The organism is Streptomyces sp. NPDC001351 (genome assembly GCF_042896045.1).
Classification (GTDB): Bacteria; Actinomycetota; Actinomycetes; order Streptomycetales; family Streptomycetaceae; genus Streptomyces.
In genome coordinates, this window is the sequence record NZ_JBIAWS010000007.1 from 559,420 (window position 1) to 602,289 (window position 42,870).

Below are 42,870 nucleotides of genomic sequence, written 5' to 3' on the forward strand. Positions count from 1 at the left end.
GCGAGATCGCCGCCCGGCACGCCGAGACCGGCGACGCACGGGTCGTCGAACAGCTTCGCCGGCTCGCCGCCGACCCGGCCGAGGAAGCCGAAGTGCAGACCGCCGTACGAAGTCGGATCGCACCCGACGGACCCACTGTCTGAGCCGGCCGCGCACGCGTACGCCGGGCCGCATCAGGGCTCCAGGGTGAACAACGGGTGACCCGCGGGTCAGGCGGTCATGGACAGGGCCTGACCTGCACGGGTGTGCGAAGGAACGCTCACGGGACGTTCATCGTTCGCAAAGATCCACGTTGACGCGACCACGTCCGGTACGGCGAGAACACCGGTATGCGTGTCGTCATCGTGACCGAATCCTTTCCCCCCGACGTGAACGGCGTGGCCCACTGCGCGCTCCAGACCGCCCGGCACCTCGTAGATCGCGGTCACTCCCCGCTCGTCATCGCCCCGGCCAGCACCGCCCTCGTCGGGCGGGCCGGGATCGGGCCCGACGCCCAGGCGCCGTGCCCCGTCGTCCGTGTCCCTTCCCTTCCGCTCCCGGGCTATCCCCAGGTCCGTGTCGCCCTGCCCAGCCGCCGTCTGGCCGCGGCCGTCATGGAGCACCGGGCCGATATCGTCCACCTGGCCAGCCCCTTCGTCCTCGGCGTCCGCGGCATGGCGGTCGCCGCCCGGCTCGGCGTCCCGGCCGTGGCCGTCTACCAGACGGATCTGGCCGGATATGCCCGTACCTACATGGGCGCCGGGGAGGCCGCGGCCTGGCGGCGCATCCGCTCCGTCCACTCCGCCGCCGACCTCACCCTCGCCCCCTCCAGCGCCTCGATGCACGACCTGAAGACCCACGACGTGCCCAGGGTCAAGCTCTGGCAGCGCGGCGTGGACACCGTCCGTTTCCGCCCCCACCTGCGCGACGAGGCCCTGCGCCGCGAACTCGCCCCGAACGGCGAGCTGATCGTCGGCTACGTCGGCCGGCTCGCCCCCGAGAAGCACATCGAGCTCCTGGCCGGTGTCTGCGGCCTCGACGGAGTGAAGGTCGTGGTCGTCGGTGACGGCCCGAGCCAGCCGAGCCTCGCCGAGGCGCTGCCGGGCGCGGTCTTCCTCGGCCGACGCACCGGCGACGAACTCGCGCGGATCTACGCCTCGCTGGACGTCTTCGCGCACACTGGTCCCTTCGAGACCTTCTGCCAGACCGTGCAGGAGGCCATGGCGAGCGGCGTACCCGTCGTCGCTCCCGCCGCCGGAGGCCCCCTCGACCTGGTCGCCCACGGGCGCACCGGCCTGCTGGTGCCGCCCCATGACGCGGACGCCGTACGGGACGCCGTGCAGTCCCTGGCCGGGGACCCGGAGCAGCGGATCAGCTTCGGCGCCACCGCGCGCGCCACCGTGGAGGGGCGCACCTGGGCCGCCGTCGGCGATCAGCTGATCGGACACTACGCGGACGTGCTCGCCGCCCGGCAGAAGACGGCGGTGGCGGCATGACCTCGTTGCGGATCGTGCGACTCGCGAACTTCGTCGCCCCCTCCTCCGGAGGTCTGCGCACCGCCCTGCGCGAACTGGGCAAGGGCTTCAAGGCCGCAGGACACGAGCCCGTGCTCATCGTCCCCGGCGAACGCGCCGACGACCGCGACACCGAGCAGGGACGCGTCATCACGCTGCCCGGGCCGCTGCTGCCCGGCACGGGCGGATACCGCGTGCTCACCGACAAGCGGCGGGTGGCCCGGGTCCTGGAGGAGCTGGCGCCCGACCGTCTGGAGGTATCCGACCGTACGACCCTGCGCTGGACCGGCAAGTGGGCGCGGCGCGCCCGCATCCCCGCCGTGATGGTCTCCCACGAGACCGCCGACGGCGTCCTGCGCACCTGGGGGCTGCCGGAGGGCGCGGCCCGTCGCGCCGCCGACGCCCTCAACGTGCGTACGGCGCACACGTACGCGCGCGTGGTGTGCACCACCGAGTTCGCCGAGCGGGAGTTCGTGCGGATCGGCGCCCGCAATGTCGTACGGGCCCCGCTGGGCGTCGACCTGGTCGAGCGGCATCCTGCGCTGCGTGACCCGGGGCTGCGGGCACGCTACGCGCGCGCGGACGAGTCGCTGCTCGTGACATGCACCCGGCTGTCCGTGGAGAAGCGGCCCGGCACCGCGCTGGACGCCCTCGAGGCGCTCCTGCGGCGGGGCCGGCGGGCAGTGCTGGTGGTGGCCGGGGACGGGCCGCTGCGGCCGCGGCTCGAACAGCGGGCGCGGGAGCGCGGGCTGCCGGTCACCTTCCTCGGGCACGTCTCCGACCGCGGCGCGCTCGGCGCCCTCCAGGCCTCCGCCGATGTATGCCTGGCACCCGGGCCCGCCGAGACCTTCGGGCTCGCCGCGCTGGAGGCGATGGCCTGCGCGACACCCGTGGTGGTGAGCACGTCGTCCGCGCTGCCCGAGGTGATCGGATCCGCCGGAGCCGTCGCCGCGGACCGCGGCGAGGCCTTCGCGGACGCCGTCGACATGCTGCTCGAACTCCCCGAGCGGGAGCGGCGCGAGACCGCACGCGCGCGTGCGGAGTGCTTCGGGTGGGACACGGCCGTCGACGCGTTCCTCGCCGCCCACGACGCGACGGTACCGGTGCGTCCCGTCGTGCCCGGAGGCGTGGCATGAGACCGGTGCGTTTCGTCGCCCTCGGCGACTCGCTGACCGAAGGGGTGGGCGATCCCGTCGCCGACGGGTGGCGCGGCTGGGCCGCGCTGCTCGCCGGCGGGCTGGCCGAGGAGCCCGTGGAGTTCACCAACCTCGCCGTCAGCGGCGCCCAGACCCGGGAGGTGCTGGAGCAGCAGACACCGGCCGGGCTCGCCCTGCGGCCGGACGTGGTGTCCGTGGTCATCGGCGTCAACGACACCCTGCGCTGCACCTTCGACATCCACGCCGTGGCCGAACGGCTCGACAAGGTGTACGCCGCCTTCACCGAGCAGGGGGCGACCCTGCTCACGGCCTGTCTGCCCGACCCCGGCTCGATGCTCGGCCTGCCCGGCTCCCTGGCCCGTCCGCTGGCCCGGCGGCAACGGGCGGTCAACCGGGTGGTCCACGCGCTCTCCGACCGCTACGGGGCCGTCCATCTGCACGCGGCCGAGGAAGCCTGGATCACCGACCGCGCGATGTGGAGCGCGGACCGGCTGCACCCGGGCGAACAGGGGCACCGGCAGCTGGCCGTCCGCTTCCACGCGCTGCTGGCGGAAGCGGACCGTGCGTCGGGTGTCGCGCCTTCGCCCGAGCCGGAGTTCCCGGTGCCCACGAGGTCGGCGAGCCTGCTGTGGCTGGCCACGGCCGGTACGGCGTGGGTGGCACGGCGGTGCACCGACCTGCTGCCGCAGCTGTTGACGCTCGCCGCCGACGAGATGCGGCACCGGGTGCGGGGGACCAGTGCGCGGCTGGATCTGCGGGCCGCTGCGGCGGTCTCGGCAGCTTTGGCCGCGGTTTCTGTTGTGGAGCAGCCGGATGCGGCGTAGCTCCGCAGGGTGGGCGGTGAAAGGTCGGTGGGTCGTGCGGCCCGGCGTGCGGTGCGGGTCAGTGGTGGCTGGTCGCGCAGTTCCGCGCGCCCCTTTCGGGGCGCTAGCGGCGTCGGGTCCTCATGAAGCGGACCGGTGTGCCCGGTGCCGACTGGGCTGCGGCCGGGAGGTCCTGTGGGCGGACGACCGCGATCACCGGATAGCCCCCGGTGGTCGGGTGGTCGGCCAGGAAGACGACCGGTCTGCCGTCCGGCGGGACCTGGATCGCGCCCAGCACCATGCCCTCGCTGGGGAGTTCACCCGGTAGGGCCCGTTCCAGGGCGGGGCCTTCCGTACGCAGGCCGATGCGGTTGCTCGCGGGGGACACGCGGTACGTGCGGGACATGAACGTGCGCAAGGCCTCCGGGGTGAACCAGTCGTCCCGCGGTCCCAGTGTCACCCGTAGGACGAGTTCGGCCGGAGGAGCGGGCTGGGGGGCGACGTCCACGCGTGCGTGGAGGCGTGTCGGCGTCCCCAGGGGCAACACCATGCCGTCCGCGAGAGGGGCGGGGCCCAGGCCGGACAGCAGGTCCGTCGAGCGGCTGCCCAGTACCGGCTCGACCGTGATGCCACCGGAGACGGCCACATAGCTGCGTACTCCGGAGACGACGGTGCCGACCTCCAGGAGCGCACCCGCGGGCACGCGCACCGGCGCCCCCCAGGCGACCGGCCGGCCGTCCACCGTGACCGGGCAGGGGGCGCCGCCGACCGCGACCGTGACCGCCGAACGCGGCCGTAGGGCGCACCCGTTGACCGTGGTCTCCAGGACAGCTGCCTGCGGCGGGTTGCCGACCAGCCGGTTGACGAGCGCCGCCGCGGTGCCGTCGAGCGCACCGGAGCGGGGCACGCCGAGGTGGGCATGCCCGGGGCGTCCCCGGTCCTGGACGGTGGTCAGCGCTCCGGCTCGTACGACGACGAGTGCGCGGTCCGTCACGGGCACCCCACCGGGACGAAGCGCACGCGCGTGCCGGGCGACAGCAGCGCGGCCGGCACGCGCGCGTGGTCCCACAGCACGGTGTCCGTGCGCCCGATCAGCTGCCAGCCGCCCGGCGACGAGCGCGGGTACACGCCCGTGTACGGGCCCGCCAGCGCCACCGAACCCGCAGGGACGGCCGTGCGCGGAGTGGCCCGGCGCGGGACGTCGTACAGCGGCGGCAGACCGGTGAGGTAGCCGAAGCCCGGGGCGAACCCGCAGAAGGCGACGCTGAACTCGGTGGCCGCATGGATACGGGCCACTTCCCGCTCGCCGACGCCCCAGTGCGCGGCGACGTCGGCCAGGTCGGGACCGTCGTAGCGCACCGGGATGTCCACGACCGCCTGTTCGCGAGGAGGGGCCGGGGGCACCTCGGAGGCGGTCAGCTCGGAAGCCAGACGGACCGGGTCGTCGAGGCCGTCGAGCAGGACGGTGCGGGCCGCCGGGACGATCTCGCGCGCCGTGAGCAGGCCTTCCGCGCGCCGCCGCAGCAACTCCGCGTGCAGGGCCTGCGCCTCGTCCCCGGAGGACACCTCGACGAGCAGGGCGTCGTCCCCGACGGGCAGCGCCCTCATGCGAAGGCCTCCACCCGGACCCCCGATTCCTGCAGGCGCTCCCGGACGCGCCGGGCCAGTTCGACGGCGCCCGGCGTGTCCCCGTGCAGACACAGGGAACGCGCGCGTACGTCGACGCGTGCCCCGGAGTGCGAGGTGACCGTGCCGAAGCGGGCCAGGCCCACCGAGCGCTCCACCACGGCCTCCGGGTCGGTGAGCACGGCGCCTTCATGGCCGCGCGGCACGAGCGTTCCCTCCGGGGTGTACGCACGGTCCGCGAAGGCCTCCGTCACGGTCGGCAGACCCGCCTTGCCGGCGAGCTCCAGCAGGCGCGAGCCGGGCAGGCCCAGCACGGGCAGCGAGGCGTCGGCGAGCCGTACCCCGTCCACGACCGCGCCGGCCTGCCCCTCGTCGTGCACGACGCGGTTGTAGAGCGCGCCGTGCGGCTTGACGTACGACACACGCGTGCCGGCCGCGCGCGCGAAAACCTCCAGCGCGCCGATCTGGTAGGCCACCTCGGCCGCGAGCTCCGCGGGCGGCACGTCCATCGCGCGCCGCCCGAAACCCGCCAGATCCCGGTAGGAGACCTGGGCGCCGATCCGGACTCCGCGCTCGGCCGCCAGCTCGCACACCCGCCGCATGGTGGCCGCGTCCCCGGCATGGAAGCCGCAGGCCACGTTGGCGCTGGTGACGACGGACAGCAGCTGCTCGTCGTCGGTCAGCTGCCAGCGGCCGAAGCCCTCGCCGAGGTCGGCGTTCAGATCGATCGAGGTCATGGGTCCTTCGTGTTTCTCTCAGGCCACGCGGTACTGCTCGTCGCGGGCGTCGGTCAGGAACATCTGGCCGGGTGCGTGTGTGATGGCGAAGGGCGGGAGCGAGGCCATCACGGCCGCCTGCGGAGTCACTCCGCAGGCCCAGAACACCGGGATGTCGTCCGGTTCGAGGTCCACCGGGTCGCCGAAGTCGGGGCGGCCGAGATCCTCGATGCCCAGCGCCGAAGGAGTGCCGCAGTGTACGGGGCTGCCGTGCACCGCCGGGAGCAGACTGCTCTCCCGGATCGCCGCCGCCAGGTGCTGCGGCGGCACCGGCCGCATGGACACCACCAGCGGGCCGCGCAGCCGCCCCGCCGGACGGCACTGACGGCTCGTCACATACATGGGGACGTTGCGGCCCTGCTCGACATGGCGGATCGGCACGCCCGCCTCGGCCAGCGCCCACTCGAAGGTGAAACTGCAGCCGATCAGGAACGACACCAGGTCCTCGCGCCAGTGCGCGCGGACGTCCGTCGGCTCGTCCACCAGCGCGCCGTCCTGCCACACCCGGTAGCGCGGCAGATCGGTGCGCAGGTCCGCACCGTCCGCGAGGATCGTGGTGACGGAGCCGGCGTCCGTGACGTCGAGCACCGGGCAGGGCTTGGGGTTGCGCTGGCAGAACAGCAGCATGTCGTACGCCCAGTCGGCGGGCACCGAGATCAGGTTGACCTGGGTGTGACCGGCCGCGACCCCGGCGGTGGGTCCGCTGAGCCCTTCCCGGAAGCGGGCCCGGGCGGTTTTCGGGCTCCACGCGTGCGCGTGCTCGTCGACTACGGTCAGCGGGCGGTCTTCCGTGCGGTTCACGCGAGCTCCTTCCCACGGGTCTCCGGCAGCCCCAGCAGCGCCAGCGCCGCGAGGCCGTAGCCGATCGCACCGAACACCAGCGCGCCGCCCACACCCCAGCTGTCGGCCAGGAAGCCGACGGTGGTGGGGAAGACGGCGCCCACGGCGCGCCCGGTGTTGTACGTGAAGCCCTGTCCCGTGCCCCGTACCGCGGTCGGGTACAGCTCGCTCAGATAGGAGCCGAAGCCGCTGAAGATGGCCGACATGCAGAACCCGAGCGGGAAACCGAGCACCAGGAGCAGGGTGTTGGCGCCGTGCGGGATGTTCGCGTACGCCAGGATGCAGACGGCCGACAGCAGGGCGAACAGCCAGATGTTGCGCCTGCGGCCCAGCCGGTCGGTGAGGTAGCCGCCGGTCAGATAGCCGAGGAAGGCACCGGAGATCAGGAACGTCAGATAGCCGCCGGTGCCGACGACCGACAGGCCGCGGTCGGTCTTCAGATACGTCGGTACCCAGGTGGCGAGCGTGTAGTAGCCGCCCTGGACACCCGTGGACAGAAGTCCGGCGAAGACCGTCGTACGCAGCAGGCCGGGTTTGAAGATCGCCGTGAACGAGCCCTTCTGCGTGCTCTGTTCGCGTACGGCCGCGGCTTCCGGGGCGTCGTGCACCCGGCGGCGCATCCAGATCACCAGCAGTGCGGGCAGCGCGCCGGTCCAGAACATGATGCGCCAGGCCAGATCGGCGCCGGCGAACGAGAACACCAGGGTGTACACGAGAGCAGCCAGTGCCCAGCCCACGGCCCACGAACTCTGGACGGCGCCGAGGGTACGGCCCCGGTGCCTGGCGCTCGCGTACTCGGCGACGAGGATCGCGCCAACCGCCCACTCACCGCCGAAACCGAGGCCCTGCAGAGCGCGGAAGACGAGCAGCGTCTCGTAGTTGGGCGCGAAGCCGCAGGCCACGGTGAAGACCGCGTAGGTGATTACGGTGATCATCAGTGCCCTGACCCGGCCGACCCGGTCCGCCACCACGCCCGCGACGGCGCCGCCCACCGCGGAGACCACGAGGGTGACCGTCGTGAACAGGCCCGTCTGGCCGCTGTCCAGGCCGAAGTACGCGGCCAGCGCGACCATGCTCAGGGGCAGCGTGAAGTAGTCGTACGAGTCCAGGGCATAGCCGCCGAACGCGCCTGCGAAGGCGCGGCGGCCGCGCGGGCCGAGGGCGCGCAGCCAGCCCAACGCGCCGTCGTCGAGGGCGTTTTCGTCGGTTCCGGGCTGTTTGGTCAGGGCCTGGGGTGGTGGGGTCGTACTCATGGGCACCTCGCAGTGGGAGGACGGAGGGTGCTTCAGAAATGAGCCGTGCCGTGCGGGAGGAGCGGTCGGCGCCCGGGGCGGAAGCGGCGCCGTGCGTAGCAAGGTAGAGGATCGTTGAACGATCCTTCAATACCCACGTTGTTTCGTTCTTGTATCTGCGATTGAATTCCGGGCATGGCAGAGCAGCTGACAGGACTGGCCGACGACCGGGCTCTCCTGGGGCGCACCAGCACCGCCGAGCGCGTCTCGGACATCCTCAGGGGCCGTATCGCCGAGGGGTTCTTCCCGCCAGGCACCCGGCTGTCGGAGGACAGCATCGGGGGCGCGCTCGGAGTCTCCCGCAACACACTGCGTGAGGCGTTCCGGCTGCTCACCCACGAGCGTCTGCTCGTGCACGAGCTGAACCGGGGCGTCTTCGTCCGGGTCCTGACCGTCGAGGACGTCGAGGACATCTACCGCACCCGGCGCCTCGTCGAGTGCGCCGTCGTCCGCGGGCTCGGCGAGCCGCCGTACGGCCTGGACGCACTCGCCGAGGTCGTCGGGGAGGGGCAGCGAGCAGCGCGTGAAGGTGACTGGAAAGGCGTGGGTACCGCCAACATCCACTTCCACCGTGAGCTGGTCGCCCTCGCCGGCAGCGCCCGCACCGACGAGCTGATGCGCAGTGTCTTCGCCGAACTGCGCCTGGCCTTCCACATCGTGGACGACCCCAGAGCCCTGCACGAGCCGTACCTGGCCCGCAACCGGCAGATTCTGCAGGCCCTGCAGGCGGGGGACCGCCCGGCGGCCGGGAAGCTGCTGGAGGTCTACCTCGACGATTCGCTCGAGCGGGTCGTCGAGGTGTACCGGCGGCGGGTCGGGGAGGACGGTTAGCGGGACGCAGGAATGCGGGGCCCACCGGTGTGGCGACCGTGACGCCTGGTCGCATCTGAGTCGTTTGGGTCGATGTCAGACCGAGGACCTAGTCTGTGCACCGTGACTTCGCCTGCATCGACGGACAGCGTTCCGCCCCAGCTCAGCGCGGGGCCGCGTCCCGCACCGGGCCCGGCCGCCGACGAGGGCCTGGCGCGGCGCCTGCGCGCGCTCGCCTGCACCGCTCCGCTGCACGACCTCGACGCACGCAAGGCCAACCTCGCCGGCGAGTACTCGGTGTACGGCATGGCGGAGGTGGCGCTGGCCGCCATCGACCTGGTCACCCTGAACATGGACTTCGACACGGGCGCCGACCACGACCAGATAGTCGCCCGGCTCATCCCCCGTATCGCCGCCCAGGCCCCGCAGCGGCCCGTCGCCGAGCACGAGCGCGTGGCCCGCTGGGTCCTGGAGAACCTGATCAACGTCGGCAGCGTCGACCGCGGCTTCCGCGCCGTCTACGGCACGTTCACGACCGACGGCAGCTACGTCCGCCGCGACTACGACTTCAAACTGATCGAGGAGGTGCCGGGCCCCGGCGGCACCGTCTACCTCCGTACCACGGACGAGGCGGTCAACGTCCTGGTCGGCGCCCTGGACACGGACGTCACCAGCGCGCAGATCGCCGCCGAGGTCAAACTCGAGGTCCTGATCAACCGGGGCCGCCTCGCCGACGCCCAGCTCGCCGCCGAACAGGCCCGCTACCGGACGGTGCAGTACTCGGAAACCCTGCGCAGAGCCCTGGACGCGACCCGGCGCAACGTCCGGGCGGTGGACTGGCTCAACTCCGTGCCCGACATGATCGCCGAGGCGCTGGACCACGTCGCCGACCGCTACCGGCACGAGAACGCGATCCTCACCAACATCCGCAAGGCGCGGGACGAGACCGAGGACCCCGAGCACAAGCGGCGCGCGGCGGAGCTCGTGGACATCGTCAAGGACTGCATCCGCAGGCACACCCAGCTGCAGTCCCGCCTCCTGGAGGCCGGGCCGCTGTTCCGGGCCGAGCAGGACCGGCAGGCGTTCGCGACCCCCATGACCTCGTCCGGGATCGACCTGTACGGGCACCTGGTCGCCCCCGTGCTGCCCTTGCCGCTGGAACAGGCGGTCCGCGTCACGGATGCCTTCTTCGCGCGGGGCACCGGATTGCGCACGCCGGTGTCCGTGCGGGTGGGCGACCTGGTGGACATACTGCTGACGCCGCCGGTGGAGCGGGAGCACCTGGGCGCGGAGATGCCCGAGCCGGATCTGATCGCGACGCCGGACGACAGCCGGTTCAGCGAGGAGCAGCTGGCCGCCGCGACGGAGCTGCTGGACCTGCCCGCAGATGCGCCGCGCCGGTTGTCGGGGTTGTTGGCCGAGGCCCGCAGACAGGACCCCGACCTGCCGTATCTGGTGGCCTTGTTGGCGGTGCACGCAGCCAGTCCGGCGGTCGGTACGGCATACCGCCAGGGCGAGGAGAAGCTGCTGTTCGCGGTGGACGACGGGACGGAGCTGGACGATCCGGAGTTCGGCGGCGCCGATCTCATCGTCGGCACGGCCCTGCTGGACGCGGCGGGCATGGCGGCGGACCGGACGGAAGCAGCATGAGTGAGCAGGAACGCGACAAGGAGCCCGAGCAGTGAGTGAGCACGTCGAGTGGAGTGAAACGGAGGCCCCGGCCCCGTCGGCGACCGCCGCCGTCACGCCCGCCGACGCCGCCGACGCGGCGCGGCTCGTCGCGTTCGGGCTGCAGCCCAAGCTGCAGCCCGCCCGGGACCAGGAGTACGCCGAGCTGCTGCGCCGCTACCGCGAGGACCCGCCGTTCGCGCGGCTGGCGGACGCGGTGGCCGCCGGGCTCGGTCTTGTGGTGCTGGAGGTGTCCCCGCGCGCGGGGATGGCCGTGACGGCCGCCGAGGACTCCGTGTTCGCCGTCCGCATGGGCGACTACGCGCGTCGTACGTCCGCCGACGGCGGCGACCGCTTCCTGCACGGTCTGGCCCATCTCGCCGTCGCCGCCATGGCGTTCCCGCGCCCCGAGGACCTCGCCGACGACGGATACATCGGACGCGTGACGGTCAACGGTGTCGACGCGTTCGTACGGCAGGCCTGCCGCCGTCTGGAGGAGCGTGCCGAGGAACACGGCGACAACACCGACCCGGCCACCGACGCACCCGGCCTCGAGGCCGCGTGGCGGATCTGGGCGAGACGCAGCGCGGCCGGTGCCACCAAGGACGCGCGCAGGCTCGCCGGTTCGACCACCGGCATCGTCGGCAAGGCCGCCGCGTTCCTCACCGACTCCGGATTCCTGCAGCGCACCGGCGACGACAACGGCGGTACGTACCGGACGACTTCCCGCTACCAGCTCCAGGTGCGCGACATGGCCGGCAGCGCCGCGATGGCCGAACTGCTGGAGCTGGGCGTGGTCCCGGTGACCGACGGCACGCCCACCCTGCTGCCGCCCGAGAACACCGACGACCTGGAGCTGGCGGCCGACGCCGGGCTGCCGTTCCACGCGCCGTCGCACTCCTGAACTCCCCCGACCTGCCGAAGACTTACGAGAGTCCGCCATGTACGAGCTGTCCCGGGTCCGCCTCTACTCCATCGGTCCAGCCGGTGCGCGCTACGCCGACACCGTGCTCGACCTGCGGGGCGTGGGCGAGCCCGTGCCCGACCCCGCGCCCACCCAGGCGGAGTTCTTCGAGGAGGAGCCCGTCGGCCCGCCGCGTCGCCCCGCGCCCGCCGGCGTGCTCTTCCTGGAGAACGGCGGCGGCAAGTCGGTCCTGCTGAAGCTGATCTTCTCGGTGATGCTGCCGGGTCACCGCAACACCCTCGGCGGCGCCAGCTCCGGCGTGCTGCGCAAGTTCCTGCTCGCCGACGACTGCGGGCACGTCGCCCTGGAGTGGCAGCACACGCTGACCGGCGAATGCGTCGTCGTCGGCAAGGTCAGCGAGTGGCGCGGACGGCAAGTGTCCAACGACCCGCGGAAGTTCGCCGAGGCCTGGTACTCCTTCCGGCCCGGACCGGGACTGTCCCTGGACAACCTGCCGGTCGCCGAGGCCACCGCCGTACGGCCGGCCGTCGAGGGCCAGTCGGGCGCGCAGGGCCGCCGGCGCACCATGAAGGGCTTCCGGGACGCCCTCACCGAGGCGGGCAAGGCGTATCCGCATCTGGAGGTGCACTGGGAGGAGATCCACGACCGGTGGATCGAACACCTCGGCGACCTCGGCCTCGACCCCGAACTCTTCCGCTACCAGCGCGAGATGAACGCCGACGAGGGCGAGGCGGCCGGCCTCTTCGCGGTCAAGAAGGACTCCGACTTCACCGACCTGCTGCTGCGCGCCGTGACCGACACTCGGGACACCGACGGGCTCGCCGACCTGGTCAGCGGCTTCGGCAACAAGCTGGGCCGCCGGTCCGAGCTGATCGCCGAACGGGATTTCACCGCCGGGTCGGTGGATCTGCTCGGACGGATCGTCGAGGCCGCCGAGGCCCGGGCACGCGCGCGTGACATCCACGCCGGTGCCGAGCGCCGTACCCGCACGCTGGCGCGTCGGCTGTCGGCGCGGGGCCTGCAGGAGCGGATCCGGGCCGCCGACCTCGCCCAGCGTGTCACCGCCGCCGCGTACGCGGTCACGCACTCCGAGGCGGCCCGCGAGCGCAGCGCACTGATCGCCGCCGAACTCGCCTACCGGAACGCCTCCCTGGCGCTCGCCGCCGCCGAGAAGTCCGCCGCCGGGCAGAAGCGCGAACTCGCCGACGCGCGCACCCTGCACTCCGCCTGGCAGGCCGCCGAGGCCGTGCTGCGCCACCGCGCCGCCGCCGACCGCGTCGCGCGCGTGGCCGCCGCCATCCAGGAGGCCGAACGGGACGCGGCACCCGCGCTCGCCGCCCGGGCCAAGGCCGCCGTGGAGCTCGTACGGGCCCTGCACGCGGCCGCGGAGAGCGCCGAGAGCCTCGCCAACGAGGAGGAGGAGCGGTCCGCCGCGCTGCAGGAGGTCAGTCAGGCCGCCTACCGGGACTCGACCGCCGCCGCCACCGAGGCGCAGCGGGCCCGCAGCGAGATCGGGCATCTGCGCCAGCGCCTCACCGAGGTCGAGCAGGAGACCGCCGAGGCCGTCCGCGCGGGATGGCTCGACGACAGCGCGCCCGACGCCGACCCGGCCCGCGCCGCCCTCGCGGCCAGCGACGCCGAGAAAACGGCGGTCGCCGCCTGGGACACCGCACGCGAGGCCTCGCACAAGGCCACGGAGCACGCGCGCGAGGCGGCCTCCGCCGAGTCCCGCGCCGAGCTGACCGCGGCCCGCGCGGCGGACGCGGCGACGGCGACGCGCCGGTCGTACGAGGCCGAGCGCCGACTCGCGGAGTCACTGGCGGCCGAGGAGCGTCTGGCGGAGCTGCTGAACCTGTCAGGCAAGGACGCCCGGCCATCGGTCCCGGACGCACGCCCGTCGGTCCCGCACCCCCGCCACGAAACGGACAGCGACGAAGCCGCCCTCACCCCCGAGGAACTCGACCGCTTCGCCGACGAACTGCGCGAGCTGCTCGACGACTCCGTGTCCTCCGCCGAGCGGCAGCTCTTCGAGCTGCGGACCGCCGCGGCCGACGATGCGCGGATCCTCGGCGCACTCGGTGACGGCGGGCTGCTGCCGCCCGGACCGGACGTGCTGGCCACCGTGGAGTTCCTGGGCGAGCACGGCATCCCGGCCCTGCCCGGCTGGCGCTATCTCGCCCAGGCCGTGGACCCCGCCGACCACGCGCGCGTGCTGGCGGCGCGGCCGGAGCTGGTCGACGGCGTGATCATCACCGACCCCGACACCCACGCCCGCGCCCGCGAGGCCCTCAGCGAGGCGGCGCTGCTGCCGCGGTCCGCCGTGGCCGTCGGCACGGCGGCCGCCCTGCTCGCCCCCACCCCGGCCGCCGACTCGGGCGACAGCAACGTGTTCCTTGTACCGCCGAACCCCGCCATGCACGACGAGCATGCCGCGGACGAGGAGCGGCAGGCGCTGCGGGCGCGGGCGACCGAGCGGGACGAGGAGATCAGGGCGCTCGCCGCACGCCTCGGCAAGGACCGTGAGCTCGCGGCGCGGCTCGCCTCCTGGCGCACCGGCTGCCCGGAGGGCCGGCTCGTCGAGCTCGCCCGGGCCGCGCACGACGCGCGGGTGTTCGCCGAGGAGGCCGAGGCCGAGCTGACCGAGGCGCGTTCGGCGCGCGCCGAGGCCGACGAGGTCGCCGCCGAGGCCGCACAGCTGCGGGACGAGCGGCAGGAGGCCGCGCAGAGGGCCCGGCGCGCGGCCGACGCCCTCGCCGGGCTCGCCTTCCGGCTGCGCGAGCGGGCCGGCTGGCAGGTCAAGCTGCGCGAACTGGCCGACGACGGCGTCGAGGCGGAGGCCCGCGCCCAGGCCTGCCTGGAGCGCGCCCGCGCCGCCGACGAGGACCGCCGCGGCGCCCAGCGCGCCGCCGACGACGCCCGCCGCACCGCACGGGCACTGCGCGCCGAACGCGCGGAGATCGCGGGCGCCCCCGACGACGTACCCGAGGACGACGCAGCGGCCCCGAAGTCGTCGCTGCCCGCACTCCGCGAGGCCTACCGCACCGCCTCCCAGGTCTACGAGAAGGTCGGCGTCGGCGCCGATCTGCGCGCCGAACAGGCCCGCGCGGAGAGCGACGAGAGCGCGGCCCGCGCCGAGCTGGACCGCCTCAGCAACAAGGTCCGCACCCGAGCGGAGCAGCTGCTGCAGTCGCCGGACGGTTCCGACGGGCCGTCCCGGCAGGCGGCCGCCGCCCGGGCCGAGGAGCTGGTGCAGCTCCTGGAGACCCGGATGTCCACCGCGAGCGAGCAGCTCGGGCGGCTGCGCGGCGAGGCCGAGCGGCACGCGCCCGAGGACGGCGAGGCGCACACCGAGCTGCCCGAGGAGCTCGAGCCGCGCGACGCCGAGCACGCACAGGCACTGTTGCGCACCGCCACCGCCGAACTCGCCTCCCGCACCGAGGCGTTGAACCAGGCCCGCGAGGCCCACGCCGAGCTCCTCGACGCCCACCGCGCCGCCGAGGACGCGGCCGGCGGCTTCGACGAGATCGCCGCGATGCTCCGCGACCTGCTGCGCGAGCACGCCCCGGACGAGGAGCAGGAGGAGCCGGAGCCGTACCCCGGCAGCCTGGAGGAGGCCCGGCAGTCCGCCGCGGAGGCCCGCCGCTCCCTGCGCGGCTGCGCCGCCGACCTGTCGGCCGCCGAGGCCGCCGTACGCGAGGCGAGCGATGTGCTCGTGCGGCACGCCAACTCCACTCGCTACGAGCAGGTCCGCACCCCGGCGCGGCAGCAGATCCGCGAGCTGCCCGCCTCCGCGCTGCCGGAGCACGCCCAGAAGTGGGCGGACGCGTTCGCGCCCCGGCTGCGCGTCCTCACCGACGAGTTGGCGCAGCTGGAGCGGAACCGCGACTCGATCGTGGACCGGCTGCGCGGGCTCGTGGAGTCGGCGCTGGCGACACTGCGGTCCGCCCAGCGGCTGTCCCGGCTGCCGGAGGGGCTGGGGGAGTGGTCAGGGCAGGAGTTCCTGCGCATCCGCTTCGAGGAGCCCGATCAGGCCACGCTCACCGAGCGGCTCGGCGAGGTCATCGACGAAGCCACCCGGGCGGCCGTGAAGAAGAACTCCGACCTGCGACGCGACGGCATGTCCCTGCTGCTGCGGGGCGTGGGCGCGGCACTCCAGCCCAAGGGCGTCGCCGTCGAGATCCTCAAGCCGGACGCCGTACTGCGCGCCGAGCGTGTCCCGGTCGGGCAGATGGGCGACGTGTTCTCCGGCGGTCAGCTGCTCACCGCGGCCATCGCCCTGTACTGCACGATGGCCGCGCTGCGCTCGAACGACCGGGGCCGCGACAAGCACCGTCACGCGGGCACGCTGTTCCTGGACAACCCCATCGGCCGTGCCAACGCGACCTATCTGCTGGAGCTGCAGCGGGCCGTGTCGGACGCGCTGGGTGTCCAACTCCTCTACACCACCGGCCTGTTCGACACGACAGCGCTCGCGGAGTTCCCGCTGGTGATCCGGCTGCGCAACGATGCCGACCTGCGCGCCGGCCTGAAGTACATCAGCGTGGAGGAACACCTCCGCCCCGGACTGCCGCAGCAGCCCCAGGCGGAGGAGGCGGTGCACAGCGAGATCACCGCGACGCGGATGTTCAAACGCCCCGCACCTGCAAACCCCTAGGGGCGGGCGACCGCGTCACCACTCACCTCGGTCAGGGGTGCGACAACTGCCCTGCTCCACCCCGCCGCTGTATTCGCCGCTGGGCCCGCTCCGCGGCCCGTGCCTGCCTGCGTGCCCTGCGCCGCTCGCGCCGCAGGGCACGGGCGGTGCTGCTCGGGACCGACACCACGCCGTTGCGCTGGTTCCACACCTGGCGGGTCACCCAGACGTCGAGCGCCGCCCACGTCGCCGCCACGGTGCTCGCGACGCTGCTGAGGACCATGGGGAAGGCCAGCCATGATCCGGCCAGAGTGCACAGGAACGCGACCATTGCCTGGATCAGTGTCACGGCGATGATCAGCACCGCCCGCACCGCGGCCGTACGCACCGGATCGGGCATACGGCGCCGCCGCGCGGGCTCCTCGATCCACAAGGGCCGGTAGTGCGGCTGCTCTTCAGCCGTGGCGCTCCCAGCGGGTCCGGGCCCGCCTCTGCGCGCCGGAATGTCGTGATCCAGTGCCTCGGGGCTCCGCCGCACCGTCAGGTGCTCCGCATTGCCCACCATGGGCGCCTCGTACCGCTCCGCCGTGCCCATCAACGTGTCACTCCCCACCGCCAGCAGACCCCGTCCGTGCCAGAACACACGGCTCCCCAGTGGCTGCCCGGCTTGCGCTGTTTTACGCCGCCCGGTTGCGGGATGCGGCTCGTGTGGCCGATTCCGCCCCCATTTCCCGAAGAGAAGGACGAACGACGCGCTGCGAAGATTCCCAGGAAACGAAAAATTCTGGCCAACTGACCGCCCACGCCGACCGGATCCGCATGGGCGGTGGCCGCATGAATGCGGGCGGCAATCTCCCGCAATGCCCGGACAACTCCCCATCTCACCGAGCCGGTGCGGAAGTTCAGCCTCCGGACGGGTCTTCGAGTTAACTGCGCGTCGGTAGTAGGCTCGCGCCGTTTGTTGACGCACATGTGTACCCCCGACCGGAGGGGGTCGAGCTGGGGGAGGCCATGCGCTTTCGCGGGAAGTCGATCCGCCGGAAGATCGTGGCGCTGCTTCTCGTGCCGCTGGTGTCCCTCACCGCGATCTGGGGATTCGCCACGGTACTAACGGGACGGGCGGTCACTCAGCTGTTCCAGGTGTCCACGGCCGTCAAGGACATGGGCTATCCCATCGAGGACACCGTCCGCGTCCTCCAGCAGGAACGCCGACAGACCCTCGTCTATCTCGCCGACCCGCGGGCTTCGGACGCGCTCGCCGCGCTCCGCACCACCCGCCGCGCCTCCGACGAGGCCATCGCCAAGGTCCGCAGGAATGCAAACGACCCCGACGTCCGCGACGGACTGAGCGCGGGCGACGAGGAACGCCTCACCGCCGTCCTGGACGCCTTCAACGGCGTCGACTCCCTGCGCAGCAGCGCCGAGCAGGGCACGATGACCCGCGCCGAGGCCCTCCGCCTCTACAACCGCCTGGTGGACCCCTGCTACGCCTTCCTGGCCGCCCTCGACGCGGTCGACAACGTGGAGATCGACCGGCAGGCCCGCGCCCTCGTCAACATCACCCGCGCCCGTGAACTCCTCTCCCGGGAGGACGCCCTGCTCGGCTCCTCCCTGGTGGTCGGCACGCTCACCCGCGAGGAGGTCCGCGAGGTCTCCGACCTGGTCGCGCAGCGCACCCAGTTGTACGACATCAGCCTGCCGGTGCTGCCGTCGGCTGAGAGTGAACGCTACGACCGGTTCTGGAAGAACGCCGCCACCGCCCCGCTGCGTTCGGCCGAGCGGTCCGTCATCGACTCCGGAGCCGGTACGCCCCGTTCGGTCAGTGCCAAGAGCTGGGACGGCGACGCGGACAGTGTTCTCACCGCACTCGCCACCCTCGACGACCAGGCCGGCGACCGCCTGCAGGACCGGGTGCAGCCGGTCGCGATGAACGTCATCGTCAAGGCGGCCGTCGCCGGAGTACTGGGCCTGGTTGCCGTGGTCCTTTCGCTCGTGGTCTCGGTGCGGATCGGCCGCACTCTCATCCGCGACCTGCGTCAACTGCGCCTGGAGGCCCACGAGGCGTCCGGTGTGCGGCTGCCGAGCGTCATGCGGCGCCTGTCCGCGGGCGAACAGGTCGACGTGGAGACCGAGGTCCCCCGCCTGGAGTACGACAAGAACGAGATCGGCGAGGTCGGCCAGGCCCTCAACACCCTGCAGCGTGCCGCCGTCGAGGCCGCCGTCAAACAGGCCGAACTGCGCGCCGGCGTCTCCGAAGTGTTCGTCAACCTCGCCCGCCGCAGCCAGGTGCTGCTGCACAAGCAGCTCACCCTGCTCGACACCATGGAACGCCGGACCGAGGACACCGACGAACTCGCCGACCTGTTCCGCCTCGACCATCTGACCACCCGTATGCGGCGGCACGCCGAGGGTCTGGTGATCCTCTCCGGCGCCGCCCCCTCCCGGCAGTGGCGCAAGCCCGTCCAGCTCATGGACGTCGTCCGGGCCGCCGTCGCCGAGGTCGAGGACTACGAACGCATCGAGGTCCGCCGCCTGCCGCGGATCGCGGTCACGGGCCCGGCCGTCGCCGACCTGACCCATCTCGTGGCGGAACTCCTGGAGAACGCCACGGTGTTCTCTCCGCCGCACACGGCCGTCCAGGTCCTGGGCGAGCGGGTCGCCAACGGTTTCACCCTGGAGATCCACGACCGCGGCCTCGGCATGGCGGCCGACGCCCTTCTGGACGCCAACCTCCGGCTCGCCGAGACACCCGAGTTCGAGCTGTCCGACACCGACCGGCTCGGACTGTTCGTGGTCAGCCGGCTCGCCCAGCGGCAGAACGTCCGAGTCTCCCTGCAGCCCTCCCCGTACGGCGGCACCACCGCGGTGCTCTTCGTCCCCGACGCGCTGCTGACGGACGATGTCCCGGACACCAACGGCATCGGCTTCCGTCTCGACCGGCCCCACCACTCGAAGGAGGCCGAGCTGGAGGAGCGGCCGGGCAACGCGCTCTCCCGGACGCCGGCGCAGCTTCCCGGTCTGCCCGCCGGGCTCCTGGACGGCCCGGTCGAACTGGAGGCACCGGTCGACCTCGACGCCATCGAGGACTTCCCCGGCGCGCTCGACGACGAGGACAGCGAACGCGGCGGACTCTTCCGACCTCGCCGTTCCATCGCGCTCGCACAGGACGAGACCACCGGTGACAGCGGCGGCTCGCTCCATGGCGAGCCCGACCTCCGCGAACCGGCCCGCGGCGACGCGGCCGACGACGTGGGCGCGCCCGTCCCGCTGCCCCGTCGCCGCACGCCCAAGCTGGTCAGCTCGCACGGACGCCCGGTCACCGAGCAGCGGTCGCGGCGCGAGGACCCCGCCGACGAGCTGCCGACGGGTTCCGGACGCCCCGAGCCGGAAGCCCCAGCGCCATTGCCGTCCCGTCGCCGGACCGAAGAGCCGCCGACCGGGCGGGGCCCGGGCCGGTCCGACCAGGAATCCGCGCCCCCGCTGCCGACCCGCCGGCGCGGTGCCTCACCGCTGCGCCCGGGCACCGGCGGGGCCGACCGGCCTGCCGAGCGCCCCGCATCCTCGGCACCCGAGCCGGGGGGCCGCGGCGGCAGCCCGCAGCCCCCCGCCCTCCCGATGCGCAGCCGCCCCACCGCGATTGTGCCGGGCGGCCAGGACACCGCCGGCCCGCGCCCCGGCACCGCAGCGCAGGAAACAAGCCCCGGCGCGGGCTCCCTGCCCCGGCGCGTACGGCAGGCCAACCTGGCTCCGCAGCTCAAGCAGAGCGCCCAGCGGCGCACGGAGGACGGCCCAGAACTCGTGGAGCGGGACGCCGACGAGGTACGCAGTCGTATGGCCTCGCTCCAGCGCGGCTGGCAGCGCGGCCGTGACGAGAACGCCGCGGGCGACGACGCCCACAGCGGCACAGCACCACAACGAACGACAAAGGGGGACGGTCGATGACCGCACCGAAGGCGAGCGGCCACACCGACACCAGCAAGGCGGGGGAGCTCAACTGGCTCCTGGACGACCTGGTGGACCGTGTGGCGAGCATCCGCAAAGCCCTCGTGCTCTCCGGCGACGGCCTGCCGACGGGCGTGTCCAAGGACCTGACCCGGGAGGACAGCGAGCACCTCGCCGCAGTCGCCTCCGGATTCCACAGCCTGGCCAAGGGGGTGGGCCGGCACTTCGAGGCCGGCAACGTCCGGCAGACCGTCGTCGAGCTGGACGACGCATTTCTCTTCGTGACGGCTGCCGGCGACGGCAGCTGCCTGGCCGTCCTCTCGGACGCCGACTCGGACGTCGGGCAGGTCGCCTATGAGATGACGCTCCTCGTCAAGAGGGTCGGTGTGCATCTGGGGGCCGCTCCGCGCACCGATCTGCCCGCAGGCGGGTAGTGGGATGTCATGAGCGCTGACGGTCAGGGAAGAAGCCACTGGTTCGACGACGAAGCCGGTCCGGTCGTCCGTCCGTACGCGATGACGCGCGGCCGCACCACCAGCGCGGGCCAGCACCGCCTCGACCTGATCGCGGTGGTCGTCACGGAGCCTCACGCGGACGATCCGGACGCCGACGCCACGCTGTCCCCGGAACACGTGGACATCGTCGACCTGTGCCGTGACGCCCCCCAGTCGGTCGCCGAACTCGCCGCCGGCCTCGATCTGCCGATCGGAGTGGTGCGCGTTCTCGTCGGTGACCTCGTCGCCGGGGAATTCGTCCATGTGACGCGGCCGGTGCCCCCTGCCGAGCTGCCGGACGAGAGTATTCTGCGCGACGTGATCAACGGCCTCCGGGCACTGTGAGAGGCGCGGGAGCGGGGTACTGACGTGACAGGCTGGCAGTTCTGGGTCGACCGCGGCGGCACGTTCACCGACATCGTCGCGCGGCGCCCGGACGGCCGTCTGCTGACGCACAAGCTGCTGTCGGAGAACCCGGCGCGATACTCCGACGCGGCGGTCGCGGGTGTACGCGAACTGCTGGACGGCTCCCAGGACCCCATCGAGGCCGTCCGGATGGGGACGACGGTCGCCACCAACGCGCTGCTGGAACGCAAGGGCGAACGCACACTGCTCGTCGTCACCCGGGGCTTCCGTGACGCGCTGCGCATCGCCTACCAGAACCGTCCGCACATCTTCGCCCGCCGCATCGACCTCCCCGAACTGCTCCACGAGCGGGTCGTGGAGGTCGACGAGCGGATCGCCGCGGACGGCACCGTCCTGCGCGCCCCCGACCTGGACGCCCTTCTCGGCCCCCTTCAGGAGGCGTACGCCGACGGCATCCGCGCCGTTGCCGTCGTCTGTATGCACAGCCATCTGCACCCCGCTCACGAGCAGGCCGTGGGGGAGCTGGCCGCACGCGTCGGATTTCCGCAGATCTCGCTGTCCAGCGAGGTCAGCCCGCTGATGAAGCTCGTACCGCGCGGGGACACCGCGGTCGTCGACGCCTACCTGTCGCCCGTACTGCGCCGCTACGTCCAGCACGTCGCCGACGAACTCCACGGCGTACGGCTGATGTTCATGCAGTCCAACGGCGGGCTCGCCGAAGCCGGGCAGTTCCGCGGCAAGGACGCCATCCTCTCCGGGCCGGCCGGAGGCATCGTCGGCATGGCCCGGATGTCGCAGCTGGCCGGCTTCGACCGCGTCATCGGCTTCGACATGGGCGGCACCTCCACCGACGTCTCGCACTACGCGGGCGAGTACGAGCGCGTCTTCACCACACAGATCGCCGGCGTCCGGCTGCGCGCGCCGATGCTGGACATCCACACCGTCGCAGCCGGCGGCGGCTCGATCCTCCACTTCGACGGCTCCCGCTACCGCGTAGGCCCGGACTCGGCGGGCGCGGACCCGGGGCCCGCCTGCTACCGCGGCGGCGGCCCGCTCGCCGTCACCGACGCCAACGTCATGCTGGGGCGGATCCAACCCGCCCATTTCCCCAGGGTGTTCGGCCCGGACGGCGACCAGCCCCTCGACGCGGACCTCGTCCGCGACCGTTTCACCGCCCTCGCCGACGAGATCCGCGCCAGGACCGGGGACGACCGCACCCCCGAGCAGGTCGCCGAGGGCTACCTGCAGATCGCCGTCGCCAACATCGCCAACGCCGTCAAGCGGATCTCCGTCCAGAAGGGCCACGACGTCACCCGCTACGCCCTCACCACCTTCGGCGGAGCGGGAGGTCAGCACGCGTGCAAGGTCGCCGACTCGCTCGGCATCCGCACCGTCCTCGTACCACCCATGGCGGGCGTGCTGTCCGCGCTCGGCATCGGACTCGCCGACACCACGGCCATGCGCGAACAGTCCGTCGAGGCACCCCTGGAGTCCGCGTCCATGCCCGCCGTCCTCAAGACGGCCGACGACCTGGAGGGAGCGGCCCGCGCGGAACTCCTCGCCGAGGACGTCCCCGAGGACCGCATCCGGGTCACCCGCCGCGCACAGCTGCGCTACGACGGCACCGACACCACCCTGACCGTCGAGCTGACCGAGCCCGACACGATGCGTCACACCTTCGCAGAACGTCATCGCGCCACGTACTCCTTCACGCTCGACCGTCCGATCGTCGTCGAAGCCCTCTCTGTCGAAGCCACCGGCATCACAGACCCCCCCGATCTCTCTGTTCTCGCCCCGTACCGAGCCGCCCACGCGGGCGGCTCGGCCACGCCCGAGACCGTCCGCCTCCACAGCGGCGGCGCCTGGCGCGACGTCCCCCTCCACCGCCGCGAGGACCTGCCTCCCGGCGAAACCGTCACCGGCCCCGCGATCATCACCGAGGCCAGTGCGACGACCGTCGTCGACGAGGGCTGGCAGGCCGTGGCGCGAGACGACGGGCATCTGGTCATGGAACGCGCGGCGATTACGGAGAGTTCCGACCTCGGCACAGAAGCTGATCCCGTTCTCCTCGAGGTCTTCAACAACCTCTTCATGTCGATCGCCGAACAGATGGGCGCCCGCCTGGAGTCCACCGCCCAGTCCGTCAACATCAAGGAGCGGCTCGACTTCTCCTGCGCCCTCTTCGACCCGGACGGAAACCTGGTGGCCAACGCGCCGCACATCCCCGTCCACCTGGGCTCCATGGGCACCAGCGTCAAGGAGGTCATCAGGCGCCGGGGCACCTCGATGCGGCCGGGCGACACATACGCCGTCAACGACCCCTACCACGGCGGCACCCACCTGCCGGACGTCACGGTGATCACCCCGGTCTTCGGTACGCAGGGTGACCGCATCCTGTTCTATGTCGCCTCCCGCGGCCACCACGCCGAGATCGGCGGCATCGCCCCGGGCTCCATGCCCGCAGGCAGCCGCACCATCGACGAGGAAGGCATCCTCTTCGACAACTGGCTCCTCGCCGAGAACGGCCGCTTCCGTGAGGAGGAGACCCTCGCCCTGCTCACCGGGGCGCTCTACCCCTCCCGCAACCCCAAGACCAACCTCGCCGACCTGCGCGCCCAGATCGCCGCCAACCAGAAGGGCGTCGACGAAGTCGCCCGCATGATCGAGAACTTCGGCCTCGACGTGGTGCAGGCCTACATGAAGCACGTCCAGGACAACGCCGAGGAGGCCGTACGACGGGTCGTCGACGCCCTGGACGAAGGCGAGTACGCCTACGAGACCGACTCGGGTGCCGTCATCCGCGTACGCGTGCGCGTGGACCGCGAAAACCGCCGCGCGACCGTCGACTTCACCGGTACCTCCCCCCAGCTGACGAGCAACTTCAATGCCCCCTTCGCCGTGGTCAACGCGGCCGTCCTGTACGTGTTCCGCACCCTCGTCGCCGATGACATCCCGCTCAACGACGGTTGTCTGCGTCCCCTCGACATCGTCGTCCCGCCCGGTTCGATGCTCGCGCCCGAGCCGCCGGCCGCCGTGGTGGCGGGCAACGTCGAGACCTCCCAGGCCATCACCGGCGCCCTCTACGCCGCGCTCGGCGTCCAGGCCGAAGGCTCCGGGACCATGAACAACGTCACCTTCGGGAACGAGCGGCACCAGTACTACGAGACCGTGGCCTCCGGCTCCGGCGCGGGCGAGGGCTTCCCCGGCGCGCCCGTCGTACAGACCCACATGACCAACTCGCGGCTCACCGACCCCGAGGTCCTGGAGTGGCGGCTGCCCGTGCGGCTCGACGAGTTCGCCGTCCGGTACGGCAGTGGCGGCCCCGGCCGCTGGCCCGGCGGGGACGGCGCGGTGCGCCGCATCCGCTTCCACGAGCCCATGACGGTCTCCACGCTCTCCCAGCACCGCAGGGTCCCGCCCTACGGCATGGCGGGCGGCAAGCCCGGTGCGCTGGGCGCCAACCGGGTGGAGCGCGCGGACGGCACGGTCACCCCGCTCGCCGGAAGCGACTCGGCCGACGTCGGCCCCGGCGACGTACTCGTCATCGAAACCCCCGGCGGCGGAGGCTACGGGCCACCGTCGTCCCACCCCCAGCAAGCAGGAGAAGAGATCGATGATCTTCGGGCGTTCTGAGCGCGGGAAGCCTCCGGTCGAGCCCGTCACGCTCAAGATCCTGGTGGCCGGCGGTTTCGGCGTGGGCAAGACCACCCTCGTCGGCGCGGTCAGCGAGATCAGGCCGTTGCGCACCGAGGAGCTGCTCACCGAGGCCGGGCGGCCCGTCGACGACACGAGCGGCGTGGAGGGCAAGCACACCACCACCGTGGCCATGGACTTCGGCCGCATCACCCTCCGTGAGGACCTGGTGCTGTACCTGTTCGGCACGCCAGGGCAGGAACGGTTCTGGTTCATGTGGGACGAGCTCTCCGAGGGCGCCCTCGGAGCCGTCGTGCTCGCAGACACCCGCCGCCTGGAGGACTGCTTCGCCGCCGTCGACTACTTCGAGCGGCGCTCCATACCCTTCCTCGTCGGCGTCAACTGCTTCGAGGGCTCGGCCCGTTACCCGGCCGACGACGTGCGCCAGGCCCTCGACCTGGACGAGGACGTCCCGCTCGTGCTGTGTGACGCCCGCGACCGCGAGTCCGTCAAGGAGGTCCTCATCGGCGTGGTCCAGCACGCGATGGCGTACGCGGCCGACCGCCGGCAGACCGTCACCACCTGAACCACGTGCGCGGCCCGTACCCCCGCCGACCGGGGTACGGGCCGCAGCCAGAGGGCTCACGCACGCGCGCGTGGGCCTAGTTCTCGCCGTCCTCCTCCCAGGCGAAGCTCTTCTCCACGGCCTTGCGCCAGTTGTGGTACTGGCGGTCCCGTACGGAGGCCTCCATGGAGGGCGTCCACTCGACGTCCTTCTGCCAGTGGGACTTCAGCTCGTCGAGGTCGTTCCATACGCCGGTGGCGAGCCCGGCAGCGTACGCAGCGCCGAGACACGTCGTCTCGGAGACCTTCGGGCGGACCACCGGGACGTCGAGCACGTCCGCCTGGTGCTGCATGAGCAGGTTGTTCTTGGTCATGCCGCCGTCCACCTTCAGGGTGGTGATGTGCACCCCGGAGTCCTGGTACATCGCGTCCACGACCTCGCGCGTCTGCCAGCTCGTCGCTTCGAGCACGGCCCGGGCGAGGTGGGCCTTGGTGACGTAGCGGGTCAGGCCGGTGATGACACCGCGCGCGTCGGAGCGCCAGTACGGCGCGAACAGGCCGGAGAAGGCGGGCACGATGTACGCTCCCCCGTTGTCCTCGACACTCGCCGCCAGGGGCTCGATCTCATCGGCGGTACGGATGATGCCCAGCTGGTCGCGGAACCACTGCACGAGGGCGCCCGTGATGGCTATCGACCCCTCCAGACAGTAGACCGGCGCCTCGCTGCCGATCTTGTAACCCATGGTCGTCAGCAGCCCGCTCTTCGACGCCACCGGCCGGTTGCCGGTGTTCAGCAGCAGGAAGCTGCCTGTGCCGTAGGTGTTCTTCGCCGTGCCCACGTCATAGCAGGCCTGCCCGAAGACGGCCGCCTGCTGGTCACCGAGGGCCGACGCGACCGGCACCCCGGCCAGCTGGCCCACGGCGGTGCCGTACACCTCGGCCGAGGACCTGATCTCGGGGAGGACGGCTTCGGGGATGTTCATCGCGGAGAGGATGGACGGGTCCCACTGGAGGGCTTCCAGGTTCATCAGCATGGTGCGCCCGGCGTTGGTGACGTCCGTGACGTGCTGTCCGCCGTCGGTGCCGCCCGTCAGGTTCCAGATGAGCCAGGAGTCGATGGTGCCGAAGGCGATCTCGCCGTTCTCGGCGCGGGCCCTGAGCCCGGGCACGTTGTCCAGCAGCCAGGCGGCCTTGGGGCCGGAGAAGTAGGTGGCCAGCGGCAGTCCGGTCTGCTCGCGGAAACGGTCCTGCCCGTCCGAGCCGCCGAGCTGGTTGGTCAGCGCCGCGGTGCGGGTGTCCTGCCACACGATGGCGTTGTGCACAGGCTTGCCCGTCGCGCGGTCCCACAGGACCGTGGTCTCGCGCTGGTTGGTGATGCCGAGTGCGCTGAGCTGGTCGGCGCGCAGCCCGGCCTTGGCGATCGCTCCGGCGACCACCGCCTGCACCTTGGACCAGATCTCCGTGGCGTCGTGCTCCACCCAGCCGGGCTTCGGGAAGATCTGGCGGTGTTCGCGCTGGTCGACAGCGACGATCGCACCGTCCTGGTTGAACACGATGCAGCGGCTGGAGGTGGTGCCCTGGTCGATAGCGGCGACGAACCTGTCCGTCATGACGTCCCCTTCGTCGTTCCTTCAGAAGGCTGCTTTGAATCAGAGGGCTGCTGTGCCGATGAGCCCGGAAAGCACCCCGCCGATCAGCGGTCCGACCACCGGGTTCCACGTGCCGCGGCCTTCGCCGTGGGTGTCTGCGTTGCTCATGGCGGCTCCTAGGCCCTGTCCCGGGGTGATCGACCCCGGTCCTCGGTGCAGGGTGCGTTTCCCGTGGCGACTTCAGCCGAAGGCAGGAAAGCTCCCGCGCCCTGCCCGGCGTCCGTGACGAGCGTGCCGTCGCAGCCGAATCGCCCGTGGGGGAACGGGCCTGCTCTTCAGGCGGGGCCCGCGCGGCGCGTGCCTGGATACACCGTGTATGTACGGCGATGTCGACTGACACCGGAAGTGTTCACCGGCGCCCACAGAGCGTCAAGGTCGGCGACGGCAACGGTGACAGCCGCCGTTGTGCCGGAGCGAAGGAGAGACGGCCGGTCGATTACGACGATCAGCCTAGGCCGGGTTCCGCCACCGCGCACCCGGCCTGGGCGGGTGCCGTCCCCGAGCCGCGCCGGATCTCGTGGCCCGGCAGACCCGCCCGGCCCAGTACCCAACTCGCTCCCTGAAGCGATTTCGCAGCCTTCTTCAGCGGCGCAAGACACGCGGCGGCCTGCCGGTGGTCCGTCACACTGCCCGGCGGGCACACGACCGTGGCCAGCGACAACGTGACGGGACGCCCGCCGGCCGACCAGGGGGCGTCCAGCACCGAGGCGGCCAGCGGATCCAGCCACTCCGGTTCGGCGAGCACCAGGAAGTCGTCCCCACCGATGTGGCCGACGCGAGTGTTCCCGGACGCCGCGTGTTGCAGCGCCCGCCCCACCGAGCGGATCAGCTCGTCACCTGCCGCGAACCCGGCCCCGTCGTTGACCTGCTTGAAGTGGTCCACGTCCAGCCAGCTCAGCGCGAACGGCCTGCCGTCCGCGATGCGGCGGTCCACCTCGCCGGTGATCGCGTCCGAGCCGGGCAGCCGGGTGAGCGGATTGAGCCCGGCAGCCTCCTCGACCCGGCTCTCGGCCAGTGCCCGCACGAGGTCCGCGAGCCGTACGACACCCACGCATCGCCCATTCCGGTCCACCACCGCCACATCATCCGAGGTGCGGCCACGGTCGCCGACGGCCACCACGTCCAGGACCTCCCAGGCGGTCGCGTCGACGCCCACTGTCCGTGGCACGTCTCCGAGCTTGGCGGCGGGCCTGTCGGCGTACAGCGCATGTCCATAGCGCCCCGACATCGACAGCAGGAAGCGTGAGCGGTGCACCGACCGGACGGGCAGCCCGTGCGCGTCCACGAGCAGCACGCCCGACACCTCCGGAGACCCGGTCAGCAGTGCCCGTACCTGACCGGCCGACGCGGTGGCCGGCAGCAGCGCGGCGGGCCGTACGAATTCCAGCACCGAAGGCCCCGACCTCGGGACTGCCACGGCGCCGGGGGAGCGAGGCGGAACGTATACGTCCGCCGCGGGCAGCCGGGCCGGCGGCGCGAACAGCTCACCCTGCGCCAGCTGAGCACCGGCCGAGACCGCTGCCGCGCACTGCAGCTCCGTTTCGACTCCCTCGACGGACAGGAGCGCTCCCAACTGCTCGCACAGCGTCCGCATGGCCTTGACCGCCGCCGGCCGCGCCAGCAGCGACGCATCCAGTTTCACCAGGTCGGGCCCCATGTCGGTGAGCAGCCGCAGGGGTACGTCCCCGTCCCCGATGCCGTCGGCACTGATGCGGAAGCCCTGCTCCCGCAGCGCGCTCACCGCCTCGAGCAGCGCCTGCTGCGGGACGTGCGTGTACGGCGGCCCGATGTCGATCGTCACCTCCCACGGCAGCCGTCCCGCCTCCCGCACGGCGGTGTGCAGCGGGGTGAGGCCGCCGAGGTCGGCCAGGGTGCCCGCGAACACGTTGACGTGCAGCGGCAGCAGCGTCTCCTTGCGAGCCGCCGCCCTGACCGCCAACACCGCCAGCCGGCCGTCGAGTTCGGGGTCCCGACGCGCCTCGGCCAGGATGTCGCCGGTCTCCGGGCGGGCGAGTATCTCCAGCCCTGCGACCCCTGCGGTGGTCAGGTTGACCACGGGCTGGAAGGCGAAGCGGAGAGTATCCGTCCAGGAGTGCACGGGAGCATGATGGCTCCGCCGGCGCACACCCAGGCCCAGTTCATGAGACGTTCACGCAGCATTCCTGGTCGATCACGCAGAGTGCGAGAAAGGGCTTGCCCCGCGGCCTATCGCAGCGCGACCACCGCCGATCCGTGTCCGAACAGGCCCTGGTTCGCCGTGATGCCCACCTGTGCCCCCGCGACCTGCCGCTCACCCGCCTGCTGCCTCAACTGCCAGGTCAGCTCGCACACTTGGGCAATCGCCTGAGCGGGAACCGCCTCTCCGAAGGAGGCCAGCCCACCGCTCACGTTCACCGGTATGCGCCCGCCCAGGGCCGTGGCCCCCTCCCGCAGCAGCTTTGCGCCCTCTCCATGCCCGCACAGCCCCAGATCCTCGTACCACTGCAACTCCAGGGCGGTGGACAGGTCGTAGACCTCTGCGAGGGAGAGGTCCTCGGGGCCGAGGCCCGCCTCCTCGTAGGCCGCCCGTGCGATCGACGCGCGGAACGTGTCGGTGGCAGGCTCCACCGCCACCGCGGAGTCCGTCGCGATGTCAGGAAGATCGAGGACCGAGTTGGGGTAACGCGGCGTCACCGTGGACACGGCCCGGATCCGCACCGGCCGGCTCACTCCGTGCCGACGTGCGAAGTCCATGCTCGACAGCACCAGAGCCGCGCCACCGTCCGACGTGGCGCAGATGTCGAGCAGCCGCAGCGGATCGGCGACCACGGCGGAGGCGGCGACCTCCTCAGCGGTCACCCGTTTGCGGTAGCGCGCGTTGGGATTCAGCGCCCCCAGCACCGAGTTCTTCACCTTGACCTGCGCGAAGTCCTCCACAGTGTCGCCGTGCACGGCCATGCGGCGGCGCGCGTACAGCCCGAAGTACGTCGGGTTCGTCGCCCCCAGAACCCGGAAGCGCAGCCAGTCCGGATCATCGGGCCGATCGCCTCCCGCCGGCCGGAAGAACCCCTTGGGCGCCGCGTCGGCACCCACCACGAGGACCACGTCCGCGAGACCCGAAAGGATCTGTGCCCGGGCGGTGTTGACGGCCTGGGCGCCGGACGCGCACGCCGCGTACACGCTTGTCACCCTGGCCCCCTGCCAGCCCAGAGCCTTCGCGAAGGTCGCACCGGCCACATAGCCCGGATAGCCGCCCCGCACGGTGTCGGCGCCGACGACCGAGCCGATGGCCCGCCATTCCAGCCCGGCGTCGGCCAGTGCCGCACGGGCCGCCGCAGCCCCGTACTCGACGAAGCTGCGCCCCCACTTGCCCCACGGGTGCATGCCCGCGCCGAGCACCGCCACCTCACCTGTCATGCCCTCACCCCCGTCGGCCGCCAGTGCCAGGTCGTCCAGATCGTCTCCGCGTCCTCATGGAGCACCCCCGGGACGACCTCCACCTCCATGCCCACCGTCAGATCGGCGACGGTGACCCCGGAAGCCGCTTGCCCCAGCACCACGATCCGCTCGGACTCCAGCTCCACAGCGATCAACGCGTACGGCTCCCACGGAAGTTCCGGATTGGTCACATAGGGTGACGGTGGCCGGTACCGGCTGTCGGTGTACGACCAGACGCGCCCGCGCCGCGAAAGGGGCACCTCCTCCAGATCTCCGCCGGGGCACCCGGGATTGCGGCAGTGGGCGTCCTCGCGCGGGAAGAAGACCGAGGCGCACGCCACGCAGCGCGTGCCGAGAAGCCTGAAGCCGTCTCCGTCGTCGGCGAACCAGCCGTCGACCACGGGTGTGCGCGTACGCGGCACGGCCCCTCCCCACAACGGAATCTGACGGGACGTCAGAAGTCTGCCACGGGCGTCCGGAAATGGGCAGGGCTCCGTTCCGGCCGTCCCCCTGCGCATCGGGGTGAACTGCATCCGATCGCTTCCCGCAAGGAACACCGACCTGATAGATGCAGGAGACATGACACGTCTCTCCAGTGCAGTACGCGGTCTGATCACCGCCCTCGCCGCCCTGCTGGCCGTGACCGCCGCCTCGGCCCCCACCCGGGCCGCGACGGAGCCCAAGGCGCCGAAGGACTTCGTGGCCCTGAGAACCGTGGACCCGACGATCATCCAGGAGATGCGCTACTTCACCCCGCACAACTTCGTCGGCGAGCGCATCGAGGGCTACCAGCAGCCGATCTGCATCCTCACCCGGCCGGCCGCCGAAGCACTTCACAGGGCTCAGCTGAGGCTGCGGCGCAAGGGCTACACCCTCAAGGTCTACGACTGCTACCGACCGCAGCGCGCCGTGAACCACTTCGTGCGCTGGGCCGAGGACCTCGACGACCAGGAGATGAAGAGCGAGTTCTATCCGAACGTCGACAAGACCCGTCTGTTCGAGGACGGTTACATTGCGGAGAAATCCGGCCACAGCCGGGGCTCGACCATGGACCTCACCATCGTGAAGCTTCCCGCCGAACCGACCCGGCCGTACCACCCGGGAGAGCCCCTGGTGCCCTGCTACGCCCCCAAGGACCAGCGCTTCCCCGACAACTCCGTCGACATGGGCACCGGGTTCGACTGCTTCGACACCCTGGCCCACACCCTCGATCCGCGTATCCAGGGCGAGCAGCGCGCCAACAGGCTGCTCCTCAAGACCACCATGGAGGGGCTCGGATTTGTGAACCTCGCCGAGGAGTGGTGGCACTACACGTACAAGCCCGAGCCCTACCCGGACACCTACTTCGACTTCCCCGTCTCCTGGAAGTCGCTCACCGGCGGCCACTGAGGCGCCCCCCGAAGACGCCCATCAGTTGATCGGATACATTCCGCTTCGTGTCCGAAACTCATGCCTCCCCCAACTCCGCGCCCGACTCCCACTGTTCGAGCTGCGGAGCGCCCTACGGAGAGGGCGTCTCCGGCTGGCCCCGCACCTGTCCTGCCTGCCACGCGGTGGCCTACCGCAACCCCCTGCCGGTGGCCATCGCGCTCCAGCCCGTGTACGACACGAAGGGCACCGCCCTGGTCGTCATCACCCGAACCGTCGCCCCCGCGCGCGGAGGCATCGCGTTGCCCGGTGGTTACATCGACGACCGTGAGGACTGGCGGCAGGCCGTCGTCCGCGAACTCAAGGAAGAGACCGGCATCGACGCGGCCGGGCGCGACGTACGGCTCGTCGACGCCATGAGCTCACCCGACGGGCACCTGCTGTTGTTCGGGCTCCTCCCGGAGCGCCCGGCCGAAGGCCTCCCGCAGTCCACGGCCACCGACGAGACGGAGGGCTGGCACCTCCTGCGCAGACCGGAGGAGCTCGCCTTCCCCCTGCACACGGTCGCCGTACGGGCCTGGTTCGAGGGCCGGTACGTCTGAGTCAGCCCTCCTTCAGGCCTCGCACACGCACCGGGTAGGGCGGCTCGCTCGTGCCGCCCTCGCCCTGCCGCTCGACGGTGAGTCGCCGTCTCGTCCAACGGGCGACATAGCGCTCCAGTTCCGGCTCGTCCCATCCGTCACCCGCGTCCTGCACCACCAGCCCGCCCCCGCTCCGGCCCCGGGCGGGAGCCCAGACCTCCAGCTCCAGCCCGCCGTCGCCCCCGCGCACGGGGACGACCGCACCCGCGCGCGCGAGCACCGGAATCCGCGAGAGGGGGGCGTCGAGAAGCACCTGCCCCGGCCCCTCGTACACCTGCTCCGTCACCGTGTCGTACCAGCGCCCCGGGGGCAACTGCACCGCCCGCCGGTCCGAGCCCGGGTCGAGCACCGGCGCCACCAGCAGGCAGTCGCCCAGCAGGAACGCGTCCTCGCAGTCGCGCAGTGCACGGTCCTCGGGCGCCGCCCACCACAGCGGCCGAACATAGGGCGCTCCGGTGCGCCGGGCCAGATGCGCGAGCGTCATGAAGTACGGCAGCAGCCGCCGGCGTTCGACGAGCGCCACGCGCGCGTGCTCCAGCACTTCCTCACCGAACTCCCAGGGCTCCCGGCGCCCCGCCCGCAGGCTCGCGTGCGTGCGGAACAGCGGCAGGTACGCGCCCAGTTGGAGCCAGCGCAGATACAGCTCCGGCGACGGGCTCCCGTCGAAACCGCCCACATCCGGCCCCGAATACGGCACTCCGCACAGCCCCAGCCCCATGACCAGCGACAGTGAGGCCCGCAGCCCGGGCCAGCCCGTGGCCACGTCACCGGACCAGGTTCCCCCGTAGCGCTGCAGCCCGGCCCAACCGGAACGGGAGAAAATGAACGGCCGTTCCCCGGGAGCGAGTTCGCGCAGCCCCTCGTAGGCAGCCCTGGCCATGCACAGCGCGTAGACGTTGTGCGCCTCCCGATGGTCTCCGCCCCGTCCCTCCAGCGAGTGCCTGGCCGAACGCGGCAGCGTCGACTCCCCGAAAGCGGCGAACGACGTCGGCTCGTTCATGTCGTGCCAGAAACCCGAGAACCCCTGGGCGAGCCGCTCCTCATACAGACCGCCCCACCACTCACGCACGCGCGCGTGCGTGAAGTCCGGGAAAACCGCCTCCCCGGGCCACACGACCCCGCGCACGAGCCGCCCCGAAGCGTCCCGCACAAAGGCGTCCACGGCGGCCCCGCTGTCGTACACCGCGTTGCCCTCCGCGGCCTTCACCGCGGGATCGACGATCGACACCAGCCGGATCCCGTCCCGGCGCAGATCCTCGGCCAGCACCGGCAGCTTCGGAAAGTTCTCGTGGTCGACCGTGAACACCTGGTGCTCGTCGTAGTGGTCGATGTCCAGATGGACGGCGTCGAGCGGCAGCCCGCGCTCCTGGTAGCCGGAGACGATCCGCCGCACCTCCTGCTCACTGCCGAAGCCCCAGCGCGCGTGGTGATGACCCAGCGCCCACGCCGGCGGAAGCGCAGGCGCACCCGTCAGTGACGCCCAGGTGAGCAGCACGCGCGCGGGGGTGCCCACGACCACCCAGCAGCGCAGCGGGCCGCCGTCCATCCGCAGCTCGCACCTCCCCGCCCGGTCGTGCCCGGAACCGGCGCCCTCCTCGCCCTCCCGCAGCGTCACCGTGCCGTCCCACGAGGTGTCGTGGAATACCAGATGCGTCGCCGCGTCGGCCACCACCAGCTGCACCGGCATCGTGAGGTACAGCGGATCCTCTCCGGGGCCGAACGCGCGCCCCGGGTCCGTATTCCACAGGCGGTACGTTCCTTCGCGCAGCCGCGGGCCCGACGCCCGCCCGCCGAGCCCGAAGAACCGCGCGTCCGCGGCCACCTCCGAGCGCTGCATCCAGCGTGCGGTGCCGCCCCCGACGGGCTCCCACCACCGGGGCGGCAGATCACGGCGCAGGGGCACGCCTCCGGGCGTGAACACCTCGACCGCGCCGTGCCGCGAGACGACGACCGTCACCCGCTCGGCCACGACCCGCCAGCCGCCGTCCTTGTCCGGCTCCAGGACGGCTCGGGGATCCGGCTCAGGACAGCGGCCCGGGAGCGCGTACGACGGCTCGGGAGAGGCCCCGTCCCAGCCCCAGAAGACCGCCCCGTTCACCGCGACGAAGATGCGCAGCTCGGACCGGCTGAACCGGACGATGCCACCGCCGGGACCGGGCTCCACCTCCTGCACCGGCCCGGGCACCCGCGCACGCTCGGCACCCCGCGCCGGCAGCGCGGAGGCGTCGGCACGCCTCCTGCGCCACGCCGCCCTCACGGTACGCAACCCCTGGGCCGACCTCACCGAACCGACCACCCTTATCGAACGCACCAGGTCACGACCGTCCATGCTGCTCACCCTGCCATTGACCGCCCCACGCGCGCGTGTCGTTCAACTGCCGTTCACCCGTGCCAGGACCACATCTTCACGATGCGGACTATGTGGGGCGCGCCCTGGTGTAGAAGTCGATCACATGGCATCGTCCCTGTCAGCCGTGTCACGCGCACACCCCAGCCCGTGCGCGACCGACGCATACGACGCGCACAGTCCGGGAGCCGCCCCATGTCGACCGTGAACCCCCAGCCGCTCTGGCAGCCAGATCCGGAACGCATCGCCCAGGCGCAGGTCACCAAGTTCCAGGCCTGGGCGGCCGAGCGGCACGGCGCTCCCGCCGAGGGCGGCTACGCGGCACTGCACCGCTGGTCCGTCGACGAATTGGACACGTTCTGGGAAGCCCTCACCCAGTGGTTCGACGTACGGTTTTCGACGCCCTACGCGCGCGTACTCGGCGACCGCTCGATGCCGGGCGCCCAGTGGTTCCCCGGGGCGACTCTCAACTACGCCGAGCACGCCCTGCGCGCGGCCGCCACCCGCGCGGACGAACCGGCCCTCCTGCACGTCGACGAGACGCATGAGCCGCGCCCGGTGACCTGGTTCGAGCTGCGCCGCCAGGTCGGCTCCCTGGCCGCTGAACTGCGCACCCTCGGCGTGCGCCCCGGGGACCGCGTCAGCGGCTACCTCCCGAACATCCCGCAGGCCGTCGTCGCCCTCCTCGCGACGGCCGCCGTGGGCGGCGTCTGGACCTCCTGCGCTCCCGACTTCGGCGCCCGCAGCGTCCTGGACCGCTTCCAGCAGGTCGAACCGGTCGTCCTGTTCGCCGTCGACGGCTACCGCTACGGCGGCAAGGAGCACGACCGCCGCGACATCGTCGCCGAGCTGCGCCACGAACTTCCCACACTGCGTGCCGTCGTCCACATCCCCCTTCTCGGGACGGAGCCCCCTGCAGGCGCCCTGGAGTGGTCAGCCCTGACCGGCGCGGACGTGGCACCGGTCTTCGAGCAGGTGCCCTTCGACCACCCCCTCTGGGTGCTGTACTCCTCGGGCACGACCGGCCTGCCCAAGGCGATCGTCCAGTCCCAGGGCGGCATCCTGATCGAGCACCTCAAACAGCTCGGCCTGCACTGCGACCTGGGCACCGAGGACCGTTTCTTCTGGTACACCTCGACCGGCTGGATGATGTGGAACTTCCTCGTCTCCGGCCTCCTCACCGGAACGACGATCGTGCTCTACGACGGCAGCCCCGGCTTCCCGGACACGGGCGCCCAATGGCGCATCGCCGAACGGACCGGAGCCACCCTCTACGGCACCTCGGCGGCGTACGTCATGGCCTGCCGCAAGGCCGGCGTCCACCCGGCCCGCGACTTCGACCTCTCCAAGGTGCAGTGCGTCGCCACGACCGGATCCCCGCTGCCGCCCGATGGCTTCCGCTGGCTGCACGACGAGGTGCGCGACGACCTGTGGATCGCATCCGTCAGCGGCGGCACGGACGTGTGCTCCTGCTTCGCAGGAGCCGTACCGACTCTCCCGGTCTACATCGGCGAGCTCCAGGCACCCGGCCTCGGCACCGACCTGCAGTCCTGGGATCCGACCGGCAGGCCCGTGATCGACGAGGTCGGCGAACTCGTGGTCACCAACCCCATGCCGTCGATGCCGATCCGCTTCTGGAACGACCCCGACGGCAGTCGCTACCACGACAGCTACTTCGACACCTACCCCGGTGTATGGCGCCACGGCGACTGGATCACCGTCACCTCCCGCGGCTCCGTCGTCATCCACGGCCGCTCCGACTCGACCCTGAACCGCCAGGGTGTCCGCATGGGGTCGGCCGACATCTACGAAGCCGTCGAGCGTATCCCCGAGATCAGGGAATCCCTCGTCATCGGCATCGAACAGCCCGACGGCGGCTACTGGATGCCTCTCTTTGTGCACCTGATTCCCGGCGCCACCCTGGACGACGGCCTGCTGACCCGCATCAAGCAGACCATCCGCGAACAGCTGTCACCGCGGCACGTCCCCGACGAGATCATCGAGGTCCCGGGCGTTCCGCACACCCTCACCGGAAAGCGCATCGAGGTCCCCGTCAAGCGCCTCCTCCAGGGCACTCCGCTGGAAAGGGCCGTCAATCCGGGCTCCATCGACAACCTGGATCTGCTGCACTTCTACGAGGACCTCGCCCGCAAACGCGCCTGACGGGGGCGGCTCAACCGCCGTAGGTGGCCTCGGACTCACCCAGCACGGCAGCGAAGTCCGAGGCCAGCCGCGCTCCGTCGGCGGGCTCCAGCTCGGCCACGGAGACCCGCACCCCCGGGGCGGACGACGACCGGAACCGGGCCCCGGCGGCAACCCACCAGCCATGCGAGCGCAGCCCGTTCACCACGGCGGACTCGTCCTGCACGGGCACCCACAGGTTCATCCCGCTGGCCCCGCATGCCGGAATGCCACGAGCGTCCAGCTCTCGCAGGAGAGCGCCGCGGCGCTCCTCGTACGTCTCCTGGGCGCGCGCCACCAACGCGCGCGTGGCGGCGTCGGTCAGCAACCCGTGCACGGTCTCCTGGAGGAGGTGACTGACCCAGCCGGAGGTCAGCAGCAACCGCCCGTCGTGGCGGGCCAGGGTGGTCTCGTCACACGCAGCCGCCGCCCACCGCAGATCGGTCCCGAGGAACTTGCTCACCGTGCGCACATGCACCCAGCGCGTCATCCCGCTCGCGGTCAACGAGTGCAGGGGCGCAGCGGCGACGGCGGACGCGTGGTCGTTCTCGACCACCAGCACGTCCGGCCCGTCCTGGAGCACGTCCACGAGCGCGTCCCGGCGCGCCACGGAGAAGCAGCCGCCGAACGGATTCTGCGCCCGAGGACTGCACACCACAGCACGTACACCCGCCCGCAGCGCCCCACGCAGGGCCTCGGGCCGCACTCCCTCGTCGTCCACGGCCACCGGCACGATGCGCAGCCCCAACGCCGTGATCAGATCCAGTAGATGGTGATACCCCGGGTCCTCCATCGCCACGGCGTCTCCGGGCCGCAGCTCCACGGACAACAGCCGCCCGATCAGATCCAGCGCCCCATGCGCGAACGTCACGTGCTCCACGGGCACCCCATCGGCCCCCATCCAGTCACGCGCAGCGTCCTCCAGCCGCGCCAGCCTCGGCGTCGAACGGTGCGACCGGGCACCGGGGGACAGCCGTGACGGCGGTACGAGAGCGGGCAGCAGGGCGGGATCCGGGTGCCCGCCGGACAAGTCCCGCAACCCCTCCGGGACCTTGGGCGGCCGCCGCGACGCCACCGCGGGAGCCGGCGCCACCACGGTCCCGCCACGCCCGCGCGTGACGACGATGCCCCGTCGGCGCAATTCCTTGTAAGCGGCGGCGACCGTACCGGGACTGACCCCTAGGTCGTCCGCGAGCCGTCGCACGGGAGGCAGCGCGGCCTCAGGGCCCAACGACCCATCCGCCACGGCCCGTTCGACCGACCCCGCAATTCCCTTGGCCGTCGTACCAGAGATCCCATATTGTATTGCCACGTTGGAAATTATGTACCAGTACATAACTGAAGGCAAGGGGGAGCAGTGCATCCGATGCGCCGCGCAGCCGCATGGTCGAACCGCGTACCAGGAGGGCGCGACGGACGCAGAATGCTCACCATCGCCCTCGTCGACCGCATCGGCAGCGGCTTGTGGGCCTCCGTATCCGTCCTGTACTTCACCTACGTCTCGGGCCTCTCCGTCACCCAGGTCGGCACGCTCGCCGCGACCGCAGGAGCCATCGGCATCGCAGGAGCGCCCCTCGGGGGCCGCATCGCCGACCGATTCCCGCTCACCCGCGTTCTGCTCGCCGTCCAAATGTTGCGTGCACTGGCCTCCCTGGCGCTCCTGACCACGAACGACTACGCCCTGCTTCTCGCCTTTTCCGCGGTCGGCAGCCTCGGAGACCGCGCGGCAAGCGTCCTCACCAGGCTCTATGCCACCCGCGTGGCAGGACCCGAGCGCGTTCGCTACCAGGCCGTCCACCGCACCATCGCGAACGCGGGTTGGGCACTGGGCGGTCTCGCTGCCGCGGCTGCCCTGGCTCTCGGCACCACCACCGCCTACCAGTGGCTTCTCGCCGGCGACGCCCTCTCCTTCCTCGCCTCCGCCCTCCTCACCCTGCGCTGTGGCGAGCCTCCGTCCGTCTCCCGCACCGTCGCCACCTCGAAGACGCCGGCACCCGCGACCAAGCCGGCAAGCACAAATCCCTGGCGCGACCGCACCTACCTCGCCTACGTCGCCACGGAAACCGTTCTCTTCCTCGACGACGCCGTCTTCAAGGTCGGCCTGCCCCTCTGGATCGCTCACGCGGCCAACGCACCGCAAGGCCTCGCGCCCCTGCTGCTGGTCCTCAACAACGTGATGGTGGTGGCCCTCCAGGTCCCGCTGGCCCGTTTCGGGACCACCACTGGGGCCGCCCGCGCGCTTCTTCTCCCGCTGTCAGCCGTCTTCGCTCTCGGCGGCATCGCCATGGCGCTCTCTGCCACCCGGGAAACCGTCACCGCGACCCTGCTCCTCACAGCCTCGGCCGCCGCCTTCACCCTGGCCGAGATGCTCCACGCCACCATCTCCTGGGAACTCTCCGTCGCCCTCGCCCCCGGCACCGCGCAGGGCGCCTACCTCGGCGTGCACGGCCTGGCCCAGTCCGCCCAACGCAGCGTCGGGCCACTGGCCGTCACCGCGGCCATCACCACTGGCCCGGCCGGCTGGCTGGCCTTCGGCGCCATGATCGGCCTGACCAGCCTGATTCAGCACCGCCTGGTCCGTGATCGCCTCGCGCGGACGCCATTGTCAGTGCCGACGGTTACTGTGAGTGAGCATTGATCGACCGTGCACAGGGGGAAAGATGGCGCACACCGACCACCAGACCATGCGACGCGACCTGCGCCGCGAAATCGCAGGCACCATCGGCCTGCTGACCGACGAGCACGACTTCCGCGCCATGCGGCGCTACCGCAGCTTCACCTTCGACAACCACACGAACTACCTCCAACAGGTCGAGGCGCTCCTCAAAACACGCGCCTCCCAAGGCAGCCACACCGCCGTCGCCCTCTTCGACCCGCAGGAGTACGCGGAATTCTGCGCGGACACGGGCCTCGACCCCGACGTCCAGTCCAGCCGCACACGCTTCACCGCCGAACTGGCCACCACAGGACCCGTGCTTCCCTACGAGGGCCAGCCCCTGGCCGACCTGGTCCCCGCCCTTGTCGACGAAGCCGTCCGACAGGCGACCTGGGAGTACGCATCCACACTCCTCGCCCGCCTCGGAGCCTGCGCCTCCTGCGGCGAGGACATCGGCCGCGCCGCCTTCACACGCGCCTCCCATCTTCTCGTCCGCATCCTCCACACAGCAGAGGCAGGCAACCGGCACCTGGTCTGCAGTGTCTCGGCAACACCCGAGACACTCGTCTCCGTCCTCCACGCAGACGAAGACGACCAAGGCGGCATCCAACTCGACGAGGCCGAAGCCCTCGAATTCACCACCGTCCTGGCGCTCGGCATCGCCACCCAGAGCCCGGGCGGGCTCGTCATCCGCACCAGCGCCCCCGGCACCACCGACCGCGTCTACGGCTGGCGTCTGCGCGGAGAAGGCCTCGAACCCCTCACGGCCGGCGAGGTGTTCGACGCCTACTGCACCGACATCGAGTCCGGAGATCTGATCTCCCCGGAATCGGACGTCGACTACTGCGTACCGCCGGACCTCGGAGAGGAAGGACAGACACCGGGTCACCGCCACTGAAAGCAGAAGGGGCGCTCCACCTACGGGTGGAGCGCCCCTAAAGAACAGCTGGCGAAACACACAGCCGACGGGCTGACTCGGCTACTCGCCGGACAGCACCGCCTGAGCCGCGTTGCGTGCCTCCTCGGCGCTCTCCGCGGCCCGGGCCGCCGCAGCAGCACGCTCGCACTGGGCCAGCGTGTACTTGCCGAGAGTGGCCCGCACATAGGGAATCGACGCGGCACCCATGGAGAGGGAAGTGACACCAAGACCGGTCAGCACACATGCGAGCAGCGGGTCCGACGCCGCCTCACCGCAGACACCACAGCTCTTGCCCTCGGCCCTCGCCGCCTCCGCGGACAGCGCAACCAGATCGAGCAGCGCGGGCTGCCACGGATCCTGCAGACGGGAGACCGCACCCACCTGACGATCGGCCGCGAACGTGTACTGCGCGAGGTCGTTGGTCCCCAGTGACAGGAACTCGACCTCCTGCAGAATCGACCGAGCCCGCAGCGCGGCCGAAGGAATCTCGACCATGGCGCCGAACTTCGCCTGCAGTCCCGCTTCACGGCACGCGTCCGCGAACGCCTTGGCGTCGGCACGGTCCGCGACCATCGGGGCCATGACCTCGAGGTACACCGGCAGACCCTCCGCGGCTTTCGCGAGCGCCGTCAGCTGGGTGCGCAGAACCTCGGGGTGGTCGAGCAGCGTCCGAAGACCGCGTACGCCCAGCGCCGGATTGGGCTCGTCGGCCGGCGTGAGGAATTCCAGCGGCTTGTCCGCGCCGGCGTCCAGCACACGCACAACCACACGGCCCTCGGGGAACGCCTCGAGCACCTGCCGGTACGCCTCGACCTGCTTCGCCTCCGACGGGGCGTTCTTGCTGTCGTCCAGGAAGAGGAACTCGGTACGGAACAGACCCACACCCTCGGCCCCGGCCTCGACTGCGGCCGGCACGTCCGCAGGCCCGCCCACGTTGGCCAGCAGCGGCACCTTGTGACCGTCGGAGGTGGCGCCAGGACCGGTCGAGGCGGCGAGCGCTGCCTTGCGCTCGGCGGCCGCGGCCTCCAACTGCGCCTTCTTCTCCTCGCTGGGATTAACGAAGATCTCGCCGGTACTGCCGTCGACAGCGATCACCGTGCCCTCGGCGAGCTCACCGGCACCCGGCAGGGCCACCACGGCCGGAACACCGAGCGCCCGCGCCAGAATCGCGCTGTGGCTGGTCGGCCCACCCTCCTCCGTGACGAAACCGAGGACCAGAGCGGGGTCGAGCAGCGCCGTGTCGGCAGGCGCAAGGTCACGTGCAATAAGAACGTACGGCTCGTCGCTGTCCGGAACACCCGGCATCGGCACTCCGAGCAGCCGGGCGACGATACGATTCCGCACGTCATCCAGGTCGGCCACACGACCCGCCAGGTACTCGCCGGCACCGGCCAGCAGGGCGCGGTACGCGGCGAAGGCGTCGTACACGGCACGCTCGGCCGTGCTCCCGACGGTGATACGCCGCTCGACATCCGCCATCAGCTCGGGGTCCTGCGCCATCATGGCCTGCGCCTCGAGCACCGCCTGGGCCTCGCCCCCGGCCAGATTGCCGCGCGCCATCAGATCGGCCGCCACAGCGTCCACGGCCTGGCGGGCGCGCCCCTGTTCACGCTCCGCGTCTTCCGCCGGAATCTGCTTGGCAGGCGGTTCCAGCACCGCCGTGCCCATGTGCCGAACCTCGCCGATCGCCACACCGTGACTCACACCGACGCCTCGCAGCGTTGTCTCCATCTCACCCGTCTCCGATAGTGCGGCGGGTCCCGCCGCCGCGGTGGTTGTCCTGCTTGCCGCCACATGACGGCACTGACGTCACTTCCAGACGAAAAGACTGTCGCCGGCCTTCACGTCACCATCGTCACGAAGATCGGAGAGAGCCTCGGCAGTGGCCTCGAGCGCCACGATGGGGCACACGGCGGACTTGCCGGCGGCTTCCACGGCGGCCGGGTTCCAGCGGACCACGCCCTGTCCCCGAGTCACGGTGTCGCCCTTGTTCACGAGCAGTTCGAAACCGTCACCGTTGAGCTGCACGGTGTCGATACCCAGGTGTGTGAGCACACCGTGCCCGTGCTCGTCGACAACGACGAAGGCGTGCGGATGAAGAGAGACGATGACTCCGGCCACGGGAGCAACGGCCTCGGACGGCTCGCGCACGGGGTCGATGGCCGTACCCGGGCCCACCATGGCCCCGGAGAAGACTGGATCCGGCACTGCTGCCAGGCCGATGGCGCGTCCTGCAATCGGGGACGTCACGGTGGTCATGGGAAGCCTCCCAGGGGTGGAGATCCATCTGGGCCGTCACTGCCTGTACCGGACGGCGCACTGTGGAGCAGGCTATGTCAGATGAACTGACGGTTCCGCATGGAAGATACCGGATAGTGGTCTAGACCACCAGCTCTATCGATTTGCACCCGCTTCCCGGCCGCGTGTACAGTCGTACTCCTGCTTGAGGCCGAGCGGCGCGACTGAGCGTCCTGGGTTCAGCAGCACCCACACTTGTCAGATCCTATCTCGGGGTCACCTTCTGCATGCCTGCAGTGAGGTGGTCAGGGGGACGGAAAAACACTGATAGAGTTTGGACCGAAGGGAAACTGCCCGGAGGAAAGCCCGAGAGGGTGAGTACAAAGGAAGCGTCCGTTCCTTGAGAACTCAACAGCGTGCCAAAAATCAACG

32 protein-coding genes (1 of these 32 only partly in view) are annotated in these 42,870 nt (G+C 71.6%); 18 read left to right on the forward strand and 14 right to left on the reverse strand.

Annotation, left to right across the window (positions count from 1 at the left end):
- From ACFY1U_RS27880 to ACFY1U_RS27895, 4 genes are all read left to right on the forward strand, one after another.
- Nucleotides 1-143: the end of a HEAT repeat domain-containing protein gene (locus tag ACFY1U_RS27880; protein ID WP_390696832.1), read on the forward strand. The gene continues 1,276 nt to the left of window position 1, outside the view; only the last 143 of its 1,419 coding nucleotides appear in the window; its start codon lies beyond the left edge, outside the window; the stop codon is at nt 141-143.
- Between the two features lie 186 nt (nt 144-329).
- Nucleotides 330-1,475, forward strand: a complete 1,146-nt coding sequence (locus ACFY1U_RS27885) for a glycosyltransferase family 4 protein (RefSeq protein WP_390696833.1) — start codon at nt 330-332, stop codon at nt 1,473-1,475.
- A complete protein-coding gene (locus tag ACFY1U_RS27890) occupies nt 1,472-2,629 on the forward strand; it encodes a glycosyltransferase (RefSeq protein WP_390696834.1) in 1,158 nt (385 codons plus the stop codon). Before ACFY1U_RS27885 ends, ACFY1U_RS27890 begins: the two co-directional genes overlap by 4 nt.
- Nucleotides 2,626-3,474 (forward strand): SGNH/GDSL hydrolase family protein, encoded by an 849-nt coding sequence (locus ACFY1U_RS27895; RefSeq protein ID WP_390696835.1) that lies wholly within the window; start codon nt 2,626-2,628, stop codon nt 3,472-3,474. The genes ACFY1U_RS27890 and ACFY1U_RS27895 overlap by 4 nt, the downstream gene beginning before the upstream one ends.
- Before the next feature lie 103 nt (nt 3,475-3,577).
- Here the strand turns inward: ACFY1U_RS27895 and ACFY1U_RS27900 are convergent, their stop codons facing one another.
- From ACFY1U_RS27900 to ACFY1U_RS27920, 5 genes are read right to left on the reverse strand one after another with little or no spacing between them, the layout of a single operon-like run.
- Nucleotides 3,578-4,447 carry a biotin-dependent carboxyltransferase family protein gene (locus tag ACFY1U_RS27900; protein ID WP_390696836.1) on the reverse strand — a complete coding sequence of 290 codons (870 nt, stop codon included), beginning with the start codon at nt 4,445-4,447 and terminating at the stop codon, nt 3,578-3,580.
- Nucleotides 4,444-5,061 (reverse strand): allophanate hydrolase subunit 1, encoded by a 618-nt coding sequence (locus ACFY1U_RS27905; protein WP_390696838.1) that lies wholly within the window; start codon nt 5,059-5,061, stop codon nt 4,444-4,446. Before ACFY1U_RS27905 ends, ACFY1U_RS27900 begins: the two co-directional genes overlap by 4 nt.
- Entirely contained in the window at nt 5,058-5,816 is a 759-nt protein-coding gene (locus tag ACFY1U_RS27910; RefSeq protein WP_390696839.1) for a LamB/YcsF family protein, read from the reverse strand. The genes ACFY1U_RS27905 and ACFY1U_RS27910 overlap by 4 nt, the downstream gene beginning before the upstream one ends.
- Nucleotides 5,817-5,834: 18 nt before the next feature.
- Entirely contained in the window at nt 5,835-6,656 is an 822-nt protein-coding gene (locus tag ACFY1U_RS27915; RefSeq protein WP_390696840.1) for a putative hydro-lyase, read from the reverse strand.
- Nucleotides 6,653-7,948 (reverse strand): MFS transporter, encoded by a 1,296-nt coding sequence (locus ACFY1U_RS27920; protein ID WP_390696841.1) that lies wholly within the window; start codon nt 7,946-7,948, stop codon nt 6,653-6,655. The genes ACFY1U_RS27915 and ACFY1U_RS27920 overlap by 4 nt, the downstream gene beginning before the upstream one ends.
- A 174-nt stretch (nt 7,949-8,122) precedes the next feature.
- Here ACFY1U_RS27920 and ACFY1U_RS27925 point away from each other — a divergent pair, with 174 nt between their 5' ends.
- From ACFY1U_RS27925 to ACFY1U_RS27940, 4 genes are all read left to right on the forward strand, one after another.
- Entirely contained in the window at nt 8,123-8,818 is a 696-nt protein-coding gene (locus ACFY1U_RS27925) for a GntR family transcriptional regulator (RefSeq protein ID WP_390696842.1), read from the forward strand.
- Nucleotides 8,819-8,920: 102 nt separating this feature from the next.
- Entirely contained in the window at nt 8,921-10,447 is a 1,527-nt protein-coding gene (locus ACFY1U_RS27930) for a hypothetical protein (protein ID WP_390696843.1), read from the forward strand.
- 31 nt (nt 10,448-10,478) lie between these two features.
- Nucleotides 10,479-11,369, forward strand: coding sequence for a hypothetical protein (locus ACFY1U_RS27935; RefSeq protein ID WP_115909425.1), 891 nt, complete (start codon nt 10,479-10,481; stop codon nt 11,367-11,369).
- 37 nt (nt 11,370-11,406) lie between these two features.
- Nucleotides 11,407-16,044: a hypothetical protein gene (locus tag ACFY1U_RS27940; protein ID WP_390696844.1), complete on the forward strand. Its 4,638-nt coding sequence runs from the start codon at nt 11,407-11,409 to the stop codon at nt 16,042-16,044.
- Nucleotides 16,045-16,075: 31 nt separating this feature from the next.
- Here ACFY1U_RS27940 and ACFY1U_RS27945 read toward each other — a convergent pair whose 3' ends face one another.
- Nucleotides 16,076-16,618: a hypothetical protein gene (locus ACFY1U_RS27945; protein ID WP_390696878.1), complete on the reverse strand. Its 543-nt coding sequence runs from the start codon at nt 16,616-16,618 to the stop codon at nt 16,076-16,078.
- A 416-nt stretch (nt 16,619-17,034) separates the two neighbouring features.
- Between ACFY1U_RS27945 and ACFY1U_RS27950 the strand changes: the two genes are divergently transcribed.
- Genes ACFY1U_RS27950 through ACFY1U_RS27970 form a run of 5 tightly spaced genes read left to right on the forward strand, consistent with a single transcriptional unit; the run spans nt 17,035 to nt 25,044 of the window.
- The gene (locus tag ACFY1U_RS27950; protein WP_390696845.1) at nt 17,035-19,965 is read left to right on the forward strand and encodes a nitrate- and nitrite sensing domain-containing protein; all 2,931 of its coding nucleotides are present in this window, start codon (nt 17,035-17,037) and stop codon (nt 19,963-19,965) included.
- Nucleotides 19,962-20,399 (forward strand): roadblock/LC7 domain-containing protein, encoded by a 438-nt coding sequence (locus ACFY1U_RS27955; RefSeq protein WP_390696846.1) that lies wholly within the window; start codon nt 19,962-19,964, stop codon nt 20,397-20,399. Before ACFY1U_RS27950 ends, ACFY1U_RS27955 begins: the two co-directional genes overlap by 4 nt.
- 9 nt (nt 20,400-20,408) lie before the next feature.
- Nucleotides 20,409-20,804 carry a DUF742 domain-containing protein gene (locus tag ACFY1U_RS27960; protein ID WP_390696847.1) on the forward strand — a complete coding sequence of 132 codons (396 nt, stop codon included), beginning with the start codon at nt 20,409-20,411 and terminating at the stop codon, nt 20,802-20,804.
- Between the two features lie 24 nt (nt 20,805-20,828).
- Nucleotides 20,829-24,458: a hydantoinase B/oxoprolinase family protein gene (locus ACFY1U_RS27965; RefSeq protein WP_390696848.1), complete on the forward strand. Its 3,630-nt coding sequence runs from the start codon at nt 20,829-20,831 to the stop codon at nt 24,456-24,458.
- The gene (locus tag ACFY1U_RS27970) at nt 24,439-25,044 is read left to right on the forward strand and encodes an ATP/GTP-binding protein (protein WP_123963798.1); all 606 of its coding nucleotides are present in this window, start codon (nt 24,439-24,441) and stop codon (nt 25,042-25,044) included. Before ACFY1U_RS27965 ends, ACFY1U_RS27970 begins: the two co-directional genes overlap by 20 nt.
- Before the next feature lie 76 nt (nt 25,045-25,120).
- Here the strand turns inward: ACFY1U_RS27970 and glpK are convergent, their stop codons facing one another.
- The 4 genes from glpK to ACFY1U_RS27990 all read right to left on the reverse strand — a co-directional run bounded on the left by glpK (nt 25,121) and on the right by ACFY1U_RS27990 (nt 30,489).
- Nucleotides 25,121-26,632, reverse strand: coding sequence for a glycerol kinase GlpK (gene glpK / locus ACFY1U_RS27975; protein WP_390696849.1), 1,512 nt, complete (start codon nt 26,630-26,632; stop codon nt 25,121-25,123).
- Nucleotides 26,633-27,116: 484 nt separating this feature from the next.
- Nucleotides 27,117-28,769: a GGDEF domain-containing protein gene (locus ACFY1U_RS27980; RefSeq protein WP_390696851.1), complete on the reverse strand. Its 1,653-nt coding sequence runs from the start codon at nt 28,767-28,769 to the stop codon at nt 27,117-27,119.
- A gap of 107 nt (nt 28,770-28,876) precedes the next feature.
- A complete protein-coding gene (locus ACFY1U_RS27985; protein ID WP_390696853.1) occupies nt 28,877-30,067 on the reverse strand; it encodes a lipid-transfer protein in 1,191 nt (396 codons plus the stop codon).
- Nucleotides 30,064-30,489: a Zn-ribbon domain-containing OB-fold protein gene (locus tag ACFY1U_RS27990; RefSeq protein WP_390696879.1), complete on the reverse strand. Its 426-nt coding sequence runs from the start codon at nt 30,487-30,489 to the stop codon at nt 30,064-30,066. Before ACFY1U_RS27990 ends, ACFY1U_RS27985 begins: the two co-directional genes overlap by 4 nt.
- Before the next feature lie 178 nt (nt 30,490-30,667).
- Here ACFY1U_RS27990 and ACFY1U_RS27995 point away from each other — a divergent pair, with 178 nt between their 5' ends.
- Together ACFY1U_RS27995 and ACFY1U_RS28000 are read left to right on the forward strand one after the other, a co-directional pair.
- A complete protein-coding gene (locus ACFY1U_RS27995) occupies nt 30,668-31,477 on the forward strand; it encodes a M15 family metallopeptidase (protein WP_390696854.1) in 810 nt (269 codons plus the stop codon).
- A 47-nt stretch (nt 31,478-31,524) separates the two neighbouring features.
- Nucleotides 31,525-32,058, forward strand: a complete 534-nt coding sequence (locus ACFY1U_RS28000) for an NUDIX domain-containing protein (protein WP_390696855.1) — start codon at nt 31,525-31,527, stop codon at nt 32,056-32,058.
- Nucleotide 32,059: 1 nt separating this feature from the next.
- Here the strand turns inward: ACFY1U_RS28000 and ACFY1U_RS28005 are convergent, their stop codons facing one another.
- Nucleotides 32,060-34,426 carry a TIM-barrel domain-containing protein gene (locus ACFY1U_RS28005; RefSeq protein WP_390696856.1) on the reverse strand — a complete coding sequence of 789 codons (2,367 nt, stop codon included), beginning with the start codon at nt 34,424-34,426 and terminating at the stop codon, nt 32,060-32,062.
- 213 nt (nt 34,427-34,639) lie between these two features.
- Here ACFY1U_RS28005 and ACFY1U_RS28010 point away from each other — a divergent pair, with 213 nt between their 5' ends.
- Complete coding sequence (locus ACFY1U_RS28010) at nt 34,640-36,607, forward strand: acetoacetate--CoA ligase (RefSeq protein WP_390696857.1); 1,968 nt, start codon at nt 34,640-34,642, stop codon at nt 36,605-36,607.
- A 10-nt stretch (nt 36,608-36,617) separates the two neighbouring features.
- Here ACFY1U_RS28010 and ACFY1U_RS28015 read toward each other — a convergent pair whose 3' ends face one another.
- Nucleotides 36,618-37,988: an aminotransferase class I/II-fold pyridoxal phosphate-dependent enzyme gene (locus tag ACFY1U_RS28015; RefSeq protein WP_390696858.1), complete on the reverse strand. Its 1,371-nt coding sequence runs from the start codon at nt 37,986-37,988 to the stop codon at nt 36,618-36,620.
- A 60-nt stretch (nt 37,989-38,048) separates the two neighbouring features.
- Here ACFY1U_RS28015 and ACFY1U_RS28020 point away from each other — a divergent pair, with 60 nt between their 5' ends.
- Both ACFY1U_RS28020 and ACFY1U_RS28025 read left to right on the forward strand, forming a co-directional pair.
- Entirely contained in the window at nt 38,049-39,263 is a 1,215-nt protein-coding gene (locus ACFY1U_RS28020) for an MFS transporter (protein WP_390696859.1), read from the forward strand.
- Nucleotides 39,264-39,285: 22 nt separating this feature from the next.
- A complete protein-coding gene (locus tag ACFY1U_RS28025) occupies nt 39,286-40,179 on the forward strand; it encodes a hypothetical protein (RefSeq protein ID WP_390696860.1) in 894 nt (297 codons plus the stop codon).
- A gap of 81 nt (nt 40,180-40,260) precedes the next feature.
- Here the strand turns inward: ACFY1U_RS28025 and ptsP are convergent, their stop codons facing one another.
- Both ptsP and ACFY1U_RS28035 read right to left on the reverse strand, forming a co-directional pair.
- On the reverse strand, nt 40,261-41,931 hold the full coding sequence (ptsP, locus tag ACFY1U_RS28030) for a phosphoenolpyruvate--protein phosphotransferase (RefSeq protein ID WP_390696861.1): 1,671 nt from the start codon (nt 41,929-41,931) through the stop codon (nt 40,261-40,263).
- Nucleotides 41,932-42,009: 78 nt separating this feature from the next.
- Nucleotides 42,010-42,459 (reverse strand): PTS glucose transporter subunit IIA, encoded by a 450-nt coding sequence (locus tag ACFY1U_RS28035; protein ID WP_115909440.1) that lies wholly within the window; start codon nt 42,457-42,459, stop codon nt 42,010-42,012.
- Nucleotides 42,460-42,870: the final 411 nt, after the last annotated feature.

Excerpts from the sequence above, each read along its gene's own strand:
- ACFY1U_RS27885 (WP_390696833.1), top strand. The coding sequence starts at position 330 with ATGCGTGTCGTCATCGTGACCGAATCCTTTCCCCCCGACGTGAACGGC.
- ACFY1U_RS27890 (WP_390696834.1), top strand. The coding sequence starts at position 1,472 with ATGACCTCGTTGCGGATCGTGCGACTCGCGAACTTCGTCGCCCCCTCC.
- ACFY1U_RS27895 (WP_390696835.1), top strand. The coding sequence starts at position 2,626 with ATGAGACCGGTGCGTTTCGTCGCCCTCGGCGACTCGCTGACCGAAGGG.
- ACFY1U_RS27905 (WP_390696838.1), bottom strand. The coding sequence starts at position 5,061 with ATGAGGGCGCTGCCCGTCGGGGACGACGCCCTGCTCGTCGAGGTGTCC.
- ACFY1U_RS27910 (WP_390696839.1), bottom strand. The coding sequence starts at position 5,816 with ATGACCTCGATCGATCTGAACGCCGACCTCGGCGAGGGCTTCGGCCGC.
- ACFY1U_RS27920 (WP_390696841.1), bottom strand. The coding sequence starts at position 7,948 with ATGAGTACGACCCCACCACCCCAGGCCCTGACCAAACAGCCCGGAACC.
- ACFY1U_RS27925 (WP_390696842.1), top strand. The coding sequence starts at position 8,123 with ATGGCAGAGCAGCTGACAGGACTGGCCGACGACCGGGCTCTCCTGGGG.
- ACFY1U_RS27940 (WP_390696844.1), top strand. The coding sequence starts at position 11,407 with ATGTACGAGCTGTCCCGGGTCCGCCTCTACTCCATCGGTCCAGCCGGT.
- ACFY1U_RS27945 (WP_390696878.1), bottom strand. The coding sequence starts at position 16,618 with ATGGGCACGGCGGAGCGGTACGAGGCGCCCATGGTGGGCAATGCGGAG.
- ACFY1U_RS27950 (WP_390696845.1), top strand. The coding sequence starts at position 17,035 with ATGCGCTTTCGCGGGAAGTCGATCCGCCGGAAGATCGTGGCGCTGCTT.
- ACFY1U_RS27955 (WP_390696846.1), top strand. The coding sequence starts at position 19,962 with ATGACCGCACCGAAGGCGAGCGGCCACACCGACACCAGCAAGGCGGGG.
- ACFY1U_RS27960 (WP_390696847.1), top strand. The coding sequence starts at position 20,409 with ATGAGCGCTGACGGTCAGGGAAGAAGCCACTGGTTCGACGACGAAGCC.
- ACFY1U_RS27970 (WP_123963798.1), top strand. The coding sequence starts at position 24,439 with ATGATCTTCGGGCGTTCTGAGCGCGGGAAGCCTCCGGTCGAGCCCGTC.
- glpK (WP_390696849.1), bottom strand. The coding sequence starts at position 26,632 with ATGACGGACAGGTTCGTCGCCGCTATCGACCAGGGCACCACCTCCAGC.
- ACFY1U_RS27985 (WP_390696853.1), bottom strand. The coding sequence starts at position 30,067 with ATGACAGGTGAGGTGGCGGTGCTCGGCGCGGGCATGCACCCGTGGGGC.
- ACFY1U_RS27995 (WP_390696854.1), top strand. The coding sequence starts at position 30,668 with ATGACACGTCTCTCCAGTGCAGTACGCGGTCTGATCACCGCCCTCGCC.
- ACFY1U_RS28005 (WP_390696856.1), bottom strand. The coding sequence starts at position 34,426 with ATGGACGGTCGTGACCTGGTGCGTTCGATAAGGGTGGTCGGTTCGGTG.
- ACFY1U_RS28010 (WP_390696857.1), top strand. The coding sequence starts at position 34,640 with ATGTCGACCGTGAACCCCCAGCCGCTCTGGCAGCCAGATCCGGAACGC.
- ACFY1U_RS28015 (WP_390696858.1), bottom strand. The coding sequence starts at position 37,988 with ATGCACTGCTCCCCCTTGCCTTCAGTTATGTACTGGTACATAATTTCC.
- ACFY1U_RS28020 (WP_390696859.1), top strand. The coding sequence starts at position 38,049 with ATGCTCACCATCGCCCTCGTCGACCGCATCGGCAGCGGCTTGTGGGCC.
- ACFY1U_RS28025 (WP_390696860.1), top strand. The coding sequence starts at position 39,286 with ATGGCGCACACCGACCACCAGACCATGCGACGCGACCTGCGCCGCGAA.
- ptsP (WP_390696861.1), bottom strand. The coding sequence starts at position 41,931 with ATGGAGACAACGCTGCGAGGCGTCGGTGTGAGTCACGGTGTGGCGATC.
- ACFY1U_RS28035 (WP_115909440.1), bottom strand. The coding sequence starts at position 42,459 with ATGACCACCGTGACGTCCCCGATTGCAGGACGCGCCATCGGCCTGGCA.